Here is a 42,149-nt window from a genome sequence, read left to right as displayed (position 1 = left end):
ATTCGAACTGTGGACCTACTGATTACAAGTCAGTTGCTCTACCAACTGAGCTATGTCGGCGACGTGGAATGAATTCTACAGTTTCTTTAAAAAAATACAAGCCAAAAAATGACCACTTAAATTTTTTCTATCAATTTTTAAATGTTTATGGGCTTGGGCTTTAGAAATAGCTTAAGACTTCAACACATAAATAAAAGAATCAACACGTTCGCCACTATTTAAAGTGACTTGAACAGGTACTCTTTCGTATTCTTCGCCTTCAAAATCATCCAGTAATTTCCAGTTTGCATTTAAATGTTCTGAGTTAAAAACAAAACCTTGAACTTGATTGGTACTATCATCAAGCACAATTCCCAGATAGCCTAAATCAGCTCCCCAACCTTGATTATGTAAGGTTCCGTTGACCCAACCTTCTGCCCATTGTCCGCCAATATTTTCAAGTATATGTGCATTAGGACGACCTGGGCCTAAAGTGCCATAAACAAATAAACTCGACATGTGATTTTCCTTTAATTTAAAAATTAATGAGCTTTTGCGTGTGGTGTATAAACGACTAAAAATATTCCAAGTAACGACAGTACAACGGTTAAGCCTACAATCGCACTCCAGCCGCCGTGTAACCAGAACCAGCCACCTGCTGAGCCAACAATACTCGAACCCATGTAGTAAAACAGCAAGTACAAGGAACTGGCATGGGCTTTGGCTTGTTTGCTTTCAGCACCCACTGCACTACTGGTGAGCGAGTGGGTAATAAAAAAACCTGTGGTAATAAATGCAATACCAATAATAATGCCGAAAAGAGAGCTGAGCAGGGTCATGAGGCTACCCACAATCATTAACGCAAAGCCGCTCATCATCATGGTTTTTTTACCGAAGCGGTCGGCTAATGTACCTGCCAATGATGAAGACACCATACCAAAGCTATACGACAAGAAAATAAGGCTAATTTGAGTCTGACTCAGTGAATAAGGTGCTCCGCTTAAACGGAAAGTGGCGTAGTTAAACAAGGTAACAAACACACTCGTGAGCAAGAAACCAATAGTAAACAGGCGTAGTAATTTTAAATTACTTAAATGGGTCCGCCACATTTGCAGATGAAAATTTAAATTCAAACCCTTTTTCTGTACAAAATTACGCGAAGCAGGAAGTAAATTCAAAAAGGCAATCGAGCAAATAAAACAGATTGCGCCAAGTAAGCCTAAAGCAGTTCGCCAAGAAAAATATTCAATTAAAATGCCCATGCCGACGCGGCCCATCATTCCACCAAAAGCCGTACCTGCAATATACAAACCCATAGTTTTACCCAAGTGTTCAGGTGCGATTTCTTCGGCAATCCAAGCCATCGTTACGGCTGGTACACCGCCAAGCAATAGACCTTCTAGTGCTCGTGCTATGAGTAAGCTGTGCCAGTTAGGTGTAAACATAGCCACAATATTAAGAATAGCTGCACACAGCATTGAGCTGAAGATCACGCCACGACGACCAATTGCCTGTGAAAACGCGCTTGATAGCACAATTGAAATCGCTAAAAAGGCAGTTGTTAAAGACAGTGCGAGAGAGCTACTCGCAGGGCTAATCTGGAAGCTTTGACTAAATGCGGGCAGGAGTGGCTGTACACAATAAATCAGAGAGAAACTGGCAAAGCCCACAAGGAATAAAGCAAATCCTGCGTGTTTATAGGCTTTAGTCCCCTTGTGAATCCATTCGCGGGAAAGTATAGAAGTTGCCTCAGTGCTTAAGGTACTGGGTGTAGATGAAGAGTTCATATCATGACCATGACAGAAAGAAAGTGCAGTGCTTGTGAGGCATGCTGCATCGAGAAAATTCGATAAATTAAAATTAGCAATTTAGATGGTATTTTTCTAATATATTTAACAATAGGTCATGATATGTTTTATATATAGCGATGGAACTCAGACATATACGCTACTTTCTAGCAGTAGCAGAAGAAAAAAACTTTACCAGAGCTGCGCATCGTTTAAACATGAGTCAGCCGCCTTTAAGCATGCAAATACGGGACTTAGAGGAAGAGCTAGGTGCAGATTTATTTATTCGTTCTCCGCATGGGGTGGAGCTGACTGAAGCTGGGCTTGCCTTTTTTAATGCGATTCAGCCTGTACAACAACGTGTAGAAGATGCAGCGAACTTGGTTAAACAGGTAGCAAATGGTGAAGTGGGCCAATTACGATTGGGTTTTACAGGCACCTCAATGTTGAATCCTCTCATTCCTAAATGCGTTCGTTATTTCCAGCAGCAATATCCTAAAGTTGATTTAAAACTTGAAGAAGCGAACACCTTGCTGCTCATCGATTTACTACTCGAAGACCGCTTAGATGTTGCGATTATAAGGTCACCACGCAATATTCCAGACAGTTTAATTATTCAAGAGTTATTAGCAGAGCCACTCATTGCTGCTTTGCCTTCGGAGTCTTTTAATTTAGATGATTCAACGCAAGAAATTGATTTAACGGCACTGCGAGAGCTTGATTTTATTGTCTCACCACCTTCCATTAGCGCAGGGCTTTTCGATGCGATTAAACAAGCCTGTCATGAGCGTGGTTTTGAACCAAAAATTGGACAAAATGCACCGCAAATTGTGTCAATTTTATCGTTAGTGTCTGCAAATTTAGGGGTGTCTTTGGTGCCAGAGTCGACCAAACAATTGCAAATACAGGGCGTGGCCTATCGCTCTTTGAAGGCACCAATACCTACGGTGGGTTTAGGGCTTGCTTATAAAAAGCATGCCCCTTCACAAATGGCAATTAATTTTGCCAGTGTGGTGCAAGATGTTCTTCATTTCAATTAAATATTATGAAAAGGAAGTTAAATTTTATTCACTATATAATTATTTATAGGTCTAAATTTATACAAAAAATATTTAATTTTGGTTGAAAAATAGGCTTATGAATGAAGTTTTTATCTATAAACCATAAAAATTATTATTCTATTGTTTTTAACAAAATTTATGAAAACTTAATAATATTAAATATTCAGTAAAATTGTAAAATTTTTATATTAGTTTTATTAATAAATTAATTGGTAATTTAAATTTATTCTTAATTGTAAATAATCAATCAATTGTTAGGGGGTTTTGTAATTTAAATTTAAGCAAAGGTTTACTATGAATTTTTATAATTTTAATTAATTTAATGAAAATAAAATTTTATTTTTATATCTATTTATTTTTCATCCTGTATTAAAAGATTAATATTAAATTAAACTGAATAATTATGTTTTTTGTGAGTGTTTTAATCAATTTTTAGGACATGGATTTACGTTAAAGCAAATGCTACACTTGTGATTGATTTAGAAAGCTTAATATAAATAAAATTTTATAATCAAGGAAAATAATCAGATTTTAACTAATAGATATATTTTATTGGTAGTTAAATGTTCGATAGTTATTTATTTTGATAGTTAAAATTAGAAATATATGAGTTGAAATTTTGATCTTATTTTTTATTAATGGTTTATATAAAATGATTGACTAATTTAAATTTTATGAAAATTTTTTTGTGTTAAATAAAAAGTTAACATCATCAAAAATAGGATTCACTACTATAGAAATTATTATTGGAGAAAAAGCTAAATGAAATAAGTGAAATTTATTTATAAAGTAATATTGAAAATTTAAATAAAGACTTAAAAATAAGTCTAATTTAAAAGTTTGTGAATGTATAAAGGAAATAAGGGTTTTTGTTGTGGTACAAATTTTAAATAATGATTTAATGTTAGCTGAGCAGATCGTAAAATTAATTTTTCATAAGCGACGTTTATTAGCAAATGACTCAGAGCAAGAGAACTTTCAAGAAGAAGCTTTTTTACATATTCAAAAAGTATTGAATTTTGTCAAAAATAAACAACCTATTCATATGATTTTACCTGCTTTTCCAGCTAAATCACCAAATAGGAAAAAAACTTTAGATATTTTCCCTGATAAAGGTGAGGAATTAGCTTTAGCAACATTGAATAAATTATGTGAAAAAATAAAAAATATTTATTCACCTGGAGCAAAGTTAACTATTTGTTCTGATGGGAGGGTTTTTGCTGAACTAGTACGAATCCCAGATGAGGCCATATCTTCTTATAAATATGATCTTATAGAGAGAGTGGGAAAACCTTATGCAGATAATATTGATTACTTTGATTTAGATGATGTTTTTCAAGATATACCAGAATATAGCACACTGCGTGAAGAGTTGATGGTTCAATATGGAGAGTCATTACTAAGCTTAAAACACCGATGTAAGCAAGAAAAACCAGCAGCTGAAATGTACCGCGGGATTTGTCGCTTTTTGACTGAGGATTTTTCTGGTCTTAATGAATTCAAAGGTTGGTCAAAAAACCAGATATTGAATGTAGCTCGTATGAATGCTTACCGAGTAATTCAAAGAAGTAATGCATGGACTAATTTATTGAAAGAGCAATTCCCAAATTCGGTTCGTCTTAGTATTCATCCACAACCTCGAGTTTCAGAAAAAATTGGAATATTTTTGATGGACTCGGATGACAATTGGCGTACTCCTTGGCATTCGGTCGTTATACAAGATGATGATGGATTTACTTTAGTTCCACGACATAAAGCCGAAGAAGAAAATGCTTTATTAATCTTTAAAAACGGAAAAGCTAGCCATTATTTGCGTAATAACCAACAAGAAATGTAAGTACATATGGTTTTATATTTAGAGATTTGAATAATGTTTAGTGTAAAAGATTTATCTCCATTTGGAGCATTAATAACGGCATCGGATGTTCATGACAATATTAATGAGATCGGTACCGAGGTTTTAAATAACTTGTTGTCTCAATATAAAGTTTTAGTATTTCGTGGATTTAAAGCGTTACCAGATCCACAATATATTAACTTTTGTGAGTCATTGGGCAATCTGATGTATTGGGAGTTTGGTGCTTTACTCAATGTAAAAATGGAACAAGATCCTAAAAACCATATTTTCTCAAAAGGCAGGGTTGAATTGCATTGGGATGGAGCTTTTGCGAAACAAACTCCAAGAATTAATGCTTTTCAGTGTACCGTATCCTCAGAAGATGGGCGAGGTGGGGAAACACTTTTTGTTGATACCACACGTATTTTGAAAGATATACCTTCTAGTCAATTAGAAGACTGGAAAAAAATTAAGCTATCTTATTCGACTGAAAAAAAAGCACATTATGGCGGCTCAATTGATGTAAACCTCATTGAAAACCATCCTCATAAAGGCCATTCAGTTATCCGGTTTATTGAAATCGAAAATGAAGATAATCAGGAAGTGAATCCTGTACAGCTCTCCATTAAAGATACAAATCATCAACCCGTAGAATCACAAGAAATTGTTCAGTCAATTACAGAGATTTTATATGACCCTAAATACATGTACCAACATCAGTGGGTCAGTGGCGATTACATGTTGATTGATAATAATTCGGTATTACATGGCCGTGCAAAAGTTGAGGGTAATGTGAATCGACATTTAAAACGTGTCCATATCTTGTAACTAATCGATAGAAAACAAATCGATGGAAAGTGTTAATGGATCAAGTGCTTCAGCTGAAGTTATTAGGACAGATTTTCCATTGAGTAAGTGGTGATTCTGCTTATCAGCAGAATCATTACCTAGATTGCTCAAAGGTTTTTAGCTCAAATGAAATCAGTAGGTGAAATTCTAGCCGGAATTATAATAGGACCTAGTATATAGGGACTCTTTTACCAAATGTATTTGTCTCATTTCTGAAGTAATGTGTAGTAAAAAAATTAAAAATTTCCGTATGGGAGTTGCAGAAATTGAAAACTCTGTACAATCAGGTGTAGAAATTTTCTTAGCGGCTTATCTTGTCTAACACTATTTTTTTCTTCTTATAAAATTTGAATAATGAGCTACTTCGAATTTACAAGTGACTCATCATCATTTTCCTCACTTTAGAAGTTTACAAACCATTAAAAAAGCACAAATAGTAAAATCTATTTGTGCTTTTAAGCTATAAATTTTTAGTTCTATCGAGCTAAATAAATTTAGCTTTTCACTCTAAACCAAGCAGCATAGAGTGCTGGGACAAAGAATAAAGTAAGTATCGTTGCTACTGCTAAACCACCCATAATCGCAATTGCCATTGGGCCCCATAATGTGGAAAGTGTAAGAGGAATCATTGCTAAAATTGCTGCTAAAGCTGTCAATAGAACAGGACGAGTACGACCTACAGTGGCTTGAATAATCGCTTGTTCTGGCGTTTGACCAGTAGAAATATTTCTATCTATCTGATCAACTAAAATAACCGAATTACGCATAATCATACCAGCTAGAGCAATTACTCCTAATGTGGCCACAAAACCGAATGGTGCACGAGTAATCAATAAGGCTAGGCTTACTCCGATCATGCCAAGTGGAGCTGTTAATACCACCATAAACATGCGACTGAAGCTTTGCAGTTGTAGCATCAAGAATATTGCCCAAAGTAGTAACATCACCGGCATAACAGATTGAATAGCTGCATCTGCTTTAGCACTTTCTTCAATAGTTCCTCCAGTTTCAATACTGTAGCCAATGGGTAACATTTTACGAAGATCATTTAGCATCGGTTCTATTTGCTTTGAGACATCTGGTGCTTGAGCACCAGACACGTCAGCACGGACGCTGAGAGTTGGTAAACGGTTACGTATCCAGATTCCTCCTTCTTCTAATACAGGTCTGAGTTCAGCGACTTGATCTAGAGGAATATTTTTTCCATTTGATGCACGAATCGTAATTTGGCCCATTTGAGCTGTATCAAGCCGATTATCTGCTTTCGCTCTTGCTACAACATCAATTAACTCTGTGCCTTCTCGTATCTGGGTAACTGTATAACCACTTAATAACATTTGTAAGGTACGTGAAATATCTTGCGAGCTTACTCCTAAACTACGGGCACGTTCCTGATTAATGATAAATCTGATGGCTTTACTACGTTCGTTCCATTGAAAATTGACATCACGTATATTTGGATGCTGACGCATAATGTCGCGAACCTCGGCAGCAATTTCACGAACTTTTTCAGGATCTTTACCACGGACCCTAAACTGTACAGGGTAACCAACAGTGGGACCTAGCTCTAAACGATAAACCCGTGTTCGAATATGAGGGAATTGCTGAATGAGACGATTATGTAGATCAGAAGTTAATTGACTCGCTTGTTCAATATCTTTTGGATAAACAATTAACTGTGCATAATTATTTTTAGGTGTTTCTGGATCAAGAGATAGATAAAAACGAGGAGAACCACTTCCTACATAAGCTGTGTAATCTCGAACCCGTTGATCACTGGAAAGTAATTTTTCAACCTGTTTCGTTGCGTTTAACGTTGCCGTGTAACTAGCACCTTCTTCGAGCTGTACATCAATTAGAATTTCTGCACGCGGTGAATCTGGAAAGAATTGTTTAGGAACGAATTGAAATGCAACTAAAGCGAGAACAAAGCTAAGAACAGTGGTCAGTAAAACCCATTTCCTTTTTTTGACGCACCATGCAATTTTACGACTAAACCATTGAGAAAGTTTATCTCTGTATGAATTTTTCGAGGAATGAGAATGATGTGGCTGTACTTTGGGAAGTAAAATTGTGCCTAAAAAAGGAGTAAACAGTACTGCTACAAACCAAGATACAATTAAAGAAATCCCAACCACCCAAAAAATTGATCCGGTAAACTCACTTGTTGAAGATAATGCAAAGCCAACTGGAACAAAGCCCGCCGCTGTAATTAAAGTACCTGTTAGCATAGGAAAAGCTGTATTACTCCATGCAAAACTCGCAGCTTTAAAACGGTCCAGACCTTCTTCCATTTTGACTTGCATCATTTCAACAGCAATAATCGCGTCATCGACTAACAAGCCCAAGGCAATAATAAGTGCACCTAAGGAGATTCTTTGTAAATTTATATCTAGGCGCCACATAAAGAAAAAGGTAATACCCAAAACTAGTGGAACAGATAAAGCAACCACAATCCCTGTCCGCACGCCTAAAGCAAATAAACTGACGGCAAGAACAATGCCTAAAGCTAGAATAAAGTGTCCGAGAAATTCATTAACTGAATGCTCAACGAGACTAGGTTGATCCACTACTTTTTCAATAAAAATACCTGCAGGTAAGTTTTCTTGTACCTCTTTAATACGTTGATCTAGATGTTTGCCCAAAGAAAGAATATCGCCTTTTTCTGTCATTGAAACAGCAAGACCAGTGACACGTTCACCATTTCGTCTCATAGACATTTGTGGGGGATCGATAAACCCTTTATCAATATGAGCAACATCCCCTAAATGAATATTGTGTGTTCCGACTTGAACTACGATATTTTTTAAGTCTTGTACGCTTTTTACATCTCCATCAACACGAGCATATATACGGGCATGAGGACCTTCAAAAGTTCCTGCTGGTTCGACTGCATTTTGTTTTTGTAATTCATTAACTAAGTCTAAGGGAGAAATACCCAGTTGAGCTAACTTGGCATAATTGAATTCAATATAAAAGCGAGGTTCTTGAACGCCTAATAGAATGACTTTGGAAACATCAGGAACCTGAAGTAAGTGGTCTCTTGTAGAAAGAAGAACCTGCTTCATTTGGACATCATCAAATCCATCAGCATGAAATGCGTAAATAGACCCAAAGGTATCTCCAAAGTCATCATTAAAAAATGGTCCTTGGATATCTTGAGGCAAATTTTGCCGTATGTCGTTTACTCGTTTACGTGCTTGATACCAACTTTCTTCAATTTGACTTTTACGTGTCCAGTCTTTCAGAACTAAAAAGATGGTTGCTTGTCCTGGGCGTACATAACTTTGTACATAATCATAATTAGGTACTTCTTGAAGTGTACGCTGAATTTTTTCAACAACCTGTTGTTCTAAATCTCGTGTAGTAGCGCCTGGCCAATTTACATCTATTGTCATGACCTTTATCGTTAAATTTGGATCTTCAGCGCGCCCTAATTTAAAATAAGCTACAGTACCTAAAAGAAGAGACAGTAGCATCGCGAAAATAATTAATGTTCGATGCTGGAGTCCCCAACTGGATAAGTTAAATCCTTTCACGGTAACCTCCCATCCCATGCTTTTACAGTCATCTTGCTATCGAGACGATGTACGCCAGCCGTAACAATTTGTTCACCCACCTGAATACCATTGGCAACCGTAATAGTTTCAGTATTGATTTTGCTAAGTTTAACTGGACGAAGCTGAAGATTTTTTGCACCGTGGGGTAATATCCAAACGGCTGTTTGTTGTCCTTTTTGGAAGAGGGCACCAATAGGTAAAATAATCTGTTGATCTACATTCTTATTTAAAAAATGGACTGTTGCTGTCATACCTAATTTAGCTGCAGCTGGTAAATTTGATATAGAGATTCGAACACGATAAGTACGACTATTTGGATCTGCAACAGTCGCTATTTCACGCACATGACCCGTAAAAGTATGGTCAGATAAGCTAAGTAATTTGATGCTGACCGGTTGGTCTATTTTGATTTCATTAATCTGACTTTCAGGAACATCTATCTGTACTTCATTTTCACCATTTTGAGCTAATTTAAATATAGGCGTGCCAGCTGACACAACCTGTCCACTTTCTGCTTGAACTTCCGCAATTGTTCCTACTGCTGGTGAACGTAAAGTCGTATAACTTAAATCGTTTTGTGCCCGATCAAGGCGACTTTGTGCTGCATTTACTTGTGCTTGAGTGTTTTGATATAAGTTTTCAAGACTATCGAGATCGGATCGTGAAATAGCGCCTATGTTAACCAGACTACGATTACGTTGAAGATCTCTTTGTAGTCTTGTGAGAGTGCTTTGTGCTTGATGCAATTCAGCAGTTGCTTCCTGAATACTAAGTCTAAACGGAGTATCGTCTAACTGGGCCAAGGCTTGATTTTTTGTAATAGAAGCTCCTGTATCTACTAGACGTTTAATGATACGACCTGCTACCCGAAAAGAAAGTTGGCTTTCAACTCTAGGTACAATATTTCCTGAAAAAGATAAATTAGAGAGCTCACTAGCAGGATGGGCTGTGGTGAGTTGAACAGCAATAACCTTTTCTGGCTCTTCGGTTTTATTACTACAACCAATTAGGGGGAGAATACTTACAAGAAATAAAATTATAAAAATCATGTAGATATTTGTTTCTAATGATTTTAATTGATTTTTAAACTCAATCGGAGGCATTTCGTAGATCCTTAAAGGGATTTTTAAATAACTAAAGTTTTCAGAGGAATATTTTTGTACTGGTTCGCAAAATATTTGAATTTTGTACTGTTTTGTATAAAATAGTCAATAAATTTTTTATGGAGATAGCAAATGGAAATTAAATCTCGAGGCAGACCGCGCTCTTATGACCCTGAGCAAGTATTAGAGCGGGCATTACATGCATTTTGGAAAGGTGGATTTTCAGGAACTTCTCTTGATACTTTGGCTTTGGCCACAGGTTTAAACCGACCAAGTCTTTATGCTGGCTTAGGAGATAAACGCACAATCTATATTAAAGCGATGCATTATTTCCAAAAATATGCCCAGACAGAATTTGGCAAAGCATTGGAACATAAAGATACGGATAGGTCGTTTGCCGATGTTATTTTGAGATATTTGCGAACAGCTCTCGAAGTAGATGGATATCATGAAGATATCGATTTGAGTGGATGTGCAGTTATATCAACAGCCATGGCTGATGCGTTGGCTGATAATGAAATCCAAGCTGTATTAAAAGAAGTTTTAACAGAAATGAATGAACAGCTTTATCAACGATTGAGCCTAGCTAAACAAAATCTAGAATTGCCTCATGATACGGATATTGATGCATTAGCTTTCTTAATGACTTCTGCCGCGCATAGTATTGGAATTCGTGCTAGGGCAGGTTTAGACTTACAGCAAATCGAAATATTGCTACTTTCTGTATCTAAAATTCTTTGCCCAACTTAAAGTAGAAATGTGTCTAAATTAAATAAAGCTCTCTAAGGTTTATCAATAATATTTTTAAAATTAGATAAATTGGGTTTTAAAGAGAGCTTAGATTTTGTTCCATTATCAAAATTAAATTTGCACTAGGCTTTAGGTGCTTTATTCATTAAAAAGATGCCTGAAATAATAAAAATCGCGCCATATAAAAACGACAAAGTTGGCTGTTCATGAATGAAAACCCATGCCATAAGCGCTGCAAAAATAGGTTCAGAAAGCTCGGTCACTTGTACCTTTGCGGCACTCATATAAGACAACGCTTTAGTAGTACAGAAAAAGCCGAGTATGGTTGGCAGAACAGCTAAACCAATCAAACCTAAAACAATGTCAGTATTAAAATGAATACTATGCAAGTTTATTAAAAACGGAACGGCAAGATAAACGCTGCCAAATAGCAATAAATACTTGGTAAGAAACAGCCCGCCGTTTAATTTGAACCTTTTAACTAAAACTGAAAATAGGCCATAGCCAGTACCAGCAATTGAGGCATTGATCAGCATTAATAAACTATTTTCACCTTTCCACGAAATGATACTAATACCAGCAACTGCCAATAATGTTCCTACAAGAGAATGCAAGTAGATGCTTTCTTTTAAAATGAACCGACCAAAAAATAGGGCAGAAATAGCAGCCGAAGCCATAAGTACCACCACCACATTGGCCGCAGCACCATGGTTGTAGGCAATAGTTTCGAAAAAGAATAGTGAAAAAATCCCTAAAAAGGCACATATCGCAATTTGGAAAAAAACGCTGAGCTTACTTGGCGTGCTGCTAATAAAAGCAATTTTTTGACTAAGAGGGACTTTAAATAAAAACACACTTAAGAAGAAAAAGGCGATAATTGTTTTTAAAAAGGCAATGTCTTGTGGGTTTAAACCACTGTGCATAAGTAATTTACTGATCACACCAATAGAGGCATTGAGTGCAGCAGCACAGAGTGCAAATAGCGTTCCAATAACTAGATTATTCACTCTTATAATTCTTCCTGAGTTTTATGCATGCAGTCTACATTATTTTTTTGAGGAATATTCAACTAAAATAATTAGTTAGTGCTTAATATTTTTAACGAATTATTTTGAATTTTTTAATAAATCTTTATTAACGACTAAAGACGTTCTAATAGACTTTTGTTTCAAATAATTGTGATTTATAGAGCTAACTCATATTATATAATTATTTAATTATTAAAGAATTTTAAAAATGATTAAATCTATTATTTCAGGTTGCGCGGTTCTTACACTTTCAGCTTTGGCGGTCACGCATGCAGAGTTTTCTTTTGAACAAGAGCTACAGCAAGGTTGTAATAAAGTGAAGCAATACGCGAGCTTAGGTAAGAAAAACTACGACCAAAAACAATATAAAAAAGCGCTCGAAAACTTCCAAAGCCAAGCCTCTTGGACTGCATTTTGTAAGGCTAATGCAGATGAAACCACAGTTAAATTTACTGACCGTGATATTGAAGTTGCCAACAATAATGTGGGCTTAGCATATGCCAAATTGGATCAGCCACTTTGGGCGAGAGCATGGTTTATGCTCGATGAAAAATCAAAATCGAGCCAGTTTAATCTTAAGCAGTTGCCTACACCTAAAGCCTCAAATGATTTGTCAGGTGAATATGTGCGTTACTCAGGCTTTGGTGAGTGGGACCACATCACGGTAAGCCGTGAGAAGGGCCAATATGCAATCAGCTATGCTGGTTTATATATGGGACTTAGAAGCTTAATTTACGGCCCGAACATGGGTGAGTTTGGCACTACAATGCCGAGTGGTAAAAAGCAAATCGTCTATAAAGATCAAGATTGTCGCATTCAACTCGACTTTAAAACCAACGCGAAATTAGGAAATTATATTCAAGCCAAACAAAGCGAAGGTGAGTCGGGCTGTGGTTTTGGACATAATGTTTATGCAGATGGTACATATTTAAAAGTTGAGTCTGGGAAATAAACCTAAAAATAGGGAATTGAATGATGAAAAACATATTTGCACGTTTACTACTTCTTTCGACGGTTATTTTGTCTGCTCAGGTATATGCAGATGTAGCAAATACATCATGCAAAGAAGTGAAATTCCAAAAATCTGATGAGGCGTGGAGTGGGCACTATTATTTAAATGGCGTGATGGAAGTCGGTTCAGAGCTTTTACTTCAGCCAGACGGTAAATTTAAATGGATGCTCGCTGTGGGTGCTTTAGATCAATATGCCGAAGGTACATGGTGGAAAAACGGTGACTGTATTGGTTTAAAACCAGACTCTAAATTTAAAAAGAATTTAAGTATTTTCCCTGAAAGCTTAACGATTTCAGATAAATCTTTAGATGCGATTTGGGAAGGCGGACGCCAACAAGGCACATATAGCAAAGACTAAACTAAAAAGTCCGATACAGAGTCGGACTTTTTTATAGCTTAAATTTTAGTGATTGACCGCAGCAAGTTGCTGAGCGTTATAGCGTGCGCCCATGTTTGGGTATCTCGCGATAATCGCTTGAATTTCTGCCAAGTCTGCTGTTGTTAAATGAAGGTCTACAGCACCCGCATTCTCCACAAGTCGCTCGATTTTACGCGTACCCGGAATTGGAATAATGTCTTCACCTTGCGCCAAAATCCAAGCCAAAGCCAGTTGAGCCGCTGTCGCATTTTTGCTTTGAGCAAAGTCGCTAAATGCTTGCGCCAAGCTTTGGTTATTTTTCCAATTGTCGCCTTGATAGCGTGGTAACTGACGACGGAAATCACTTTCGTCTAGGCTGCTCACATCAAGCGTATTGGTGATTAAACCACGCGATAGCGGTGAATACGGCACAAGGCTAATACCTAACTCGCGAATAGTTTGAAAGTGTGTATCTTCCAGCTCACGAGTAAGCAATGAATATTCATGTTGAACCGCGGCAATCGGGTGAATCGCATGCGCTTTACGAATGGTTTCAGCCGAAGCTTCACTGAGTCCTAAATAACGAACTTTACCTTGTTTCACTAAGTCCGCCATTGCGCCAATGGTGTCTTCAACTGGAATGTTTGGGTCAATACGATGCGCATAATACAAATCAATCACGTCTGTATTTAAGCGTTTTAAACTGTTTTCGACCGCAACTCTAATCCACTCTGGAGAACCGTCGATATAAGACTCTAAAGAGTTTTGTGGGTTAAGGTTGTCTTCTTTATAGCGAAAGCCAAATTTGGTCGCCAAAAACACTTTGTCGCGATGTTTTTCTAAAACTTTTGAGAGCAAAACTTCGTTTGCACCGTTGCCGTACATGTCGGCGGTATCCCAAAAGTTAATGCCGAGGTCTAATGCCTTTTCTAGAGTGGCAATGCTTTGTGTGTCGTCTGAGGCACCATAGGCAAAGCTCATTCCCATGCAACCTAAACCAAGTGCTGATACTTTTTCGCCTGTTTGTCCTAAAGTTCTATATTTCATTTTTCACACTCTTTTTGCAAAATCACTTGAGTAGAAAAACTATAAAATGCTTTGGCTCAAACTGACGTATAACATTCAAACCAATAATTATAAAATTCAAACAATCTGTTTTTAGGCTACACAGTCTTCGCGGAACTTTTTAGGTGAAAAGCCAGTATTTTTCTTAAAGAAGTTGGTGAAATACCCTGAGTATTCAAAGCCTAAGCTATAGGCAATTTCGGAAATATTCCAACTGGTGTGTTGTAGCAGCGCTTTGGCTTCTTGCGTAATGCGCGAACTAATATGCTCAGAGGTGGTTTTGCCTGTGGCTTCTTTGACAGCGCGGTTTAAGTGGTTCACATGCACAGACAGGCCATAGGCATAGTCATTTGCCGTTTTGAGTTTAAGCTGAAAATGAGGCGAGTCGATCGGGAACTGGCGCTCTAATAATTCAAAGAACAAATGGCAAATCCGAACCGCAGCATTACTATGTTTTTCAAACTGTTGGGTCGGTTGCATTTTCATGGCTTCATGCACAATCAGATGCAAATAGTTTCTTAAAACGTTGTATTTATGAATATAGTCTGAATTTATTTCAGTCATCATCTTTTTGAAAATAAATGAAATTTCTTGAACTTGTTGGTCGTTTAAAAAATATAGCGGGTCGCCGTCGACTTTAAACAGCGGCGAGTCTTTTAAAAAGCTTTGTCTCGATTCTTGGTTTACAAACTCTTCGGTAAATAGGCAAAACCAGCCTGCTTGTTCGGGCGAATTAATTTCCCATGCATAGGGAACCATTGGGTTTGAAAACAGTAAAGCAGGGCGGTCGACTCGTATCCAGCGGTTGGCGTAGTGAAGTTCACCTGTGCCTAAAACCAGTGAAATTTTATAATAATCGCGGCGGCTATAAGGCGTGAGAAAAGAGCAGGCATCACGTTGGAACACGTTAAAATGTCCAAACGAAGTCGATGGAACCGAGTAATCGCTATCTCTGGTTAAAGAAAAGCGGCGATAAAAATCATGTATGGTTTCCATGTCTTTGCCTGCATGCGTTATCAATTTATTTAAAGTTATAAAATTCAAACTTTATTTACTGTAGCTTTTATTTATAGCGCGATCAATCTGTTCATTTAAACAGTTTTGAAAATGAATAATTTTTTATAAATACTCTGGGTAAGCAATGTAAGAGGACTCTACACATTCGAAGCCCATTTGGCGGTAAAGCGTAACCGCTGGGGTGTTATCAACGTCGACAATTAAGTGGGCAATCCGTCCAGTTGCAACAATCCGATTAACTGCAAATTTTAAGATGCGTTCGGCAAAACCTTTTCGGCGATAAGCAGGGAAGGTATATGTGCCGCCAATAGAAACGAGTCGATCGGTTTCTATGCCTAAACGCACTATCGAAATGATTTGTTGATCTGCTTCAAGCACAATAATTTTTTCTTGTTGAATTAGAGATGCCCAGTCAGGTGTTTCATTTACTGAGCGCTCTTTATTGTATTGATGCTGATATTCGTTAAGGCGGGCAATGTCCGAGAGTTCAGCCAAGCGACCTTGAGCTTCAGAAAATTGGCGTGAGCAAACCATGATCCATTGATCATATTCTCTTAAAATGCGTCCTTTTTGTTTTATCTCGGCATGTAATAAGTCTCGCCCGATTGCGGTCGTTACAATCCGACGCGGTTGAAGCTCTAAAATTGATGTACAGAGCAATGCCCCAGATGATGCCTCTGATGGAACCCAAAAACAGGTGCCCCCAGCAAGAATGACCGCGACTCCTAATAGTTGCTCGGCGTTTTGTGAGTCATACAAACGTAAGAGTTGCCACTCGGTATTAGTAGTTTGTGTTTGATCAAGAAAGGCCATTGCCCCAATAGAATAATAAAATCGATCATCAAGCCATTGGAAGATGAGTTGGTATTCTTCTGAACTGGTGGGAGGTCCCTTTATTATCATTATTAATTACCTATTCAAATGATGAACTCAATCATAATTCACTATCCTACATTTTTATTATTATCATGATATCGTTAAATTTAAGTTGAATGACTGTTTAGTTTAAATATCTAATTGAATAAACAACAATAATTATTTAACCAATTTCTATTCAACCTTACATTGACACTCCAAAACACGCGGATTATCCTTTGCCTGCTGGCCTACATTGCCAGCCGGTTTTAGCAGACCGCGGTACAGTGCATCAGATTTAATCCTTCTGAGGATAGAGTCTGCTTGTATTCCACTCGTCTCCCTGACGTTACGTTATGGTAGGGCGGAGGGGGGACACCTTCGGGTGTGCTGGTTCTGTACCCAGTCTGCTAACCCCCTTTCGTTCTGCCACCATCTTTTAGCAGAGATTGGCAGAATCCTTATTTGTACAGGAATCCGTCATATGCGTACTATTTCATCTCTCTCATTGGCAACCATTGCCAAAATCTTTGACTCGATACCCAACTGGTCTTTAAAACGGTTTAACCGACTCTAGGTTTTAAGCCATAGGTCATTACGACTAAAAAATCATAGCAACAATAAAACCTGAGATAGGCGAGCACACCATTTTTTGTGTGGCTTTTGCATGCCTGTTTTTAACGCTCAATTTAAGAGTGACGGCATTTCTATCTCTTTTACATACAACAAAAAATTATTTTAAACGGTATAAAAATGCCAAATTTAGAAGCTTCATTTAGAGCATTAAGCGTGCTCCACGCAGCAAAAAATTTATTTAAACAACATGGGTTTTACATTGGGATAGATCGAATTATTGAGGAAGCCAAAATCCCCAAAGCTACTTTTTATAACTATTTTCACTCCAAAGAAAGGCTCATTCAGATGAGCTTAACTTTTCAAATAGATGCATTAAAACATGAGGTGTTTTCAATTATTCATTCGTACCGTGAACTCATGGCATTCGATAAACTCAAGAAAATTTACCTCTTACATGCAAACTTAGACGGCTTTTATCGGTTGCCATTTAAAGCTATTTTTGAAATTGAAAAGATCTATCCAACAGCTTATAAACTCGTGATTGACTATCGAAACTGGTTCATTAAAGAAATTCATAAATTCCTTTTAACTGTAAAAGCGACTGCTACAGTTGAAGATGCACACATGTTTTTATTTGTGATTGATGGAGCCATGGTTCAGCTTTTAGGGGCCAATAACACAGATGAAAGGGATGCATTACTCGACTATTTTTTAAGTCGAGTTTAATGGGGTGAAGCCCGACGGGAGTTGGGCTTTTTAAAGTTTATTTATTTTATTACTCTGTGTACTAGAGTAATTATTGAAATATTCTCCAAAAAAATATTCATCTTTAGTTTGAAAAAAGAAGTTAAATTCTTTACTCATCATAGAATCATGTTGCGCTTGTTTATGAAAAATAGGAGATATTTGGTTTAAATAGTAATAGATACAGTCAGTCGTATTATTAAATACATTTAATGGTTTTAATTTGGAATATAAATCTGTTAGTGCATTAATAATAGGTCGAATATCTGGATTAAATGTCCATAGTAAAATTTCATTTTCCTCACATCTAATTACTTCATATTCTTCTAGATTTTTGGGTTGAATCGAGTAAAGTTGTGCTCCACTTTCACTATAAGTTGAATATAGTAATTTTGTGATTTCTAACTGAGAATGTGTGATTTCTTGTTCACGTATTAGCTTAGATGTCTTCAATAAATTTGGTAGTTCATGAATGTTATCTTTCGTAAATTTATTAAAAGAATGCATAACATTTTGGATAAGGTTTAATTCACCAGTTCCTGTAATAATACCGTTTTCCCACGGAAAGAGCTTTTGAATACCATCTTGATATAAATATGAGCCATTATCCTGATGAGGCACAGCACTACGAGTATCTGCTGCAATAGCAATACTATCCTCAAGTTGAATAGCAAGAATAAAGGTCATAATATTAAGAGAGTTAAGTTAATTTTCATGGAATCTATTTTAGGAAGACAAATAAATTTTTACCAGATAAGGTTTTGTATATGGCTGGCGGTTCTCAGATCATTATTAATAAAAATGGTATTACATTAATTACTCCAGCAAAGTTTGAGGTAAAAGCTGGACAACACCTATTTAAAGGTGGGGCAGAAGTCGGAGTAAATATTCAAGGATTACCCGCTTATGAAGCATATAACGAGAAGTTCCAAATGTTATTACCTTCTGGTGAACCCATGAAAAAAGTAGATTATAAAATTTCTACCGATGGAAATGAGTACATCTCTCAAGCAGATGACAAGGGGCGATCTAAACGTATTCATTCTTCTAAGGAACAAAATTTAAAGTTGGATTTAAATTGGATAAGTTTCGAGGCTGATTCTGCTGACAATGATGGTGATGCTAAATGAGTGGAAGTCTTGATTGGGACAGTAATACCAATACTTCGGAAAATAGCTGTAAAGCTGTTCAATGTGATTGTTTAACTTTCTGGGAAATTTATCAGCAAGAAGCTATAAAAAGAGTTTCTAACCTTAAAAGTGCGAATCATTACAAACTTGAACCTGGGTATGAGGCTAGAGCAAGGCGTATTGCTTCAGTCTATGCCAGAATTTATTTAGAACAAGAAATTTCAGGAACTAAACTATTTAGAGGTCGTTACTATTGGATGGGACTTGGGGCATTTGCGTCTAAAACGGTAGCTGCTATTTTTAAACATGGTTTAACTACGTGGGGATATAAGTGGGCACCTGTGATTTCTGGTGCCGTAGGCGGTGTTTTAACAGCCCCTGTTATTAGCTCTATGATTCGAGATCCCGTACATTCTTTTGCTAAGGGCAACTTATGGTTATTTATGGATATCGCACCATGGCATTATGCATGGAGTGCTTCATCAGCCTCCTTTAAAAGTTGTATGAAAGCCCGAAAAGTATCTGGTTTTAAACATATTAAAAAAGAAGTTGAGAATTTGCCGTGGTCTAACTCCTTATCAGTTATTAAACAATTAGGATGGACTGACCAGATAGAAGAGGGTTTTGGGTATTTACCTGATATTGAAAGTACTTTTAAGCGAGCAGGGAAAACTCGAAACGATAATTTTAAAACGGCCGCTAAAAATCTTTTTGACCATTTGATGGCGATTGCAGTTCAAGAACAATTTAATATTTTACAGGAGCTTGTGTGGAAGGAGTGGAAAGTCCAGAAACAGGCTTCTTTACAACGATTTACTGGTTTACCAGATAGTACTCTTGTTTTAACTAGTGATTATGGTGTCGATGCAGTTAAACCTAATAAACAAGGACAGTATAAAGGACGTCATGCAGGTGTTCTATCCCAACTACCTGAAACGGTTTATAGCGAACCATTAGAGGGTACTCAGGTTGAAGTTTATGATAGCCGTATAAAATGGATTAAAGTTGCGGCTTCTAAATATCATCGATTAATGCAAAGCGATAAAGGACGAGACTTTTTAGAAAAAGAATTAGGGGTTATTTCAGGATGGGGAGATAGCAAAGCAGAGTTTAAAGTAGGGAAAGATAGTAATGATGGCAAAATTTAGACAATATTTCCTAATTTTGATTTTTGGATTATTACTTTCCGCTTGTCAGCCAACATCAGAACATAATGAGAATTTGACTATGAATCAGCAGGCCTACACTTTGCATATGGGTGAAAAAGGTATTCAAGATTTTTCAAAGTATAGTGATGGAAATGTCGATAATCATCCAGCTGGCGTTAGCTTTAGAGAACTTCAATTTTCGCCTCCTAACTTAGGAAAATTAACCATAGAGAATGGTCCAAATAGTTTACTAATCGAGCATGTTTTTTCTGTATTAGGTACTCAATATGATAAGAATGAAGGTATTCAAGTTTTAGATATTGATGCCGGTCTCACAAAAGAAGAGTTTGCTACTCCAGAGCAGGCTTATCAAAGCTATGTGGCTTTAATGAAACGTATTAATCAGGCTGGTTGGAAAAACTATTTCTTCACAGATGCTCCGCGGATTGCTAAAGAAGATAATATTAAACATCTATCTAAAAGTCGTGATGTCATTGACCCAAGCTATATTTTTAGTTTTGAAGAATGGAAAAATATAATAAATAATATTCCTACAAAGTCATTGGGTTATCGTCTATATGCTAATGGAGTTATTTTAGATATCAGTTTAAAAAGAACAGCTAAGAATGAGCGTAATGAAGAGCAATATATGCTTAGATTTAGCTTTCAGAGTGTTCGTTACAATGAAAGAGACTCAATTTCTGACTCTGATAAAATGACACCTAGTGAGTTGGAGCAAGCGTTTAAAAAGAGATTAGTTGAAAATAAAAAATATCGGGAAAAGGAAGAGAGAAAAGCTAAGGCTGAAGGCTATCATATCGATGAAGAATATACAGATCCTGATGTTTGGCCATATATTAAATAATTAATTTCTAAGTTTAAAATAATGAAAAGGCTTAAATTTAAGCCTTTTCGAATAACTCTAATTACTGCTCACTCAAAACCAATTGCTTAATCTTAACCGCTTTCTCAAAGTGATCTAGCTTATGCAACATAATCCACCAATGGGCTGCTTCCATCAGTAACTCAGGGTTATCATTCTTATTTTTAAAAAAAGCATAAAAAGATAGACCAACATTGTCTCCCTTCTTTTCAATTTTATCGTCGCATCCCTTAACAAAAATTTCTCTTAATTCATTTCTCATATTTAGTATCACTTCAAGTCTATAAAACTAAGACGACTTATTACGTTCGCCCCAATCGCACATCATATCTAATAAAGGAATCAAAGACTGTCCTCTTTCTGAAAGACGGTACTCAACTTTAGGTGGAATTTGAGGGTATTCCTTGCGAATAATAAGCTCGTCTCTTTCTAATTCTTTAAGTGTATTGCTGAGTGTTCTAAATGAAATATTGCCAATGCAGCGTTGCATCTCATTAAAACGCATGACATTTTTTTCATACAGCCAATACATAATAATCATTTTATATTTGCCATTAATCAAAGAAAGGGTGTAGCCGAAACCTGTCTCTTCTAATGGCGTATGTGATGGAACGCATTCAGTCATTTTTAAAATCTACACTATCTTTTAGTATAGTATATAACACAAATTACCGTACTTATATTTAGGAAAGCACACTTCTATAATCGATTTATCAACTTTTCGATAAGAGTGTTTTCATAATGAAAAAGACATTAGTCATCGTTACGCATCCTCACATAGACCAATCTGTTGTAAATAAAAGATGGGTAGAGGAACTAGAAAAACATCCAGATCAATTTACAGTTCATCAAATTTATCAAGCCTACCCCGATGGGGTGATTGATGTTGCTAAAGAGCAAGCACTGGTCGAAGAACACGAAAATTTAGTATTTCAATTTCCAGTGTATTGGTTTAACTGTCCACCGCTTTTGAAACAATGGATTGATGAAGTTGTGACTTATGGTTGGGCGTATGGTTCAACAGGTGACAAGCTTAAAAATAAAAAGTTTATGCTGGCTGTATCTGCTGGTGTTAAAGAAAACGTTTATTCAGAGCAGGGTGAATATAAGCTTTCTTTAGAGCAGATATTTACTCCATTTAAGCTAACGGCTTTATATGTGGGGGCGGATTATCAACCACTTCATGCATTTTATGGTTTAGACACAAACCCTTCGGAAGATGACGATGTTCCGACTCACCAAGACATAGAGAATAATGCGATCGAGTACGTTCAGAAGTTATTAGCGTTGTCTAAGTAAGTTTTAAGGTAGGAAGGCCTGAATGTGAGGTTTGGGCCTTTCAAAGTGAAAAATAGTTTTGATATATTTATGATTTATGAATAAATAGTTTGCAAAAATTGAATTTGTCTATAAGTTGAAAAATACAATAATACGTCTTTGGAAAAAATTATGAATATCGCGCCTTTTCCATTTCAAATTACAAACTGGGAAGAAATTGAAGTCACTGAATATAGCGGTGAAACAGGAAAAGCTTATTGGAAAACTCAATTTTTTGGTGAAGAAACAAATAAAATTAGAGTGAGACTTGTTGAGTACTCAGCAAATTACTTAGCAGACCATTGGTGTGAAAAAGGGCACATATTATTTTGCCTAGAAGGCGAGCTAGAAAGTAGATTGAAAGACGGAAGAACATTTACTTTAACTTCAGGGATGAGTTATCAAGTCGGAGACAATTCAGAGCCACACCAGTCTTTTAGCCTTCATGGTGCGAAGTTACTTATCGTTGATTAGATTTATACAAAGAACGCAATCAAATAAAGGGATAAAGGCTTAAATATATTGTGATAGGGGCTCAATTATCTAGTAAAACCCGGTGAGACTAATGTCACCGGGTCGTATTAAGTGTATTAGCTCAGACTTGATCTGACGGTTTTCACTGGCAGCACACAATCGAATCTAATAGTCTGCTTTGAGCAAAATATAGTCATTCTCCCCCTGCTAACTACACTTTGAATTGATTCATGGTATGCGCTTCTGAGGGCAAAAAACAGTTTATGTTTCTGGTAAGTCGATGATTACCAGTGTGCCAAAGCTGCCAATTTCCACGGTATGAGGAACTCCGGCTTTGGCTACATAAAGCTGACCAGAGGTTACAGAAATTTTTTTACCTCCAACACGCAGTTCCAGACATCCGTCAATGACCAGTAACCCCTCGTCATACTCATGTACCTCTTCAATTATTGAGCGTTCATCCATTCGCAGAACTTTGAGATTTGTGTCCCCTATGTGGCCTAATACTTGAGAGTGCCAAGCCTGCGGTAACGCCTGCGCTTCGATCCTAAGGTCATAAAGTGACATAAGATCATTTCCTTTAATATTCCTGTAGTGCATTTATGACATATAAATTCCCTTTCGCCATATAACAAATATGGAAAAACATTTCGAAAAAAAGCTATCTATTTTATCAATACGCGATTAATTCTGACGTGGCAGAGGATGCATTCTGTTCTTCCAGAATCATAATTACCGCAGAGCCGATGAGGGTAATTGCGTCCGCTTATGGCACGGAGCTGCCTGTCAGATTAGGTTTAGATCTGTGCCATAGCTGTGTCCGGTCAAATCTGAGCTAATACATATTAAGAGTGTGAGTTGTATCAGATGTTCAGATTACATTAGTCCCAAGTTCCATCCTGGATATTCCACTTCGCAGGCGTGGCTCCAGATACGAATCGTAAGATATCGCCTTCTACTGTTAGTGGGCGCCCCGAATTACGATCTTTCTGCCAGATCTCGTAGTAGTTACCCATATCGTAAAATGTAACCTTATCATCCTTAACATTAATAAAACAAAGACCAATAGTCTTTAGAATTGAAGGGGGGAAAGTGTTCAGTTAGTTTTCTCTGTCACTGTAAAGGCCCATCACTAGTAGGTATTGCCTAGGATCTATTAAAGAACGCAACCAAATAAAGGGATAGCAATTTCTATCCCTAATCAAATATCTTAATTTGTCAAAGTTGTCATGGCAGTAACTAAACTTGTAATTCCTAAAAAGACATCCTTTAAGCCAGCTTGGTCATCCATATAGGCTGGGGTGGTAACAAATAAATTTTGTTTATCAACCACGCAGCTTGAGGTTTGACAAACATGGTGAATTGAACCCGTTTTTTCAATTTCCTTAGCAGTTTTAACGTCAGACCCCAAAGTGATATTTGGGTGTAAATCTCCAAACGTAAGCGCTAAGAGCGCAGGGGATATGCATATTGCTCCGATCGGTTTCTTACTTTGATGAAACGCTTTTAAAATTGAGGCAACTGTAGAATGTACTCTTGCTTCTGCTCCTTTAAAGGCAAAAGTTGATAAATTTTTTGCGACTCCGAATCCACCCGGAAGAAGAAGACCATCAAATTCATTTTCATCAAGTTGATCGATTGAGGAAATTTCACCTCGGGCAATTCGTCCTGCTTCTTGTAAAATATTTCTCCGCTCAGTCATGTTTATTTCGCCACTTACATGGTCGATGACATGAAACAAAGGCTCGTCGGGCGCAAACATTTGATATTCAATATTGGCTGTATCTAAAGCTAATAGGGTTAAAACAGATTCTCTAATTTCAGAACCATCCAAATAACCACAACCCGATAAAATGACTGCTACTTTTTTCATCTGCTTTCTTAAGTACCTTTTTGATGTACAAAAGATATTAAGTTTTCTTCTGAAAATTTTTTATACGCAGATTTGCCATAGTTTCGCCTTAAGTAAGCATTTTGGTTTTGCGTAGCTCGCGTGGAGTAATACCAAATAAATTTTTAAACTGCTCTGTAAATCTTGATTGTGATTGGTAGCCACATTCAAAAGCAATATTGCCAATACTAGTGTTGGTGGTTTGAATTAAGTGTAAGCCATGCTCCAGCCTTACTCTATTACGAATATCTTGAATGCTATTTCCCTCACTTTTTAGTTTTCTTCTTAGTGTCGATGAGCTCATAAAAAGTTGGGATGCGATAAATTCAGCTGTGAGTTCTGTAGATAAGTGATCAGAAATTAATACCTGAACTTTTTCACTCAAACTTGTAGTCATATTCAAGCTAGAGATGTCGGTGTAACCAGAATGATAAATAAGTTCTAAAAGTTCTTTTCTTCTAAATTTAAAAACAGAAGGCGGCGCAATGAGAGAAAAATCTATAAATTGAGAAAGTGCATTTTCCAGTAAGGCGTTGAGTTGGCCTTGTACAAATTTTTTAGAAGTTCCTGACGGATTTGGGAGGTCTTTAAAGTCATCAAAATCGAATTCGATGAGGAGCGCAAAATATTCTTCTTGATTTGGAATGTTGCGCATATCAATGCTGGCGCTATTTGATAGAAATATAAAAGAACCGGCTTCACATACAATATTTTCAGTTCTCCCTAACTCTTTAACACCACTTAAAATAGCGATGAGTAATGGTTTCGTAATTGGAACATTTCTAATTTTTTGTTCTTTATAGGCTGAATAAATTGAAAAAGGTAAATTTAAATTGTTATCTAAGTTAATTGCTTTTTTAGATAAAGAAGTGAGATTTTTCATTGAGTTGAAATGTTTAATTTAATTTATGGCTTAAATAAGATCAGAAAATTATCGGTCTTTTCGAGGCGGTTTTTTAATATTTGGCTAATAAAAAAGCTTAAACCCATTAGGTTTAAGCCTCTTTAAATTTCAATTCTGGCGGTGAGAGAGGGATTCGAACCCTCGATACGCGCAAACGTATACACACTTTCCAGGCGTGCTCCTTAAGCCACTCGGACACCTCACCAAGGCGTGCGATAGTAACTAAAAAAACGAGTCCTGCCAAGATTTAAGATGAGCATTACAGAAAAAAAATAATAGAGGTGATAAGATTGCGATAAAAATCATATTGGTTTAATTACACAATGCAAAATACGGCCAAAAAAGCAACCTTGCCTGCCACGGCTTTGGCAGCTCTTGGGGTGGTCTTTGGAGATATTGGAACAAGTCCACTCTACGCCTTAAAAGAGTCCTTCCATGCAGCGCATGGGTTGGGAATTCAGCCTGAAAACGTATTAGGAATTTTATCCATTATTTTTTGGTGCTTAATGCTGATCATCAGCATCAAGTATGTCGCTATTGTCATGCGTGCAGATAACAATGGCGAAGGCGGAATCATGGCCTTACTCGCATTGAACTTGCGTAAAGCCAAAATTGCCGACAACAAAAAAATCTACATGATTGCGATTGGCTTTATTGGTGCATCGCTATTTTTTGGTGACGGCATTATTACCCCTGCGATTTCGGTACTTTCGGCAGTCGAAGGCTTGTCTATTGCAACCGATGTGTTTGACCCGTTCATCATGCCAATTGCGATCACCATTATCATCTCGTTATTTTTGGTACAGAAACACGGTACGGCCTTTGTCGGTAAGTTTTTTGGCCCGATCACAATGGTGTGGTTCTTATCGTTAGGATTATTAGGTCTTCACAGCGTCATTCAGACTCCTGTGGTGTTGGGCATGTTTAGTCCGCATTGGGCGATTCAGTTTATCTATCACCACCCCGTAATGACCTTTTTTGTTATGGGTGCTGTCGTTTTAACAGTCACTGGTGGTGAAGCACTGTATGCCGATATGGGACATTTTGGACCAGTTCCAATTCGTCTAGCATGGTTCTTTGTGGTGTTGCCGTGCTTGGTTTTAAACTACGCAGGACAGGGTGCATTACTATTAAGAGATCCAGCGGCGATTCAAAACCCATTCTATTTATTGGTTCCACAGTGGGCACTTTACCCAATGATTATTATGGCGACCATGGCAACCGTGATTGCTTCTCAAGCCGTAATTTCTGGAGTATTTTCACTTGCTCGCCAAGCGATTCAATTGGGTTATTTACCACGTTTAAGCATTAAACATACCTCTGAGTCTGAAGAGGGTCAGATCTATGTTCCTTTCTTAAACTGGTTACTTTTAATCGCAATTATTATCTTAATTTTGATTTTCAAAACCAGCTCAAACTTGGCAAGTGCGTATGGTCTGGCTGTAACTTTGACTATGCTGTGTGACACGATTCTGGTTGCTGTATTCATCTATTCGGCTTGGAAATGGAGCATGCCAAAAGTGCTACTCCTGATTATTCCATTCTTTATTTTAGAGTCGGTTTTAGTCGCAGCAACTTCACTTAAAATCTTGTCGGGCGGTTGGGTACCATTATTAATTGGTGCGATTGCAGTGACGATCTTAATGACATGGAAACGTGGTCGTGAGCTTACTTTTGCCAAGCTTGAACACGATACTTTATCGCTAGATTTGTTTGTGAAAAGTATTGGTAATAGCGTGCACTGGGTACCAGGTGATGCTGTCTTTATGACGGGTACGCCAAACGTTGTGCCGCATGCCATGCTGCATAACATCAAGCATAATAAAGTGCTGCATCAGCGCAATATCTTGGTAACGGTAGTCATTGAAGACGTACCATTTGTTGCACCAGAAGAACGTATTTCAACAGAAACCCTAGCTGAGCATTTCTTCCGTATTAAAATCTTCTACGGCTTTAAAGATGAAATGAATGTACCAAAAGCACTTATGCAAGCTTATGAGCAGTTAGGTCTTGAATATGACTTGATGCACATCAGCTTCTTTATTTCGCGCGATCGTATTGTTCATTCGGTGGGCGATGGCATGTCTCCATGGAGAGAGAAACTGTTTATCTCTATGCAGCGTAATACCAGTCCGGTGAGTGACTTCTACCAAATTCCAACTAACCGTGTAGTTGAGTTAGGTAGTCAAATCGAAATCTAAAAAATTGATGTAATAAAAAAACCAAGACAGATGTCTTGGTTTTTTTATGGCTCTGATTACTGAGCTTGCATAGGTGCATCTGCTGGTAAACCACCATCTTTTGCCATCGGGTCTGCCGACTGAGTTGGATCTGCCAGAGGCGGTGGAGTGTTCGGATCTTGTGGCGCTGGAGGCGCTTGGTTTGGTGCAGGTGGTACTGCATCAGTTGGTGCAGCTGGAGGAGCTAATTCACCGCCTGCTGGAGGTGCAGGTGGAACATCTGCCGGAATAGGAGCACCTGTAGGCGCTGCATTTGTCGGTGCAGCAGAAACTTGCTGTACTTGTCCGCTATTGACTAAATCGCTAATAGAACCAGGTTGGCCATTTACCGTTGTCGTAACTTTCACTTTAGACAAACTTTCTAAAGTATCTCCTGGCTGGACTGCTGGCTCAGCCAAAGCGGCCATACTACATAATCCCGTGATTACGCCAATACCAATAATCTTTGAATGGATCATTAAGTGGACTCCGATTATATTTTTATCCAAATTTGTGGAGCTAACCATGTCATAAGCAATCAGTGTTTTTCAACGAAAGATACGCAATTGGCGTAATTCAATAGCCAAAGCATCTCATAATTCCAACAGATTGTTACGTAAGGGGAATTGGAGTTACAAAAAAGATGACCATGTTTTAACCATTTGAAAGATAAGAGATATACTTAAAAAAGCAGGATTGTTAAGCTGCGTGTGGACAGTGGTATTGATAGAAACATGGCAAGTAAAAAACGTAGTAAAGGTACAAACTCATTCTCTCTAAGTGAGCATTTTGGCAAGATTATTCTTGCTTGTATTGCTGCGGGAAGTTTTGCGATTGCATTTGGTAGTGAAAAGATTTCGCAGTGGTTTTCACCTTTAAGTACTAACTCGACTTGCCTTAATCAGTTCTATCGAGAAGTTCCCCCTGCTTTAAATAAAGATAGCTTAAAAAAAGACAGTTATCCGCTGTGTTTTAATGGCTTTAATGTCTTGTATTCAGGTATTTCTAAAACGCCGTTATGGTCGGCTGAGCATTTAAATGCAGAACGTTTGAGTGTCAAAATTAAGCGTGAAGACAACTTCCATGAAGAAACCCGTATTGATCAAAAGCATCGAGCATTATTAAGTGATTATCGTGGTTCAGGCTATGACCGTGGTCATATGGCACCGAATGGTGATATGCCAAATAAAAGCTCACAGTCTGATAGCTTCTCGTTAAGTAATATGGTGCCGCAAGCACCTAAAAATAATCAGGAGGTTTGGCGTAAACTTGAAGAAGCTACGCGTGCTATCGCGACTAAGCAAAAACAAGATGTTTATGTGGTTACAGGCCCTGTTTTTGAGGGTAAACGTCTTAAAACGATTGGGAAGGGTGTGATTGTTCCTACCGCAGTTTATAAAGCGGTCTATATGCCAAAAACTGGCGCTATTGGGGCCTACTACGCACCAAACAATAACTCTCTACAAGTGAAAGTGGTAAGTGTTTGCTACCTTGAAGAACGCTTAGGCGTTAACCTGTTCCCTCAGTTAACTGAGCAACAAAAGCGTAATGTTTATCGTCTACCTTTAACAGCGAGTCAAGTTAAGCCAAATCAGAAGTTGGACTATTTACATTGGGATGGCGAGAGCCAATGTGAGCAGGACTTAAACGCCGATCAAATTAAAGCGCTACAAGACCAGTTTAAAAAGCAAAAAAGTGGTTCATCAGAAGCAATGGAAGCAAAAGTTCCAACAATTGACGAAGAAACACGCCAAGCGATTGTGAAGCAACTAGTTGAAGCATTGGTGAACTATTTCTTGCAAATAATGAAATAAGTAGCTTTTTTGATTGTTATTGCAAAACCGTAAATGTTTAAAATAGAATCCATAGACAGATCTGTCTATGGATTCTATTTTAATAAGGACAATAACAATGTTTGCCTCGATGTTTCTTTTTTCATTTGCAATGTCTATTACCCCCGGTCCAGTGAACACTGTCATTTTATCGACCAGTTTAAATCATGGTTTAAAACGGTCGCTTCCTTACATTTCAGGCGCAACCATTGGTTTTACCTTGCTTTTAATTTTTATGGCATTTGGTCTTCAGAGTTTATTAACTCAGTTTCCTGTTGTATTAAAGATTCTTGCGATTTGTGGAACGCTATTTGTCTGTTATATCGGCATAAAAATTATTTTTTCTGCTGCCAATATTTCTATTTCAAATGCTCTCCTAGAACAGATGATCATTCCTAATTTTAAAGATGGTTTTTTGCTACAGTGGCTCAACCCCAAAGCATGGTTGGCTTGTGTGTCGGGCATTACCATGTTTACAAGCATTGAAAATCCGCAGTCGTTGCCGATCTTTATCGTTATTTATTTCTTTACTTGCTATGTGTGTTTGTTCTTTTGGGGGTTCTGTGGTGATAAATTTTCAATGGTTCTCAATCAGGGCAACCGTTTGAAATATTTTAATATCCTAATGGGAGCATTCTTAATTTTATCGGCTCTTTTAATTTTGATCGATTTTTTTTAAATTGGTCGTATTACACTGTGAAGATATAACAACGAGACAAGACCTATGTTTAAGCCATTTGAAAAGGGTACAGAGTCTTCATCAATTGAAGATTTAACATTAGAAAATGATGTCGATTGCGTCAGCATTTATGGCAACTTGCAAATTACCAAAGACAAAGTCGGATTAGAACAAGCCAAGGTTTTACAGAGCTTTTTAAATGATGTTGTTGCGGCTTTGGAAAAAGAAGAATTGCCTGAGAAAATTGAACGACCAGCTGAACAAGAAATTAATAATCCGTTTTTATAATTTATGCATTCTATCTGTGATGCTTAATATAGTCGTACTGCCATACAGTCTTTAGTACCACGTTAGGTCTTATTGAGTTTGTATAGACATTTCTTACTTTTGAAAGACCAAAAGTAAGCAAAAGTCTTTTGTTGATCAGAGGGTACTTCCGTGTACCCCTGCTCAACAGGTGACATCCATGTCACCCACCGCGATAGCAGATTAAGGCTATATATAAAGAATTAATCCTTCTCCCCAGCAACTACCTTATAAATAATCGCCCCAATCACAGCCCCTAAAATCGGCGCTACCCAGAACAACCACAACTGACTTAAAGCAGCAGTTTCAGCAAAGAATGCAACACCTGTACTACGTGCAGGGTTCACCGAAGTGTTGGTTACTGGAATACTGATTAAGTGAATAAGCGTTAAGCCTAAACCAATCGCAATAGGAGCGAAGCCAGCAGGTGCGCGGCGGTCAGTTGCACCTAAAATAATGATTAAGAAGAAAGCTGTAAGAACGACTTCAATAATGAAAGCTGAACCTAAGCCAAACTTGTTTGGTGATAAATCACCGAAACCATTTGAAGCAAAACCACCAACACCGCTAAAGCCCGCTTGGCCTTGAACAATAATGTAGAGAACAAATGCAGCAGCAGTCGCACCGACCACTTGAGCAACAATATAGGGAATTAAATCTTTAACATCGAAGCGGCCGCCGACCCAAAGGCCAACACTTACCGCGGGATTAAAATGTCCACCTGAGATATGCCCTAGAGCATAGGCGCCTGTCAGTACGGTTAAGCCAAAGGCAAGGGCTACACCTGCAAAGCCAATACCAAGTTCAGGGAAAGCTGCGGCTAATACTGCGCTACCACAACCACCAAAGACTAGCCAAAACGTACCTAGAAATTCAGCAAAATATTTATTCATTCTGATTACTCATTTATTTAATCTATTTTAATTAATGTGAATTACGTCACATAAATTTGAAGCATGTGACTATATGAAATTTTTGTTTTCAGTGTTGTTTTAATCAAGAAAAGATTTGTAAGTTTTGGTTGGTTATTCTTTGTCTAAAAAATGATCCCTCCATTGCTGTGGTGTTTGCTTGGTCCAATGCTTAAAAGCTCTTTGAAAAGCACTTTGTTCTGAATAACAAAGCAAAAGAGCAATCTCTTGTAAGCTTAAATGTGGATCTTTTAAATACTCGGTTGCGAGCATAAACCGTACTTGCTGAACGCGTTCCTGAAAGGTGGTGTTTTGTTGCTGTAAATGTCTTTGGAGTTGCCGTACAGACAGGCCTAATTGAGCAGCAATATATTCAATTTGATATTGATTTTTTTGTAGTCCAGTCAAAATTGAATGCTGTAAACGCTGATCAAGTTGGGTCGAATTTGGTAATTGTTCTAACAGCGCTTGTGCTTGCTGAACCAATAGCTGCTGTAGGGTGTGGTCGGCGCTGCTAAGCGGCTTATGAATTTCCGTAATTGGAATGAGCAACTCTGTACGCGGCTGGCTAAAACGAACGGGACATTGGAAGTATTGTTCATAAACCCTGATATTTTTAGGGGCAGCATTTAAGAAATGTACTTCATGTAAATGCACATCTTCATGAGACATAAAAAGACGTAAGAACTGAATCACCAGTGCAATCGCGATTTCATCGGTCAGCTGGGTAGGGTGTAGCTCAGTCGCTTCCCAGCGAATAGAACCATATCTCCCTTGTAGCTCAACCACTAATGGGCTCCCGTCATAAATCAGACGGTGAAAGTCATGGTAACGAATTAAGGCTTCACCTAAGTTATCGCAAGAAAGAGCAAGGTAGGCAATAATGCCTAAATGTTTGGGTTGTACATATTTGGCAATTTCTAGCCCTAAACCCGGCTTAGGATCCAGTTTATAAATCACTTCTAATAGGTCACGCCAAACGACGTAGTCAAAGCGTTCCAGATTTTGAATTTGTTCTAATTGTTCTGGAATAGCTAACTGATTGGCCTCGCAATAAGCTTTTAATAGATGTCCCAGTCCTCCATATACTGAGCCTGTATAATTTTTTAGTTGTGGCATCCTTAACCACCTCTTTCTTGTCGTGATTTGTCAATGAAACCATAAATTCTGGTCAATACCTAGCATAACGAATTTTATATGCTGAATAAAAAGAAAAAGGAGTTAGGTGATGTTAAAAGGGTTTATTGCCGGAATTGCGGTTGCAAATGCGTTTGAATGGGTGGCACACAAATATATTTTGCATGGTGTACACCGTGCTGGAAAACCGCGCTATAGCCCAGTACCAAAGAGTATGGAATCACATTGGGCACACCATCGTGAAGTTCGTAAACAGCAATTTCATGATGATTGCTATGTTGAGGGGATTGGCAACTGGCGCACTAAAAATGAGTTAATTTCACTTGCTGTGGTGGCAACTGTTTCAAGCGCAATTTTCTATCCATTTTCAAAAGGCATGGCTCTCGCAGCTTGGTACAGTGCTGGTAATTATTATTATATTCATCGCCGTGCGCATTTAGAGCCTGACTGGGCAAAGCGTAAAATTCCGTGGCATTACGACCATCATATGAACTCTAATCAAGACGCCAATTGGTGTGTGACTAAACCTTGGTTTGATTATGTGATGGGAACACGTGTAGTGTCTTCGGCAGATTTAAAAGAACAAAATCCTTTGGGTATACGGTTACCTACTACGCTTGCTAGACCGCTGTCTCAAGCAGTAGAGAAAATCTTTCCTGCAAAATGGGTCGAGAAAAAAGAAAAACCTCAACTCGTTAGCGACATAAATTCGGTCGATGGTGCTGCATAAAAAAATAAAGGGGCATATCGCCCCTTTAAATATTAATAAGCTTACAAGCGCATTTCGATACCTTGTTCAGCTAAATATTGTTTAGCTTCTGGAATCGTATATTGGCCAAAGTGGAAAATACTTGCTGCCAATACTGCATCAGCACCACCTTGTAAAATACCGTCTGCAAGATGTTGTAAGTTGCCCACACCACCCGAAGCAATGGTTGGAATGGTAACGCGATCATTAATGGCACGCATTAAAGCAATGTCGTAGCCTGCTTTCGTACCATCGGCGTCCATACTGGTAATGAGTAACTCACCCGCACCGTAGTCAGCCATTTGTACAGCCCACTCAATCGCATCAATGCCCGTTGGTTTACGACCACCGTGAGTAAAGATTTCCCATTTGTTGTCGCCAGTTTTTTTGGCATCAATTGCAACGACAATACATTGTGCGCCAAAGTGCTGTGAAGCCTCTTGAACAAATTCTGGGTTAAACACGGCAGCTGAGTTAATACTCACTTTGTCTGCACCTGCATTTAATAACGCACGAATATCTTCAACCTTACGTACACCACCACCGACAGTTAATGGCACAAATACAGTCTCGGCCATACGTTCAACAGTACGGTAAGTGGTATCGCGTCCATGATGTGTAGCGGTAATGTCTAAGAAAGTAATTTCGTCTGCACCTTGTTCGTTATAGCGACGTGCCACTTCAACAGGGTCGCCAGCATCACGAATATCGAGGAATTGAACGCCTTTAACTACGCGTCCGTTATCAACGTCTAGGCAAGGAATAATACGTTTAGCAAGCATAGCTTTTTCCAAAAATAATCGCCGTTGGTGAAAGTTCCTACACAGGCGCTACACCTTCATGGAGGGAAGAGGTATTCTATCAAACTTCACAGATGTTTTTTGCAGGTTTTCCATGTCGGTTTATACCCCGTTGAGTTTAGATGAAGTTCGCACCTTTGCTGCACCTTATGGATTAGAGGTGTTGGAGCTGAACCCAATTCAGGGAGGTATTCAAAACACCAATTATTTTCTGGTGGATGTAAACCGCAAACAATATGTACTTACCGTGTTTGAAGAGTTAGATGCACAAGGGGCAGGTGAACTCATTCCTGTTCTTGAACAATTGGGGACTCATGATGTACCCGTTGCAGTGCCGTTAAAACATAGCGGACAAGCGGTTCATGTGATTGCAGACAAGCCTGCACAGATTGCTCCACGTCTCATGGGTGACCATCCCATGCAAACGACAGTAGCGCAAGTTGCCGCAATTGCAGACGCTCAGGCGAAGTTACATGTGGCTTTACAAGATTTTCCACTTGAACGTGAATATCGACGTGATCATCAATACTGGACAGGTGTTGCAGAACAGCTTAAACCAAATATGACTCAAGAAGACCAAACGTTACTTGAGCAGGTCTATCAAGCTTTTAATACTAAAACAGCGCAGTATTCAAACCGACCAACAGGTTTTATTCACTCAGATTTGTTCCGTGACAATACTTTGTTTGAAGGTGAGCAATTACAAGGTATTTTAGATTTTTACGAATTAAATCAAGATGAATTGCTATTTGATATTGCGATTACCATCAATGATTTTTGTACCGAATATCCAGCAGCACATTTAAACTCAGACAAAGTGGCGGCTTACTTAGCGGCATACCAAAAAGTTCGTGTACTTACTTCAGATGAACTTGAGTGTTTAGATGTATTCTTGGCAATGGCAGCATGCCGTTTTTGGTCAATGCGCTTGCAAGTTGCTCAAAAAAATAAAGAAGAAGGACGTACCGGCGATGACATTTTGCAAAAAGACCCGCAGGAAATGCGAGCAATGATGCAAGACCGTTTAAGTCATGTAAAAGCATAAAAGGGAATAAAGATGCGAGATCAGGGGCGATTAGTCGAATGGTTCGACGAAAAAGGTTACGGCTTTATTCAGCCAGATGATGCTGAAAAAGAGCGAGTCTTTTTGCATATTAAAGATTTTGCACGCCCCGGTCCTCGGCCAATTATTGGCTGTGCACTGGAATATCTGATTATTCTCGATGAGCAGGGGCGCTTTCGTGCCCAGCAGGTCACTTATTTAAAAGCATCTCAAACTCGTAAAACACCAAAACCAGTAAAAACACAATCTTCTTTTCAAGCCAGTCCATGGTCTGCAATGCAAATGGGGATCGTGTTTTATTTCGTTTTAATGGGAATTATGAGTTTTATTCATATTTTACCAGCCTATACCTTATTGTTTGTCTTAATGATGAATGTGCTGAGTTACTGGCTTTATTCACAAGATAAAGAAGCTGCACAATTGGGTAATCGCCGTGTGCCTGAGCAAACATTGCACATTGTCAGCTTTTTAGGAGGCTGGCCTGCTGCATGGTGGGCACAACAAAAACTGAGACATAAAACACAAAAACAACCATTCCGTAAGATTTATTTTTGTACCATATTCCTTCATTTACTTTTGATTTTGTGGCTAATTTCTCCCTTAAATGTGTTGCGGGGCGCATAAAAGTAAATCGTTTTATTAAACTTGAGAGGTATAAAAATGAATAGTTCTATCGACCAAGATCCAAATCGTACTTTAACACTTATTTTATATGTACTTTATATTGTTGCCATTTTTACAGGCGGCTTACTTGCGGTTATTGCTTTAATTATTAACTATGTAAAACGTTCTGATGTGCAAGGGTCAATTTTTGCGAGCCACTTTACTTGGCAAATCCGAACATTCTGGTGGTATCTGGCTTGGAATATTATTGCTTTTCTGCCGTTTATTTTCTTGTTCTTTACAGGTGAAAATACTGACCTGTTTGCAGGAGTTGCAATCTCATCGACCGTATTCTGTGTGGGTGTAATTGGTGCTGCATGGATCTGGATTGTATATCGTGCAATTCGCGGCTTGATTGCTTTAAATGATAACCGTCCGATGTATCAATAAATCATGATTATTGAACATGTGCATTTGAGTATAAAGTCTGGGCAAAGTGAAGCATTTCTTGAAACTTTCGAGCAAGCTAAACATATTGTTTATCCAATGGAAGGCTTTAATGCTGTCCAGCTCATTAGGCATGCAACTGACCCACATCATTATATTTTAATGATTTCCTGGGATGAGATTGAAAATCATACAGAAGGGTTTAGAAAGTCTGATGCTTATCAGGAATGGAAGGCATTGCTCCATCCCTTTTATGATCCAATGCCTACGGTTGAGTACTACCAGCCTTGTATTTCATTGAAGAAAAAATAATAGATAAAAAAGAGAGCATTAAGCTCTCTTTTTTATTCTCGAATTCTTTTAGTTTTTTTAATGGGCAACTTAAGTTTTAACTCACTCACTAAAACACCTAATACCACTAAAGCACCACCCAAAAGAGCAATAACTGGTAAACGCTCACCCGCAATTCGACCAATAATTCCTGCCCAAACAGGTTCTCCTGCATAGATAATTGCAGCACGGGAAGGATCAACCATACGTTGAGCCCAGTTCATCACAAATTGAATAAGTGCACTGGCTAAACCTAATGCAACAGCAAGGAGTACAAGTGGCCATGAAAATGCAGGAATTGTATGTTCACCCACCGCAGGCATAATGGCAAAAGAAACCAGAGAGGCTACACCGAGTTGAATGACGGTGACACGACGTAAATTTACCTTTCCAGCAAAGTAACTGATAAAAATAATCTCTAAAGCAATCGCAAGTGATCCGAGTACTGTGACAAGCTGTCCAAAATTTAAAGAGATTTGTTCAAAACCATTACCTGTCAATAAAATAAGGCCAGCAAAAGCAAGGACTGCTCCCACCCAAGTCATGATGTGTGGAACTTTTCTAAAGATGAGCCACATTAAAATAGGTACAAGCGGAACATAAAGCGCTGTTAAAAAAGCCGACTCACTACTTGGAATGGTTTGAAGACCTATCGTCTGTGTACCATAACCTGCTGCAATTACAAGACCAATCGTGCTGCCAGCACCTAGATCTTTTAAAGTAACGCCTTTCATACTCTTGAAAGAAATAAGCAGCAAGGTAAACGCCGCGACAGCAAAGCGGCAGCCCACAAAAAACATAGGCGATGAAAAATTCAGTGCATATTGCACAGTCAGGAATGTTCCACCCCAAATGATCGTAATCAAAACGAGTGCTAATTGTGGGGCTTTGCTTGAACTCAAAGAAATTGGTGACATATTCAAAATAGAAAGAATTGTGCAATATACTGCACATATTGCGCTATTCTTCTATTTTGTGCAATATATTGCTCATATTTTATTTGCTGCATTAATTTATGAGCCAGTCCAGTACCGTTTTACAGCATGTCGGCACAAATATCCGTTCCTTAAGAGATGAACGAGATTTAAGCCAACAGGATTTGGCCGATCAGGCAGGGGTCAGCAGACGGACAATCGCAGCTTTGGAAACAGGGCAGGTCAACATTAGCTTAGCTAAACTCGATGCAATTGCGGCAGTGTTGGGCGTCGATTTTAGAACGATTGTGAGTGCACCTGAGCACAAAGAACAAGCTTTGGTCAATGCACTGGCTTGGCAAGGTGAAAAAGAAGAAAGCAGAGCGACTTTTTTGGCTTCAGTTCCATCGCGTTCGCAAGTTGAGCTTTGGACATGGTCGTTAGCAGTAGGGGAGTCTTATGTTGCCGAAGCAGACCCGGAAGGATGGCAAGAGCTTATTTATGTATTAGAAGGTGAGTTGACCATACAATTTGCGGATAGCTCAAAAACCATCGTTGCTGGTTCTTCATTTATATATGCCAGTTCAGTGACTTATACCTATATCAATAGTGGCAACCAAGTGCTTAAATTTATTCGTAATGTGGTGTATTGATTAGGAATGTATTTGTCATATCAGTAAAAAAAAAGAGCCTAAACAGGCTCTTTTTTTTACATCTTAAAAATTAAAGACGGTTTTCATCTAACAAAAGCTGAGCTTCACGAAGGTTTAAAGTACCTTCATAAATTGCACGACCTGTGATTGCACCTAAAATGCCCGGTTTGCCTTTTAAGTTGCGAACGTCATCAAGGTTAGTTACGCCACCTGAAGCAATCACTGGTAAGCCTGAGTATTCAGCCAAGTTTACAGTCTGCTCAACGTTTACACCTTGCATCATGCCGTCACGCGCAATGTCTGTATAAACAATGCTAGACACGCCTGCATCTGCAAAACGTTTTGCTAAATCAGTTGCTTTAACGTCAGTAACGTTTGCCCAGCCGTCAGTTGCAACCATACCATTCATGGCATCAATACCAACAATGATGTGGCCAGCAAAGCGTTTACAAGCTTCTTCTACAAATTCAGGTTCTTGAACTGCTTTAGTACCAATAATGACAAAAGTCACGCCAGCTTCTAAGTAGTGTTCGATAGTCTCTAGTGAGCGAATACCACCACCAATTTGAATTGGTAATTCTGGCTGAGCTTTAGCAATTGCTTCAACAACAGGCTTATGAATTGGGGTACCTGCGAAAGCGCCATTCAAATCAACCAAATGCAAACGACGTGCGCCTTCATTTACCCAATGCTGGGCAGTTGCAACTGGATCGTCAGAGAAAACGGTATCGTCTTCCATACGCCCTTGTTTTAAACGCACACATTTACCATCTTTCAGGTCAATTGCTGGAATGATTAGCATGCTTCCGCTCCTTGCTTCATCATGATTATGAAATTGTGCACATCTTAGCAAAGTATTGATCAATCGCTAAGCCTTAGAAAAGACTTTTATAACTTTACGCTTGAAGTGCCGTTTGAATCGTTTGTGAAATGTGAGCTGGTAATAGTTCTTGCTTTCTGAGCTCTTCAAATACCAATAATGCAGCATACGCATCGGCGGCAGCGTAGCTTATTTGTTGTGATGTAAGTGGCTTCCGTGCCCAATTTGAAGTTCCAACTTTTTTCGACTTTGCAAGATATTGCCCAAATAGCAGAGCAATTGCTTTTTGTACCCCCATTTGCTGGGTAAAACCAAAGTGACTAAAACCTTTGGCTAGATCGACACAACTTTCCAGCTCAATGCCTTTTTTATGAAAAATGTGTTTATCATTTTTAAGACCAAAGCCGACTTTAATTTGCTTTTGGTTAGATAAAATGGGCTGTAAAAATTTTAAAGTTGATGAATTTACATGAAATAAATAGGCTTTTTTTGCTGTGGCAAGCTGAATCAAATGTGGACCTGTCGAGACTTCACCTACCCGAAAAGTCGGTTTAGATTCAGAATCAAATCCCAAAATGACAGCGTTTTTTAATTCTTCTTTAATAGTTTTGCATTGCTCAATATTTTCAATCACGACAATATTTTGATAGTTAAGATTTTCAAAAGGAGGGAGCTGCTGAATAGAGGCTTTATCAGGGAGGGGAGAGGCTTCGGACATATTTAACAGCGTACAAAAGAATTGAGCTATTAGCTTTATATATGAATAAAGCCTAGAGAACTAGGCTTTATGAATGTCTTTAAAAATTATTGAGACTGAGAAGGGGTACCAATGACAACGCTTTCGCTTTTTTCAACATAACCTTCATAGGTCGGAGCCATGATTGTGGCAACAATAGCAAAAACAAAAGCAAGCGGAATCAGAATAATATAAATCCAGCCTAAAACGCGTTCCCAACCAGGGGTAGGGCGTTGTGGACCGTAATCATTATTGCCTTCTGTACCTTTTGCCGCAAAGAGATAAATCATGAAAATGAGGTTTACGACAGGAATAAGCATTAGCAATGATAGCCATCCTGTATTATTGCGGTCATGTAAGCGACGAATTGTAAATACAAAGCTTACATAGAGGCAGACAATATAAAGTATGGCGATAACAATCATGCCTGCTGTAGAAAGGCCTGTTAGTTCCTGACTAGATGTAAATCCAAAAGTGAATGCGATGGCAACAACAACGATGCCGATGACGAGTGAAAATAAGAATGTCCAAGCAGCATAAGAGAGTCGTCCAAAACGACCACTAGCTTTAAAGGGTGAATCTTGTTGAAGTGGCTGATTTTCGAAAGGTGAATTCATTTTGTTTTCCTGATCATTTGGTTTTATTTAAAAGTATAAATATTCAATATTTTGTTGAATAAAACATCATTCTATAAATGATTAGTTATTATTGTAAATAAAAAAAAGATCAGGCCATCTAAACCTGATCTTTCTCAGTTTAAATCAGATTAAATATTCCATTCCACAAAGTTTTTAAGTAACTGCAAACCAGCAGTATGACTTTTCTCTGGGTGGAATTGAGTCGCGAATAAATTATCTTTGTGAATGGCTGTGCAGAAGTTCACACCATACTCACAAGTCGCAGCCACAACACTTTCATCTTTTGGTTCGACATAGTAACTATGTACAAAGTAGAAGCGGGCATCTTGTTCGATGTTGTTCCACATTGGATGGCTTGGGTCTAGTTGGTGAACTTGGTTCCAGCCCATGTGTGGTACTTTTAAACCTTCCATTTGAGGGAAGTGCTTTACTACACCATCAAAAATACCGAGTGCGTCTACACCGCCATTTTCTTCAGAGCTTTGTAGTAATGCTTGCATGCCTACACAAATCGCAAGGACTGGCTTATTAAAAGCAGCTTTACGTACGACTTCATCAATACCTGCTTCACGCATGCCTTGCATACAGTCACGCATTGCACCAACGCCCGGAAAAACAATTTTATCAGCTTGTGCAATTAATTTTGGATCATTGGTCACATCGACTGTAGCACCCACATGCTCAAGTGCTTTAGCTGCTGAGTGTAGATTGCCCATGCCATAATCAAGTAACGCGATACGTGTCATTAGAGGCTACCTTTTGTCGATGCAATCGTGTTTTCTGCACGTGGATCAACTTCACATGCCATACGTAAAGCACGAGCTAGCGCTTTGAACACACTTTCAATTTGATGGTGGCTATTTTTACCTTTCAAATTATCAATGTGTAAGGTCATAAGCGCATGGTTTACAAAACCTTGGAAAAACTCAGAAAATAAATCGACATCAAAGGTACCGATGCGTGCACGGGTAAATGGAATATCCATGAATAAGCCCGGGCGACCAGATAAATCTACAACAACGCGAGATAAAGCTTCGTCTAATGGTGCATAAAAATGACCGTAGCGTTTTAAACCTTTTTTATCGCCTAAAGCTTGTGCAAAAGCTTGTCCAAGCGTGATTCCACAGTCTTCTACGGTGTGGTGATCATCAATCTCGAGGTCTCCGTCACAATGAATATCGATATCAAATAAGCCATGTCGCTTGATTTGATCAATCATATGGTCTAAAAATGGAACTCCAGTGTTTAGTGTGCCTTGACCAGTACCGTCGAGATTTAATCGAACTCGAATTTTGGTTTCATTGGTATTTCTAACCACTTCACTGATACGTTGCGTCATGGACACGTTCCTCAAAAAACGTCAAAAATGATTGGATGTTAACGACAATTTCGCTGTGACGAATTCGTGACAGCATCATAGTTTGCTCAGGAGGGTTAATCAATGCCTATTACCGTACATGCTTATAGTTCTCTAGATAATTCAGAGATTCGCGATCAGCTTGAGCGTTTGTATGATACAAGTCCGGAGTTTGGTGACGGGCACGATGCGATTGAACAACTTGAACAAGATTTACAACAGTATACCACGCTATACACTGCTGAATTTAACACCAAAATTATAGGTGCAATCTGGTCTTCAGGACAAGGTGAAAGCAAGGTCCTTGAATATATTGTTGTTCACCCTGCTAACCGTGGTCGTGGGGTAGCTGAGCGCTTGGTTGAAGAAGCTTGTCGTATAGAAGAGTCAAAAGGCGTTAAAATTTTTGAGCCGGGCTGCGGCGCAATTCATCGTTGTTTGGCTCATATTGGTAAATTACATCATTAACAGCCTAGTCCGTATGTGTTGGTGATTTAAAAATAATCACTTGTTACAAAAAATACGGAAGTTGCTTGACGTGGTCATATAAACATTGTTTAATACGCCCACTTCGGCGTGATAGCTCAGTAGGTAGAGCAACGGATTGAAAATCCGTGTGTCCCCAGT

Annotated in this window: 47 protein-coding genes and 1 tRNA gene; 23 read left to right on the top strand and 25 right to left on the bottom strand. The window is 38.3% G+C overall.

The features are described from left to right. Nucleotides 1-171 precede the first annotated feature (171 nt). A complete protein-coding gene (locus ODQ17_RS15935; RefSeq protein WP_322904953.1) occupies nucleotides 172-498 on the bottom strand; it encodes a gamma-glutamylcyclotransferase family protein in 327 nt (108 codons plus the stop codon). Between the two features lie 23 nt (nucleotides 499-521). Next, nucleotides 522-1,766: a multidrug efflux MFS transporter SxtP gene (sxtP, locus tag ODQ17_RS15930; protein WP_322904952.1), complete on the bottom strand. Its 1,245-nt coding sequence runs from the start codon at nucleotides 1,764-1,766 to the stop codon at nucleotides 522-524. Between the two features lie 140 nt (nucleotides 1,767-1,906). On the opposite strand from sxtP, the gene sxtR reads away from it, so the two are divergent. The 3 genes from sxtR to ODQ17_RS15915 all read left to right on the top strand — a co-directional run bounded on the left by sxtR (nucleotide 1,907) and on the right by ODQ17_RS15915 (nucleotide 5,492). Then, the gene (sxtR, locus tag ODQ17_RS15925; RefSeq protein WP_322904951.1) at nucleotides 1,907-2,806 is read left to right on the top strand and encodes a multidrug efflux pump transcriptional activator SxtR; all 900 of its coding nucleotides are present in this window, start codon (nucleotides 1,907-1,909) and stop codon (nucleotides 2,804-2,806) included. A gap of 895 nt (nucleotides 2,807-3,701) precedes the next feature. Further along, entirely contained in the window at nucleotides 3,702-4,664 is a 963-nt protein-coding gene (locus tag ODQ17_RS15920; RefSeq protein WP_267531304.1) for an isocyanide synthase family protein, read from the top strand. Nucleotides 4,665-4,697: 33 nt separating this feature from the next. After that, on the top strand, nucleotides 4,698-5,492 hold the full coding sequence (locus ODQ17_RS15915) for a TauD/TfdA family dioxygenase (protein WP_151963798.1): 795 nt from the start codon (nucleotides 4,698-4,700) through the stop codon (nucleotides 5,490-5,492). A gap of 515 nt (nucleotides 5,493-6,007) precedes the next feature. Here the strand turns inward: ODQ17_RS15915 and ODQ17_RS15910 are convergent. Continuing rightward, nucleotides 6,008-9,052 carry an efflux RND transporter permease subunit gene (locus ODQ17_RS15910; RefSeq protein WP_322904950.1) on the bottom strand — a complete coding sequence of 1,015 codons (3,045 nt, stop codon included), beginning with the start codon at nucleotides 9,050-9,052 and terminating at the stop codon, nucleotides 6,008-6,010. After that, nucleotides 9,049-10,176, bottom strand: a complete 1,128-nt coding sequence (locus ODQ17_RS15905; protein ID WP_322904949.1) for an efflux RND transporter periplasmic adaptor subunit — start codon at nucleotides 10,174-10,176, stop codon at nucleotides 9,049-9,051. Before ODQ17_RS15905 ends, ODQ17_RS15910 begins: the two co-directional genes overlap by 4 nt. A gap of 132 nt (nucleotides 10,177-10,308) precedes the next feature. Between ODQ17_RS15905 and ODQ17_RS15900 the strand changes: the two genes are divergently transcribed. Further along, nucleotides 10,309-10,926 (top strand): TetR/AcrR family transcriptional regulator, encoded by a 618-nt coding sequence (locus ODQ17_RS15900; protein WP_013196638.1) that lies wholly within the window; start codon nucleotides 10,309-10,311, stop codon nucleotides 10,924-10,926. 122 nt (nucleotides 10,927-11,048) lie between these two features. On the opposite strand, the gene ODQ17_RS15895 is transcribed toward ODQ17_RS15900, so the two are convergent. Continuing rightward, nucleotides 11,049-11,933, bottom strand: coding sequence for a DMT family transporter (locus ODQ17_RS15895; protein ID WP_322904948.1), 885 nt, complete (start codon nucleotides 11,931-11,933; stop codon nucleotides 11,049-11,051). Nucleotides 11,934-12,162: 229 nt separating this feature from the next. Here ODQ17_RS15895 and ODQ17_RS15890 point away from each other — a divergent pair, with 229 nt between their 5' ends. Both ODQ17_RS15890 and ODQ17_RS15885 read left to right on the top strand, forming a co-directional pair. Then, entirely contained in the window at nucleotides 12,163-12,906 is a 744-nt protein-coding gene (locus tag ODQ17_RS15890; protein WP_322904947.1) for a hypothetical protein, read from the top strand. Nucleotides 12,907-12,929: 23 nt separating this feature from the next. Then, entirely contained in the window at nucleotides 12,930-13,325 is a 396-nt protein-coding gene (locus ODQ17_RS15885) for a hypothetical protein (RefSeq protein ID WP_322904955.1), read from the top strand. A 45-nt stretch (nucleotides 13,326-13,370) separates the two neighbouring features. On the opposite strand, the gene ODQ17_RS15880 is transcribed toward ODQ17_RS15885, so the two are convergent. From ODQ17_RS15880 to ODQ17_RS15870, 3 genes are all read right to left on the bottom strand, one after another. Next, nucleotides 13,371-14,372, bottom strand: coding sequence for an aldo/keto reductase (locus ODQ17_RS15880; protein WP_322904946.1), 1,002 nt, complete (start codon nucleotides 14,370-14,372; stop codon nucleotides 13,371-13,373). Between the two features lie 111 nt (nucleotides 14,373-14,483). Then, entirely contained in the window at nucleotides 14,484-15,386 is a 903-nt protein-coding gene (locus ODQ17_RS15875) for a helix-turn-helix domain-containing protein (protein WP_322904945.1), read from the bottom strand. Nucleotides 15,387-15,509: 123 nt separating this feature from the next. Then, a complete protein-coding gene (locus ODQ17_RS15870; RefSeq protein WP_322904944.1) occupies nucleotides 15,510-16,310 on the bottom strand; it encodes a GNAT family N-acetyltransferase in 801 nt (266 codons plus the stop codon). Nucleotides 16,311-17,015: 705 nt separating this feature from the next. On the opposite strand from ODQ17_RS15870, the gene ODQ17_RS15865 reads away from it, so the two are divergent. Further along, nucleotides 17,016-17,564 carry a TetR/AcrR family transcriptional regulator gene (locus ODQ17_RS15865; RefSeq protein ID WP_322904943.1) on the top strand — a complete coding sequence of 183 codons (549 nt, stop codon included), beginning with the start codon at nucleotides 17,016-17,018 and terminating at the stop codon, nucleotides 17,562-17,564. Between the two features lie 30 nt (nucleotides 17,565-17,594). On the opposite strand, the gene ODQ17_RS15860 is transcribed toward ODQ17_RS15865, so the two are convergent. Then, entirely contained in the window at nucleotides 17,595-18,269 is a 675-nt protein-coding gene (locus ODQ17_RS15860; protein WP_322904942.1) for a hypothetical protein, read from the bottom strand. A gap of 80 nt (nucleotides 18,270-18,349) precedes the next feature. Here ODQ17_RS15860 and ODQ17_RS15855 point away from each other — a divergent pair, with 80 nt between their 5' ends. From ODQ17_RS15855 to ODQ17_RS15845, 3 genes are read left to right on the top strand one after another with little or no spacing between them, the layout of a single operon-like run. After that, nucleotides 18,350-18,712 (top strand): hypothetical protein, encoded by a 363-nt coding sequence (locus ODQ17_RS15855; protein WP_322904941.1) that lies wholly within the window; start codon nucleotides 18,350-18,352, stop codon nucleotides 18,710-18,712. Next, on the top strand, nucleotides 18,709-19,860 hold the full coding sequence (locus ODQ17_RS15850; RefSeq protein ID WP_322904940.1) for a DUF2515 family protein: 1,152 nt from the start codon (nucleotides 18,709-18,711) through the stop codon (nucleotides 19,858-19,860). The genes ODQ17_RS15855 and ODQ17_RS15850 overlap by 4 nt, the downstream gene beginning before the upstream one ends. Then, entirely contained in the window at nucleotides 19,844-20,725 is an 882-nt protein-coding gene (locus tag ODQ17_RS15845; protein WP_322904939.1) for a hypothetical protein, read from the top strand. Before ODQ17_RS15850 ends, ODQ17_RS15845 begins: the two co-directional genes overlap by 17 nt. A 61-nt stretch (nucleotides 20,726-20,786) precedes the next feature. Here ODQ17_RS15845 and ODQ17_RS15840 read toward each other — a convergent pair whose 3' ends face one another. Together ODQ17_RS15840 and ODQ17_RS15835 are read right to left on the bottom strand one after the other, a co-directional pair. Next, complete coding sequence (locus tag ODQ17_RS15840) at nucleotides 20,787-21,005, bottom strand: DUF6500 family protein (RefSeq protein WP_322904938.1); 219 nt, start codon at nucleotides 21,003-21,005, stop codon at nucleotides 20,787-20,789. A gap of 27 nt (nucleotides 21,006-21,032) precedes the next feature. Beyond that, nucleotides 21,033-21,368, bottom strand: a complete 336-nt coding sequence (locus ODQ17_RS15835) for a winged helix-turn-helix transcriptional regulator (protein ID WP_005066976.1) — start codon at nucleotides 21,366-21,368, stop codon at nucleotides 21,033-21,035. Between the two features lie 116 nt (nucleotides 21,369-21,484). On the opposite strand from ODQ17_RS15835, the gene ODQ17_RS15830 reads away from it, so the two are divergent. Beyond that, nucleotides 21,485-22,042 carry an NAD(P)H-dependent oxidoreductase gene (locus ODQ17_RS15830; RefSeq protein WP_322904937.1) on the top strand — a complete coding sequence of 186 codons (558 nt, stop codon included), beginning with the start codon at nucleotides 21,485-21,487 and terminating at the stop codon, nucleotides 22,040-22,042. A gap of 150 nt (nucleotides 22,043-22,192) precedes the next feature. Next, on the top strand, nucleotides 22,193-22,534 hold the full coding sequence (locus ODQ17_RS15825) for a DHCW motif cupin fold protein (RefSeq protein ID WP_262445784.1): 342 nt from the start codon (nucleotides 22,193-22,195) through the stop codon (nucleotides 22,532-22,534). A 261-nt stretch (nucleotides 22,535-22,795) separates the two neighbouring features. Here the strand turns inward: ODQ17_RS15825 and ODQ17_RS15820 are convergent, their stop codons facing one another. The 4 genes from ODQ17_RS15820 to ODQ17_RS15805 all read right to left on the bottom strand — a co-directional run bounded on the left by ODQ17_RS15820 (nucleotide 22,796) and on the right by ODQ17_RS15805 (nucleotide 25,534). Then, the gene (locus ODQ17_RS15820; protein WP_322904936.1) at nucleotides 22,796-23,101 is read right to left on the bottom strand and encodes a cupin domain-containing protein; all 306 of its coding nucleotides are present in this window, start codon (nucleotides 23,099-23,101) and stop codon (nucleotides 22,796-22,798) included. 643 nt (nucleotides 23,102-23,744) lie between these two features. Then, nucleotides 23,745-24,407 carry an isoprenoid biosynthesis glyoxalase ElbB gene (gene elbB / locus ODQ17_RS15815; protein ID WP_322904935.1) on the bottom strand — a complete coding sequence of 221 codons (663 nt, stop codon included), beginning with the start codon at nucleotides 24,405-24,407 and terminating at the stop codon, nucleotides 23,745-23,747. An 88-nt stretch (nucleotides 24,408-24,495) separates the two neighbouring features. Continuing rightward, nucleotides 24,496-25,308, bottom strand: a complete 813-nt coding sequence (locus tag ODQ17_RS15810; protein ID WP_322904934.1) for a helix-turn-helix transcriptional regulator — start codon at nucleotides 25,306-25,308, stop codon at nucleotides 24,496-24,498. 136 nt (nucleotides 25,309-25,444) lie between these two features. After that, nucleotides 25,445-25,534 (bottom strand) — tRNA-Ser (locus ODQ17_RS15805). Nucleotides 25,535-25,652: 118 nt separating this feature from the next. Here ODQ17_RS15805 and ODQ17_RS15800 point away from each other — a divergent pair. After that, nucleotides 25,653-27,530 carry a potassium transporter Kup gene (locus ODQ17_RS15800; RefSeq protein ID WP_322904933.1) on the top strand — a complete coding sequence of 626 codons (1,878 nt, stop codon included), beginning with the start codon at nucleotides 25,653-25,655 and terminating at the stop codon, nucleotides 27,528-27,530. Nucleotides 27,531-27,586: 56 nt separating this feature from the next. On the opposite strand, the gene ODQ17_RS15795 is transcribed toward ODQ17_RS15800, so the two are convergent. Continuing rightward, nucleotides 27,587-28,027 carry a hypothetical protein gene (locus ODQ17_RS15795; protein WP_322904932.1) on the bottom strand — a complete coding sequence of 147 codons (441 nt, stop codon included), beginning with the start codon at nucleotides 28,025-28,027 and terminating at the stop codon, nucleotides 27,587-27,589. Between the two features lie 255 nt (nucleotides 28,028-28,282). Between ODQ17_RS15795 and ODQ17_RS15790 the strand changes: the two genes are divergently transcribed. The 3 genes from ODQ17_RS15790 to ODQ17_RS15780 all read left to right on the top strand — a co-directional run bounded on the left by ODQ17_RS15790 (nucleotide 28,283) and on the right by ODQ17_RS15780 (nucleotide 30,347). Next, on the top strand, nucleotides 28,283-29,362 hold the full coding sequence (locus ODQ17_RS15790; RefSeq protein ID WP_267531284.1) for a DNA/RNA non-specific endonuclease: 1,080 nt from the start codon (nucleotides 28,283-28,285) through the stop codon (nucleotides 29,360-29,362). 97 nt (nucleotides 29,363-29,459) lie between these two features. Then, nucleotides 29,460-30,059, top strand: a complete 600-nt coding sequence (locus tag ODQ17_RS15785) for a LysE family translocator (protein WP_322904931.1) — start codon at nucleotides 29,460-29,462, stop codon at nucleotides 30,057-30,059. A gap of 45 nt (nucleotides 30,060-30,104) precedes the next feature. Then, a complete protein-coding gene (locus tag ODQ17_RS15780) occupies nucleotides 30,105-30,347 on the top strand; it encodes a hypothetical protein (protein ID WP_262448420.1) in 243 nt (80 codons plus the stop codon). A gap of 221 nt (nucleotides 30,348-30,568) precedes the next feature. On the opposite strand, the gene aqpZ is transcribed toward ODQ17_RS15780, so the two are convergent. Further along, the gene (gene aqpZ, locus ODQ17_RS15775) at nucleotides 30,569-31,258 is read right to left on the bottom strand and encodes an aquaporin Z (protein WP_322904930.1); all 690 of its coding nucleotides are present in this window, start codon (nucleotides 31,256-31,258) and stop codon (nucleotides 30,569-30,571) included. A gap of 132 nt (nucleotides 31,259-31,390) precedes the next feature. After that, nucleotides 31,391-32,395: an AraC family transcriptional regulator gene (locus tag ODQ17_RS15770; RefSeq protein WP_322904929.1), complete on the bottom strand. Its 1,005-nt coding sequence runs from the start codon at nucleotides 32,393-32,395 to the stop codon at nucleotides 31,391-31,393. A 109-nt stretch (nucleotides 32,396-32,504) separates the two neighbouring features. On the opposite strand from ODQ17_RS15770, the gene ODQ17_RS15765 reads away from it, so the two are divergent. Further along, a complete protein-coding gene (locus ODQ17_RS15765) occupies nucleotides 32,505-33,143 on the top strand; it encodes a hypothetical protein (RefSeq protein ID WP_322904927.1) in 639 nt (212 codons plus the stop codon). A 41-nt stretch (nucleotides 33,144-33,184) separates the two neighbouring features. Here the strand turns inward: ODQ17_RS15765 and hisF are convergent, their stop codons facing one another. After that, nucleotides 33,185-33,943, bottom strand: coding sequence for an imidazole glycerol phosphate synthase subunit HisF (gene hisF / locus ODQ17_RS15760; RefSeq protein WP_004789907.1), 759 nt, complete (start codon nucleotides 33,941-33,943; stop codon nucleotides 33,185-33,187). A gap of 112 nt (nucleotides 33,944-34,055) precedes the next feature. Here hisF and ODQ17_RS15755 point away from each other — a divergent pair, with 112 nt between their 5' ends. The 4 genes from ODQ17_RS15755 to ODQ17_RS15740 are packed head-to-tail and all read left to right on the top strand — an operon-like array spanning nucleotide 34,056 to nucleotide 36,386. Then, nucleotides 34,056-35,006 (top strand): homoserine kinase, encoded by a 951-nt coding sequence (locus ODQ17_RS15755; protein WP_049837474.1) that lies wholly within the window; start codon nucleotides 34,056-34,058, stop codon nucleotides 35,004-35,006. A gap of 12 nt (nucleotides 35,007-35,018) precedes the next feature. Next, nucleotides 35,019-35,648, top strand: a complete 630-nt coding sequence (locus ODQ17_RS15750; protein WP_322904924.1) for a DUF1294 domain-containing protein — start codon at nucleotides 35,019-35,021, stop codon at nucleotides 35,646-35,648. Between the two features lie 36 nt (nucleotides 35,649-35,684). Then, complete coding sequence (locus ODQ17_RS15745; protein ID WP_005300857.1) at nucleotides 35,685-36,077, top strand: DUF4870 family protein; 393 nt, start codon at nucleotides 35,685-35,687, stop codon at nucleotides 36,075-36,077. 3 nt (nucleotides 36,078-36,080) lie between these two features. Further along, nucleotides 36,081-36,386 carry an antibiotic biosynthesis monooxygenase family protein gene (locus ODQ17_RS15740; RefSeq protein ID WP_252060987.1) on the top strand — a complete coding sequence of 102 codons (306 nt, stop codon included), beginning with the start codon at nucleotides 36,081-36,083 and terminating at the stop codon, nucleotides 36,384-36,386. Between the two features lie 32 nt (nucleotides 36,387-36,418). Here ODQ17_RS15740 and ODQ17_RS15735 read toward each other — a convergent pair whose 3' ends face one another. Beyond that, nucleotides 36,419-37,321, bottom strand: a complete 903-nt coding sequence (locus ODQ17_RS15735) for a DMT family transporter (RefSeq protein WP_322904922.1) — start codon at nucleotides 37,319-37,321, stop codon at nucleotides 36,419-36,421. Between the two features lie 98 nt (nucleotides 37,322-37,419). Here ODQ17_RS15735 and ODQ17_RS15730 point away from each other — a divergent pair, with 98 nt between their 5' ends. Beyond that, a complete protein-coding gene (locus ODQ17_RS15730) occupies nucleotides 37,420-37,971 on the top strand; it encodes a helix-turn-helix domain-containing protein (protein WP_005300869.1) in 552 nt (183 codons plus the stop codon). A 70-nt stretch (nucleotides 37,972-38,041) separates the two neighbouring features. Here the strand turns inward: ODQ17_RS15730 and hisA are convergent, their stop codons facing one another. The 5 genes from hisA to hisB all read right to left on the bottom strand — a co-directional run bounded on the left by hisA (nucleotide 38,042) and on the right by hisB (nucleotide 41,504). Further along, on the bottom strand, nucleotides 38,042-38,773 hold the full coding sequence (hisA, locus tag ODQ17_RS15725) for a 1-(5-phosphoribosyl)-5-[(5-phosphoribosylamino)methylideneamino]imidazole-4-carboxamide isomerase (protein ID WP_032049901.1): 732 nt from the start codon (nucleotides 38,771-38,773) through the stop codon (nucleotides 38,042-38,044). 94 nt (nucleotides 38,774-38,867) lie between these two features. Further along, a complete protein-coding gene (locus tag ODQ17_RS15720; protein ID WP_322904920.1) occupies nucleotides 38,868-39,509 on the bottom strand; it encodes a 3'-5' exonuclease in 642 nt (213 codons plus the stop codon). Between the two features lie 86 nt (nucleotides 39,510-39,595). Further along, entirely contained in the window at nucleotides 39,596-40,144 is a 549-nt protein-coding gene (locus ODQ17_RS15715) for a DUF805 domain-containing protein (protein ID WP_322904918.1), read from the bottom strand. Nucleotides 40,145-40,293: 149 nt separating this feature from the next. Further along, nucleotides 40,294-40,911, bottom strand: a complete 618-nt coding sequence (hisH, locus tag ODQ17_RS15710; RefSeq protein WP_322904916.1) for an imidazole glycerol phosphate synthase subunit HisH — start codon at nucleotides 40,909-40,911, stop codon at nucleotides 40,294-40,296. Further along, nucleotides 40,911-41,504, bottom strand: coding sequence for an imidazoleglycerol-phosphate dehydratase HisB (gene hisB, locus ODQ17_RS15705; protein ID WP_002116767.1), 594 nt, complete (start codon nucleotides 41,502-41,504; stop codon nucleotides 40,911-40,913). Before hisB ends, hisH begins: the two co-directional genes overlap by 1 nt. A gap of 102 nt (nucleotides 41,505-41,606) precedes the next feature. Here hisB and ODQ17_RS15700 point away from each other — a divergent pair, with 102 nt between their 5' ends. Next, nucleotides 41,607-41,990, top strand: coding sequence for a GNAT family N-acetyltransferase (locus tag ODQ17_RS15700; protein WP_004789887.1), 384 nt, complete (start codon nucleotides 41,607-41,609; stop codon nucleotides 41,988-41,990). Nucleotides 41,991-42,149: the final 159 nt, after the last annotated feature.

The sequence above is a fragment of the Acinetobacter sp. IRS14 genome, assembly GCF_034650275.1.
Taxonomy (GTDB): Bacteria; Pseudomonadota; Gammaproteobacteria; order Pseudomonadales; family Moraxellaceae; genus Acinetobacter; species Acinetobacter oleivorans.
This window is presented reverse-complemented; position numbering and strand designations above follow the sequence as displayed.

Excerpts from the sequence above, each read along its gene's own strand:
- ODQ17_RS15830 (WP_322904937.1), top strand. The coding sequence starts at position 21,485 with ATGAAAAAGACATTAGTCATCGTTACGCATCCTCACATAGACCAATCT.
- aqpZ (WP_322904930.1), bottom strand. The coding sequence starts at position 31,258 with ATGAATAAATATTTTGCTGAATTTCTAGGTACGTTTTGGCTAGTCTTT.
- ODQ17_RS15790 (WP_267531284.1), top strand. The coding sequence starts at position 28,283 with ATGGCAAGTAAAAAACGTAGTAAAGGTACAAACTCATTCTCTCTAAGT.
- ODQ17_RS15885 (WP_322904955.1), top strand. The coding sequence starts at position 12,930 with ATGAAAAACATATTTGCACGTTTACTACTTCTTTCGACGGTTATTTTG.
- sxtP (WP_322904952.1), bottom strand. The coding sequence starts at position 1,766 with ATGAACTCTTCATCTACACCCAGTACCTTAAGCACTGAGGCAACTTCT.
- hisA (WP_032049901.1), bottom strand. The coding sequence starts at position 38,773 with ATGCTAATCATTCCAGCAATTGACCTGAAAGATGGTAAATGTGTGCGT.
- ODQ17_RS15740 (WP_252060987.1), top strand. The coding sequence starts at position 36,081 with ATGATTATTGAACATGTGCATTTGAGTATAAAGTCTGGGCAAAGTGAA.
- ODQ17_RS15810 (WP_322904934.1), bottom strand. The coding sequence starts at position 25,308 with ATGAAAAATCTCACTTCTTTATCTAAAAAAGCAATTAACTTAGATAAC.
- ODQ17_RS15890 (WP_322904947.1), top strand. The coding sequence starts at position 12,163 with ATGATTAAATCTATTATTTCAGGTTGCGCGGTTCTTACACTTTCAGCT.
- ODQ17_RS15875 (WP_322904945.1), bottom strand. The coding sequence starts at position 15,386 with ATGGAAACCATACATGATTTTTATCGCCGCTTTTCTTTAACCAGAGAT.
- ODQ17_RS15800 (WP_322904933.1), top strand. The coding sequence starts at position 25,653 with ATGCAAAATACGGCCAAAAAAGCAACCTTGCCTGCCACGGCTTTGGCA.
- ODQ17_RS15835 (WP_005066976.1), bottom strand. The coding sequence starts at position 21,368 with ATGACTGAATGCGTTCCATCACATACGCCATTAGAAGAGACAGGTTTC.
- ODQ17_RS15880 (WP_322904946.1), bottom strand. The coding sequence starts at position 14,372 with ATGAAATATAGAACTTTAGGACAAACAGGCGAAAAAGTATCAGCACTT.
- ODQ17_RS15825 (WP_262445784.1), top strand. The coding sequence starts at position 22,193 with ATGAATATCGCGCCTTTTCCATTTCAAATTACAAACTGGGAAGAAATT.
- ODQ17_RS15785 (WP_322904931.1), top strand. The coding sequence starts at position 29,460 with ATGTTTGCCTCGATGTTTCTTTTTTCATTTGCAATGTCTATTACCCCC.
- hisH (WP_322904916.1), bottom strand. The coding sequence starts at position 40,911 with ATGACACGTATCGCGTTACTTGATTATGGCATGGGCAATCTACACTCA.
- ODQ17_RS15820 (WP_322904936.1), bottom strand. The coding sequence starts at position 23,101 with ATGTCACTTTATGACCTTAGGATCGAAGCGCAGGCGTTACCGCAGGCT.
- ODQ17_RS15795 (WP_322904932.1), bottom strand. The coding sequence starts at position 28,027 with ATGATCCATTCAAAGATTATTGGTATTGGCGTAATCACGGGATTATGT.
- ODQ17_RS15865 (WP_322904943.1), top strand. The coding sequence starts at position 17,016 with ATGCCAAATTTAGAAGCTTCATTTAGAGCATTAAGCGTGCTCCACGCA.
- sxtR (WP_322904951.1), top strand. The coding sequence starts at position 1,907 with ATGGAACTCAGACATATACGCTACTTTCTAGCAGTAGCAGAAGAAAAA.
- ODQ17_RS15765 (WP_322904927.1), top strand. The coding sequence starts at position 32,505 with ATGTTAAAAGGGTTTATTGCCGGAATTGCGGTTGCAAATGCGTTTGAA.
- ODQ17_RS15855 (WP_322904941.1), top strand. The coding sequence starts at position 18,350 with ATGGCTGGCGGTTCTCAGATCATTATTAATAAAAATGGTATTACATTA.
- ODQ17_RS15700 (WP_004789887.1), top strand. The coding sequence starts at position 41,607 with ATGCCTATTACCGTACATGCTTATAGTTCTCTAGATAATTCAGAGATT.
- ODQ17_RS15720 (WP_322904920.1), bottom strand. The coding sequence starts at position 39,509 with ATGTCCGAAGCCTCTCCCCTCCCTGATAAAGCCTCTATTCAGCAGCTC.
- ODQ17_RS15715 (WP_322904918.1), bottom strand. The coding sequence starts at position 40,144 with ATGAATTCACCTTTCGAAAATCAGCCACTTCAACAAGATTCACCCTTT.
- hisB (WP_002116767.1), bottom strand. The coding sequence starts at position 41,504 with ATGACGCAACGTATCAGTGAAGTGGTTAGAAATACCAATGAAACCAAA.
- elbB (WP_322904935.1), bottom strand. The coding sequence starts at position 24,407 with ATGAAAAAAGTAGCAGTCATTTTATCGGGTTGTGGTTATTTGGATGGT.
- ODQ17_RS15755 (WP_049837474.1), top strand. The coding sequence starts at position 34,056 with ATGTCGGTTTATACCCCGTTGAGTTTAGATGAAGTTCGCACCTTTGCT.
- hisF (WP_004789907.1), bottom strand. The coding sequence starts at position 33,943 with ATGCTTGCTAAACGTATTATTCCTTGCCTAGACGTTGATAACGGACGC.
- ODQ17_RS15915 (WP_151963798.1), top strand. The coding sequence starts at position 4,698 with ATGTTTAGTGTAAAAGATTTATCTCCATTTGGAGCATTAATAACGGCA.
- ODQ17_RS15860 (WP_322904942.1), bottom strand. The coding sequence starts at position 18,269 with ATGACCTTTATTCTTGCTATTCAACTTGAGGATAGTATTGCTATTGCA.
- ODQ17_RS15870 (WP_322904944.1), bottom strand. The coding sequence starts at position 16,310 with ATGATAATAAAGGGACCTCCCACCAGTTCAGAAGAATACCAACTCATC.
- ODQ17_RS15845 (WP_322904939.1), top strand. The coding sequence starts at position 19,844 with ATGATGGCAAAATTTAGACAATATTTCCTAATTTTGATTTTTGGATTA.
- ODQ17_RS15770 (WP_322904929.1), bottom strand. The coding sequence starts at position 32,395 with ATGCCACAACTAAAAAATTATACAGGCTCAGTATATGGAGGACTGGGA.
- ODQ17_RS15900 (WP_013196638.1), top strand. The coding sequence starts at position 10,309 with ATGGAAATTAAATCTCGAGGCAGACCGCGCTCTTATGACCCTGAGCAA.
- ODQ17_RS15745 (WP_005300857.1), top strand. The coding sequence starts at position 35,685 with ATGAATAGTTCTATCGACCAAGATCCAAATCGTACTTTAACACTTATT.
- ODQ17_RS15780 (WP_262448420.1), top strand. The coding sequence starts at position 30,105 with ATGTTTAAGCCATTTGAAAAGGGTACAGAGTCTTCATCAATTGAAGAT.
- ODQ17_RS15730 (WP_005300869.1), top strand. The coding sequence starts at position 37,420 with ATGAGCCAGTCCAGTACCGTTTTACAGCATGTCGGCACAAATATCCGT.
- ODQ17_RS15905 (WP_322904949.1), bottom strand. The coding sequence starts at position 10,176 with ATGCCTCCGATTGAGTTTAAAAATCAATTAAAATCATTAGAAACAAAT.
- ODQ17_RS15850 (WP_322904940.1), top strand. The coding sequence starts at position 18,709 with ATGAGTGGAAGTCTTGATTGGGACAGTAATACCAATACTTCGGAAAAT.
- ODQ17_RS15735 (WP_322904922.1), bottom strand. The coding sequence starts at position 37,321 with ATGTCACCAATTTCTTTGAGTTCAAGCAAAGCCCCACAATTAGCACTC.
- ODQ17_RS15840 (WP_322904938.1), bottom strand. The coding sequence starts at position 21,005 with ATGAGAAATGAATTAAGAGAAATTTTTGTTAAGGGATGCGACGATAAA.
- ODQ17_RS15750 (WP_322904924.1), top strand. The coding sequence starts at position 35,019 with ATGCGAGATCAGGGGCGATTAGTCGAATGGTTCGACGAAAAAGGTTAC.
- ODQ17_RS15935 (WP_322904953.1), bottom strand. The coding sequence starts at position 498 with ATGTCGAGTTTATTTGTTTATGGCACTTTAGGCCCAGGTCGTCCTAAT.